This window comes from Soonwooa sp. T0.1_25 (assembly GCF_057652215.1).
Genome location: NZ_JBYFBZ010000004.1, coordinates 57,672 through 115,342 on the forward strand (window position 1 = coordinate 57,672; position 57,671 = coordinate 115,342).

Genomic DNA, 57,671 nt, shown 5'->3' on the forward strand with positions numbered 1-57,671 from the left:
TTAACTTCCGAGAAAAAATCATCTTCTTCTTTTTTCTGGTTTAAAATAAAAATTAAATAAACTCACCTTTGAGCTATAAGGCAGAATGTAATGCGGAAATCCCGCCGGAATCCACATAAAACAGCGCGCAGGCAAATACCAATGCTTCTCTTCCGTAAAAATGTGAATAATTCCGCCTTCGGCGTAAATCAACTGCGCAGAAAGATGAGAATGTTTTTTCGTTTCTACATTTCCCGTTAAAAGATGGTAAACATGAAAGTTTGCATCCACTTTTTCAAGCTCATCGTAATGACTTTTTCCAATTTTATAAATTTAGTAAAAGTATCAATTTGGCGTAAATGCGTAAATCATTATCATTTTTCACAAAGTCGGTCACATACTTTGCGTCGTAACTTTGTGGCATCAAAATAATAATCCCTAAAAATACATTTATAAAATTATGAAAATGATATTTCACATCAGAAAATATCAACTTTTAATTTTGGTCTTAATTCTTTTAAATTTAAACATAAAAGCTCAAAAATACAATCAAATTTCTTTGAAGGAAGCTTTAGAAATAGGACTTAATAACAATAAAACTGTACAAATTAGTCATTAAAAAAAATCGATTTCTGAAACTAAAGAAAAAGATTTAAAAAAGGAAAAATTGCCCAATATTGGGTTCCATACCAATTACACACAAGTGAGCAATTTGCACCAATATCAAAACGGAATCTTCGATAAATCCACAGAATATGATGCAATTAATGGCATGTATGATTTCACATTATCGTCTTCCATTCCGCTTTATCTTGGTGGGAAATTAAAAAATAACGAAAAAAAGGCAAAAATTAATACAGAAAATTCAAAGCTAAAAACACAAATCGATGAGCGAGTATTGAAAATGCAAATCATTACTGCGTTTCTACAAATTCATCATTTGAAAGAGCAACAGTCTTTAATTCAACAAAAAATGAAAGAAGACAGCGCCAATATTAAGGAAACAAAAATCCTAAAAAAAAAAAAACGGCGTGGTGACTTACAATGAAGTTCTGAGAACGTCTTTGCAACTTTCTAACCACAAAATGTCTTGGACAGAATTGGATAACGATATTCAGATTGCGGAACATCAACTCAAAACACTTTTATCCTTGCCCGACAATCAGGAATTGCATGTAGAAACCACGGAATTGGTTTCAGAACAAGTAAAAATACCGTATTTGGAAGATCTGAATTCCCAAGCCATCACGGAAAATGAAAGTATTGAGGTTTCTAAAAACAATATTCGTTTGGCAGAAATCGACAAAAAAATTGTGAAAGGCAATTATCTCCCGAACATCACAATGGGCGGCGAATATTGGTTAAAATATCCAAATATGATGTTTTTTCCGCCAGAACCTTATGCATACAGACTCGGCATGTTGGGCGTAACCCTCACCTATCCTATCGAAAATTTGTATAAAAATAAATACAAAATGCAGGAAGCCAAACAGCATATCGACTTGGCAAATCTGGAATTGGAGGAAAAAGAAGAGCAACTTAAACACGAGGTTTTTCAGGCATATAAAAAATATGAAGAAACCGAGCAAAAAGTAAATATCGTACAGGAAGCAATTGCCCAAGCTAAGGAAAATTACAGAATTGTGAAAACAAAATACGCTAACAAATTAAGTTTAATCACAGAACTTATCGATGCCGACAATGCTTATTTGGAAGCAGAATCTAATTTAATTTCGGTAAAAATCAACAGACTACTCAAATATTATCAACTACAATACATCATCGGAAAGCTTTAAAATATGGCAACAAAACAACTTACAAAAAGAGAAAAAAGAATCAACAAAAGCATCTCACTTCTGGCTTGGATTCTCATTATTGCAGGCGTTGCAGGTATGCTGAGCTTTTATCTTTTCAGTCGAAAAAATGTAACGACAAATGATGCACAAATCGAGCAATATATAACCCCAGTTTCCAGCAAAGTTTCTAGTTTTATCAAAGAAATTAATTTTAAAGAAAAGCAGTTTGTAAAAAAAGGCGACACTTTGTTGATTATTGATAATCGTGAATTTAAAAACCAAGTCAACATTGCGGAGGCCAATCTACAAGCGACAACCGAAACTGTAAAAACCGTGCAAAGTGGCGTGAATACTAAGGAAAGTAATTCAAAAATTATTGACGCAAAAATTGTTTCAGCAAAAATTGACATTTGGAAAACCGAGCAAGATTATAATCGTTACAAAAATCTTCTTGAGCAAAATGCCGCAACAGAACAACAATGCGAAAATATAAAAGCGTCTTACGAACAAGCGAAAGCCAATCTTCTTGCTTTGCAACAACAAAAAAATGCGATAAAAGCAAGTGCAAACGAACAACAAACTAGAGTTGCGCCATTGCAAAGTCAGATTCAGCAAAGTTCGGCAAGCCTTAATAATGCGAAACTTTTTCTTTCTTATACGGTTGTCACTGCGCCTTACGACGGTTGGGTTGGCAAAAAAACAATTCAGGAAGGGCAATTGATAAAAGAAGGTCAGGCTTTAGTGCAAATTGTTTCTAAAGAAAAATGGATTATCGCCAATTTTAAAGAAACGCAATTAGGAGAAATCGACCAAAATAAAGAGGTTACAATAACCGCCGACGCATTCCCGAACATTGAATTTAAAGGAAAAATAGAAAGCATTTCACCTGCTTCGGGTTCACAGTTTTCTTTGGTAAAACCTGACAATGCGACTGGAAATTTCGTAAAAATAGAACAGCGTTTTCCCGTAAAAATTATTCTTGAAAACAATCAAAACAACGACAAACTCCTTTCTGGAATGAATGTTTTGGTAAGCGCAAAGAAAAATGAATAATGATTGTTTGTTGGTTGATGGTTGATGGTTTTGGGTTTTTGGCTTTAAACCTTAAACTTTTAAACCTTTAACATTAAACCTCGAACCCGGAAACTCGAATCTCGTATCTCAAATCTCAAAACATAAATCCTTGTCACACAATACAATATATCAAAAATGGGTTCCGCAATGGTTGAAACTTCCGTTGCTAATTATGGCGATGTTTCCGCATTTGATGCTGATGTCCTTGTTTCATTCCAACAGCGCTTTTACATCATCATTTTTGGATGTAGATTCAGACGATTTGCAATATCTTTTGATGTTGATGTACGGTAAAATCGTGGTTACACTGTTGGTTTTACCAAGATATCTAGCCTATTTCAGTGTCAAATATTACATTTTGTTGATGTCATCGGTTTCTATCATTATATTATATGTCGTCTCGGTAACCAACAACTATCACGTGATTTTGGTAATGCGATTTTTGGAAGGAATTTTTGGAGTTTTGGAAGGCGCTATTTTTTTACCATTAATCACCGCCGAACTAAAAACCAAACATGCCAGAATCGTCGCTTATCTTTTTCTTTACGCCATAATGTTGACTGGTGGCACGATTACAACAAGTTTACTAAAAACCAGCATCGAAAATTACAATTTTCAACACATGGTTTTAATGATTGTTTACTTCCACATTTTTGTGCTGATTGTAGCGTTTTCAATATTTAATAGCAATAGATTTTTTGCGAGAATTCCGTTATATCAATTGGACCATGTGAGTTGTCTTTTACTTTGGTTGAGTTTACAATCTGGCGCTTACGCCATTATTTATGGAAAAAGATTGATGTTGTTAGAATCCAATCAAATTGTGTTTTGTCTCTTCCTATTTATGATTTGGTCGGTTTTTTTTATTTTAAAACCGAAATACAGCAAAAGACCGATTTTCCATTTAGAAGCCTTTTGTTACGTCCATATTTTAGTCGGAGTTTTGTTATTTTTCATATTTTATGTTATACGTGCAGGTCTTAACAATGTGTACAGCATTATGGCAAACGTTTGGAAATGGCCTTGGGAATACATCAATAATATTCAATATTTCAATGTTGGAGAAACAATTTTGGGTATTTTAATTTCTGGAATTTTGTTGATGCGCGCAGTTTCTTCAAAAACGATTTTCGCTTCTGGATTTGCAATTTTAGCCATCGATTGTGCTTGGTTTACTTACGAATTTTATCCTGACACAACTCTATGGACGATTGCGCCACCTTTGTTTTTACAAGGCATTGGACAAGGACTTTTGTTTACGCCGCTTGTTATGTACATCATCACGGGACTTCCTCCAAATTTAGTTTCCAATGGCGCTGTAATGGGTACAACAGTTAGGTTTTGGACGACTGCAATTGGATATTCAATTATGCCAAATGCTATTTTGTATTTAAGTTTAAAACACACCGATTCTTTGACTACGAATTTTTCGCCAACCAACCCAATTTTTAGCAGTTTATGGAATAATAATTTTAACGCGAATCTTAGCAAATTAACTTATAATGATGCGGTCAGTCTAACGATTGGTGGTTTTAAATCTAAGATTTCTGCGCAAGCACTTTTGCTTTCAAACATGGAAATCTTCACAATTTTATTCTGGATTGCTCTTGCAACTACAATTATCATTTTGCTTTATAAACCTGCAAAAATTGGTGTGAGAAATATTTTTTATTGAAATTAAAATTTCTTCGTTTTAAATGAAAAGGAGGTTATTCCACCTTTATAATCTTTCAATTTATCTCGGATATAAAACTCAAACCAAATCCAAAGCGAGAAATAAACCATCCAAAAATACATAACCGTTTGCGGTTTATCAACGAGCATTCCGCCAGTTTTGGCATTTTGCCATCTAAAACCTGATGTATTAAGGTAAGCTTCTGTCAATCCAAATTGCGGAATCCACTTTTCCAAAATTGCCATGCTGATTCCCGCAATCAAAAAGAAAATAGCACCTGCAATCGAATAAGCAATATTTCTAATGAAAAACAAAGGATTGCTTCCTGCAAAACCAGCACGCATTCGGTTCATGACAATCAGCAAATAAAAGTAAAAATAATAGTTGTTATGAAAAGATTTTGCTAAGCCATAAATCATAAATCCATACAATAAAGCAATAAGAATGAATTTTTTACTTCTTGCAAAAACTGACAGAAAAACGCCAGAATGAATCATTAGAAATTCAACAACAAAAAGCTGAATGCCGTTAGTAATAAAAGTTGCATCACTTTGACCAGGAACTAGCCACACTTTTATGTAAAAAATTACGGATAAAAAATAATTCAGAATTTGTAAATTCTCAAACCTTAGATCACATTTCTGTAAAAACTGACTTAGTTTCTCCTTTAGTTTCTTCCTTTAAAATCTTTCATCGTGTCATAAATCCCGAAAATATTGCGCATCGTCCAATCAAAAATGGATAAAGGCAAAATCCCTTGACCTAGTCGGATAAACCAATATGGCAGCGGCATTGCCAACATTTTGGTTTGCTTTTCGATGGCGCGAATAATTTTTTCTGAAGTTTTTTCTGGGTCAAGAATCGGCAATAGTTTAGATTTCACACCATCAAACATTCCTGTATTAATGTAGAAAGGCATAACGGTGGTCACAGAAATATTCTTTTTCAGTGCTTCCATTTCCAGTCGAAGACTGTCGCTCCAGCCAAGAGCCGCCCATTTGGAGGCCGCATAAACAGACATTTTCGGGTTCGAAATAAGACCAGCCGACGAGCAAATATTACAAATAGAGCCAGCATTGCGTAGCATCATTTCGGGAAGAAATTCTAAAGTAATATGCATAATCGCATCGGCATTTATCGCCATCGTTTTAGAAATATTCTCATGCGAATGTTCGTGAAAAAATTTTCCAACCACAATTCCCGCATTATTGATCAACACGTCGACTGCATCAACGTCTCGTTTGGTTTGGGAAGAAATATCAAGCAAGTTTTCGACATTAGAAACATCAACTTTATAAGCTATAATTTTTCCTTTTAAAGAAGAAAACTCTTGTTTCACAGCTTCAATTCCCGCGTCATTGATGTCCCAAATTATCAAGGTTTTAGCACCTCTTTCAAGGACTTTTCTACCCATAATTTTTCCGATACCCGAAGCGCCACCCGTTATTAAAACCGTTTTCCCAGTGAAGTTCATAAAGTGATTTCTATTTTCAATAAATATAATTAAAAGCTACAAAAAGCAAGACTTATTTCCTTATTTTTATATTCGTAAAATATCACTTAAAATGTCTATCCAAACGATTCTAGAAAATCAACGTGCGTTTTTTAATAGTCAAGCTACCAAAAGTTTAGACTTTAGAAAAACACAATTAAAAACACTGAAACAAGTTATTTCTGCTAACGAAAATCGTTTCTACGAAGCGATTGACAAGGATTTTGGGAAATCGCAATTTGATACTTACACAACTGAATTATCGATTATTTACGGTGAAATTAATTATTATTTGAAGAATCTAAAAAACTTGATGAAACCGAAATCAGTAAGAACAAACTTACCGAATCTACCTGGTTCCTCAAAAATTTATCAAGATCCTTTGGGTTGCAGCTTGGTGATTGGCGCTTGGAATTATCCTTATCAACTTTCCATTTGTCCGATGATTTCTGCCATTGCAGCAGGAAATACTTGTATTCTGAAACCGAGCGAAGTTGCAGAAAACACCATGAAATTAATGGCGAATTTATTCAATAAAAATTTTGATGAGCGAGTTTTACACGTAGAAATAGGCGGCGTTGCAGAAACAACAGAACTTTTAAAACTAAAATTTGACAAGATATTTTTCACGGGAAGTCCACAAGTTGGAAAAATCGTTTACGAAGCTGCAGCAAAGAATCTAACGCCGGTAACTTTAGAATTGGGTGGAAAAAGTCCAGCTTTGGTTACCGAAAATGCTAACTTAGAAGTTGCTGCAAAACGCATTATTTGGGGAAAATTTTTAAATGCAGGTCAAACCTGCGTGGCACCAGATTATATTTTAGTTGATAAAAAAGTAGCAGACAAGTTTATTGAAATATTAAAAAACCAAGTTCAAGAAAACGATTATCAACCGAACAGTTCTCATTTTACAAAAATCATCAACGAAAAACATTTTAATAGACTTCAAAATCTGATTGATGAAACAAAAATAATTTTCGGTGGAACAACAGATTTAGATAAACTCTACATCCCACCGACGCTTTTGTATCCGATAAATTGGGATGACAGAATTATGCAAGAAGAAATTTTTGGACCGATTCTTCCGATTTTGCTATACGATAATTTTGATAAAGCTTTGGATCAAATACGAAATCACGAAAAACCTTTATCAGCTTACCTTTTCAGCGATAATTCAAATGAAATCGAAAAATTTACGAGCGAGATCTCTTTCGGTGGTGGCTGCATCAACGATGTCGTCATGCATTTAACCAATGACAACCTAGCATTTGGTGGCGTTGGTAATTCTGGAATTGGGAATTACCACGGAAAATATGGTTTTGAAACTTTTACGCATCAAAAATCTGTTTTAAAAAAGGCAACTTGGGGAGAAACTAACCTTAAATATCCACCATATTCTGATAAAAAATTGAATTGGATCAAGAAATTGCTATAGCAATTTACTGATGAATATTTCCCGGAGCGGTTCTCAAATAATCCGCCAGGACTTTTTCTTGTGCGCTTGCGCCAACTTGTATTTGCTTTTCGCGACTTGCAAAACGGAAAAATAATCGATTTCTCAATTTTAAAAATTTTGCAAAAGCATAAGGAAACTTAACCTTTTCAATTCCGAGGCGCTTGTTAGTCTCATCATCCAACAAAAACCAATTGAGTCCGACGTGCAAATAACGAAGATTTCTTCTTTGGAACTGATATTTGAGTGTTGGCGTTTCTAGATTTTCGTCCAATAAAGATTTTGCTAAATGCTTAGAATCCTCATCCGAAGCTGGTTGTGTTGCCGTCCACATATACAAAAATTCTACCGCTTCTTTTTTATCATTAGGTAAAATATCATCCGGAATCCCGATGAGATAACCAATGTACTTCCAAAGATGAAATAAGCCAGCTTCATCTTCATCGGTAATTTGTACTTCCAATTTTTGTAATCCTTGCAAAAACATCAAGGAAAATCCAATATAGGTCGCCATCATATCCCAAGAATTAATCGGAAGTCCCCAGTTTTTTGTATCCCAATTTTTGGTTTTTTCTAAAATCATCAAACGAGAATACGAATGAATCAATCGCGTTGTAATACAAAATCCGTAACCTTTTTTATGAACTTGCAGAGCATCTTTTCGAGTCACATTCACCCAAAAATTAAGTGTGTCTGCCAATCTTTTGACTGCACCTTTCTTTAGTGCACCTGTCAAAATAAGAGGTTTGTTGAGATAGGCATAATCGTAGCCGCCCATTAACACATAATCGCGAAGAATTATTAAGGCATTTATCCCAGCAATTTGACACAATTCCGAGCCTTTTTCGACAAGATTCCAATCAAGCCAATCAGGGATATTTTGTGTTTGTTTAAATAAAACTTTTAGACTGTCTGCAATTTCGGGATCCTTAAAATCAACACCATTCTCAATGTAGTTTTTTATGGTCGATGTTGCTTCAGCAAAAGAAGATTTAAAATAAACATCTTTTACAACTTGATCGCCAACTTCGTCACATTGATAAAAATAAGGCGCAAATTTATCCCAATCTTTGAAAGACAATTCTGCTCCACTCCATTCTTGAAGTAACTTCCCATTGCCTTTACTCCAAAAGGTTTTGAAATGTTCTGAATCTTTATAATATGGTTTGGCTTGAAAATCTTGCATGACTTAAAAATACTAATTATCACGTTATCAAAATTTTAAATCGATATGATTTTAATCTTGATTTTATTTAATTAAACAAAAAGCCAAGAAAAATCTTGGCTTTGTATCTAACTTTTCGGTTTCCAACTATTGAAAAACTCTTTGACTTTCTCCAATCCATAACCTTTATCAGCTTCTAAAACTGAACTATCTTGTACATGAATCATTTTTCCGTTTTTATCTAAAACTATGAAAACCGGATAACCGTATTTGTCACCAGGATTTCCGTACGCTGCAAAGACCTTTTCATTTTTATTATCTGGCGAATAATTGAGGTGATAATACAAATAATTGTCATCAACAATTGACTTCAACTCAGGTGTTTTCTCAACAAAATCGTTGAACCTCAAACACCAAATACACCAGTTACCACCAGCTTGTAGAATAATATTTTTATTTTCTTTCTTTGCAATTGCCATCAAAGCTTTTATATCTTTTGCTGCATCCGCCTTTGGATCGTAAGGTTTTTTGAGACGTGCTTTTTCCTCGTCAGCTGCTTTCTTTTTTGCCGCTGCATCTTGAGATATCGCAGCTTTTGCTGTGTCAGTAGTTTGCGCTTTGAAAATTGTGCTTCCTAACAACAACACACCAACGCCAAGCACTAGCCTTTTTACTTTTCGCATAATTTCAGTATTTTAATCGCTTTACATTTACAAAACTAAAGAATAAATCGATAGCTTTTCCTTAACTTTGTCGTTATTCTTTTTTACAAATTTTGAACCAAATATTATTCAGCATATTATTATTGTTATCAAAACTGCCTTTACGGGTTTTGTATGCTTTCTCGGATGTGATGTCATTTCTCAATTATCACATCGTTGGCTACAGAAAACAAGTAGTTTATGACAATCTTAAACATTCTTTTCCAGACAAAACTCACGAAGAATTGGTGAGCATTCAAAAACAATTTTTCATCAATTTCTGCGATTATATTGTGGAAATGTTAAAAGCATTTACAATTTCTGAAACCGAGCTAAAAGTTCGCGTTCAGCATCTTAACCGCGATTTGTTTTCAGAAATACAAGCTGAAGGCAAAAATATTATTTTACTTTCGGGACACGTTTTCAACTGGGAATGGTTCAATGCTTTGGCGACAATGGTTCCGCAAGAAAATTGCCATCCCGTTTATCGAAAAATGAATAGTAAATTTTGGGAAGAGAAAATTAAATTCGTGAGAAATCGTTTTAACAACAAATCTCTCGAAGCCAATGAAGTGATTAAACAGATCTTGAAAAGTCCTAACGATGGTAATTCGATCTACATGTTTGTTGCAGATCAAACACCACATTTCTCGCATGTGACTTATGGTTTAAAATTTCTAAATCAGCCAACACCAGCTTTTATCGGTTATGACAGATTATCACAAAAATTAAATTTAGCCTTTATCTATTGCGATATGAAAAAGGTGAAACGCGGTTTTTATCAAGTTAATTATTACAGAATTGATCCTGATGGTGAAAAATTTGAGCAATATGAAGTGGTGAGAAAATTCCATAAATTGTTAGAAAACACCATCCAAAAACGTCCTGATAATTGGCTTTGGTCGCACAGACGTTGGAAATATCAAGATTCTATTAAACAATACGAAGCAAACCCATGAGATTAGCAATTGCAATCCTTAACTGGAACGGAAAATCATGGCTAGAAAAATTCTTACCAACTTTAATTAAATACAGTCAGCAAGCTGAAATCTACGTCATTGACAATGCGTCGACAGATGATTCTGTGGCTTGGATTGCTGAGAATTATCCTCAAGTAAAGCAAATCTTAAACAAAGAAAACTTTGGATTTGCTGGTGGATATAATGAAGGTCTAAAAGAGATTTGTGCCGACATCTACTGTCTTCTTAATTCTGATGTTGAAGTTACAGAAAACTGGACAGAACCGATTTTAGATTTATTTAAAAAAGATGAATCTATTGCGGCTATTCAGCCAAAGATTTTAGATTTTAATAATAGAAATAAATTTGAATTTGCTGGTGCTGGCGGTGGATTGATCGACAATCTTGGTTACCCGTATTGTCGTGGTCGCGAATTTGAAACTATTGAAGAAGACAAAGGCCAATACAATGATATTGCTGAAATATTTTGGGCTTCGGGTTGTGCTTTATTTATCCGAGCTAAAGATTTCTGGAATGAAAAAGGATTTGACGAACGATTTTTTGCACATCAAGAAGAAATCGATCTTTGTTGGCGTTTAAAAAATGATGGTCGCAAAATCTATTATTGTGGACAATCGACGGTTTACCATGTTGGCGGCGGAACTTTAAAAAAACAAAATCCGCAAAAGACTTACCTCAACTTCAGAAATAATCTAAGCATGATGTTGAAGAATCTTCCGTCTAACAAATTATATTTAATCTTTTTCCGTCTTTGTTTGGATGGCATTGCGGGGATTTACATGATGTTTAAAGATGGATTTTCGCATACTTGGGCAATTGTCAGATCACATTTTGGATTTTATGGACAATTTGGTGAAACATTAAAACGTCGTCAAAAACATCAAATTAAAGATTATTATCAAACTAAATGGCTTATTTTTAAACACTTTTTGAAGTAAAGCTAATGTGGTTGTTGGTTGATAGTTTTTGTCTTTCAGATTTTTTAAAAAATCAGACAAACCGACAGTGATTTGCTTCCCTCAGAATTTAGGTTAAATTGTATTAGGTTTTTTGTTTAAAAAAGATAAAAATGGATTTTGTTGCAATAGATTTTGAAACAGCTACACACGAACGGAATTCTGCTTGCGAAATGGGAATCTGTGTGGTAGAAAATGGTGAAATTGTCACAACGAAAACTTGGTTAATAAAACCGCCAAGTTTCCCTTACTTCCATCCAAAAAATATCGAAGTGCATGGCATATCGCCAGACGATGTTGCTGACGCGCCTGTTTTTGAAGATATCTGGCACGAGGCTGAAGAATTAATGTATGGCAATTTGATGATTGCTCATAATGCGTCTTTCGATGCTAGTGTACTGAGAAGTTGCCTTGATTATTATGGTTTTTTTAAACCGAAAATCAATTATTTGTGTAGTATTTCTTTAGCGAAAAAATCTTGGAAAAACTTAAAAACTTACGGTCTTCGAAGTCTAGCGGATCATCATCATATAAGCTTTAATCATCACAGAGCAGGCGATGATGCAGAAGTCTGCGCTAAAATTTCTTTGCTAGGCTTTGAACGTCTGATGCTGACAAGAAATGACGAAATCAACGGTTATTTCCTAAAAAACATTAAGCAACTTTAGTTACTCAAAACTTCTGAAACCAAACTAAACTTAGGGATTTCCACCTCAAATTTTTCATTGGTGTTGACATTTAGAAAAAGATACTGACCCTTCATATTACCCATCCCTGAGGACAAAACCACATTCGAAAAATACTTAAATGTTTGTCCTGCTTCAATGACTGGTTGCAAGCCAATAACGCCTTCTCCTTCGACTTTTGACTGACCATAACCTAAATCATAAATTTGCCACTTTCGGCTAAGAAGTTGCACGGTTTCTTGACCTATATTTTCGATAATAATGTAATAACGAAACGTGAAACGATTATCCAACGGAAAACTGTTCTTGAAATCATATTCTGTATGAACCGTAACTTGAATCTGAGAAGTCGTTTTTGAAACCATGGCTTAAGTATATAAATGCTATAATACAAAAATCCCGCCGAAATGGGCGGGATTCTGTATATCTAAAGTTTGATATTAAAGTTCTAGCGCTTTTCTCTCGTCGCCACCCATTAAGAATTCTACTGGATTGTCGATAGCTTCTTTAACAGCAACTAGGAATCCTACAGACTCTTTACCATCGATAATACGGTGATCGTAAGACATTGCAACATACATCATCGGACGAATCACTACCTGACCATCAATAGCAACTGGTCTTTGGATAATGTTGTGCATACCCAAAATTGCAGATTGAGGAGGGTTGATAATGGGTGTTGACATCATCGATCCAAAAGTACCTCCATTAGTTACCGTAAATGTACCACCTGTCATCTCGTCAACCGTGATTTTACCATCTCTAACTTTAGTTGCTAAATCTTTGATGTTAGCTTCAACACTTCTTAAAGTCATATCTTCTGCATTTCTCAACACTGGTACCATAAGACCTTTTGGTCCAGACACCGCGATAGAAATGTCGCAGAAATCGTAATTGATTTTATAATCGCCATCGATTGATGCGTTAACATCTGGATACAACTTAAGCGCTCTAGTTACAGCCTTTGTAAAGAAAGACATGAAACCAAGACCGATGCCATGTTTAGCAGCGAATTCTTCTTTGTATTGTTTTCTGATTCTGAATATTTCTGACATATCAACTTCGTTGAACGTTGTCAACATCGCCGTTTCATTTTTAACAGAAACTAATCTTGCAGCGATTTTTCTTCTTAATACAGATAATTTAGTTGTTGTTTGCGCTCTGCTTCCATTAGTTGAAGATGCAGAACCCATTGCTGGAACAGCTTTAACAGCATCATCCTTTGTGATTCTACCATCGCGACCAGTACCTTGTACTTGTGCAGGTTCCATTCCTTTTTCGTCAAGAATTTTCTTAGCAGCAGGAGAAGGTGTATTGCTAGCATAAGTTGCTGCAACTGGCGCTTCTTTCTTAGGTTCTTCTTTTTTCTCTTCTACTTTCGGTGCTTCAGCTTTCGGAGCCTCTGCAGCAGGAGTAGCGCTTCCCTCAGGTTTAGCAGCACTCATATCGATAAGACAAACCACTTGTCCTACTTGTACCACATCACCTTCTTCAGCTTTTAGAGTGATAATACCACTTTCTTCAGCAGGAAGTTCAAGCGTCGCTTTGTCCGAATCTACTTCTGCGATCGGTTGATCTTTCTCAACATAATCGCCATCTTTAACTAACCAAGTTGCAATTTCAACTTCTGTGATAGATTCTCCCGGTGAAGGGACTTTCATTTCTAATATTGACATAGGAGTAATTTTTTTGTTTTAAACAGAGTTAAACTCTGGGAATATCGTTAGTTTTTAATATTAAGCTGTTACTGGTCTATTGCTTGGTGCGTCATCACAGTTAAATACTTTGTTGATAATCGCAGTTTGATTTCTTTCAAACATCTTATGACTACCCGGTGCTGGTGTTCCTGAAGCAACTGGCGAAATAACTTGGATACCTGTATCTCTAAAGTTTCTCAAGATATAGCTCCAAGCTCCCATATTTTCAGGTTCTTCTTGTGCCCAGATAAGATCTTTTCTCTTATTATATTTAGCAAAAATAGCGTCAATCTTTTCTAAGTTAAGTGGATACAATTGCTCCAATCTTACCAAAGCAACAGACTCGTCGCCACTTTCTTCTTTCTTCGCTAATAAATCGAAATACAATTTACCAGTACAGAGAACAAGACGTTCTACTTTGTTAGGATCAGCCGTTGGATCATCCAAAATTGGTTGGAATTCTCCGTTTGCCATATCTTCTAGACTAGAAACCACTTTTGGATGTCTTAACAATGATTTTGGTGTAAATACAACCAATGGTTTTCTGAAATTAAATTTCATTTGTCTTCTCAACAAGTGGAAATAGTTGGCTGGCGATGTGATGTCAGCAACAATAATATTGTCGTTAGCACATAATGTCAAGAATCTTTCCATTCTTGCAGAAGAGTGCTCTGCACCTTGACCTTCTGATCCGTGAGGTAGTAACATTACTAGACCATCTTGGATTTTCCATTTTTCCTCCGCAGCAACTAGATATTGGTCGATGATGATCTGTGCACCATTCATGAAGTCACCGAACTGTGCTTCCCAAATCGTCAATGTATTAGGAGAAGCCATTGCATAACCATAGTCAAATCCTAAAACTGCGTACTCTGACAAGTGCGAATTGAAAATATCAAATTGTGCGTCAGAAACATGCTTAAGCGGCGTGTATTCTTCCTCGGTATCTTCAGTTTTAATAACAGCATGACGGTGAGAGAAAGTTCCTCTTTCTACATCTTCACCAGAAATTCTGATTCCGAATTGCTCTGTTAAAAGTGTTGCATAAGCCAACAACTCTCCCATTGCCCAATCCAAAGAATCGTTATCTACCATTTTGATACGGTTTTCAAACAATCTTGTGATTTTGTTCAAGAATTTTTTATCAGCCGGAAGTGTTGAAATTTTAATAGCTAATTCTTTAAGTTTCGCTAAATCATATTTAGTATCAAAATCTTTAAGAAGCGAACCTTTTGGCGCCATTGGAAAATCTACCCAATCTTCGGCCATAAAAGGTGTCATTGCATTACGCGTAATCTCTTTAGAAGCATCAAAATTTTCATCCAACAACTTTTTGAAATCTTGCTCCATTGTTTTAAGAACTTCGTCAGAAACAATGTTTTCCTGAATCAACTTTTGCTTGTAGATTTCTCTTGGATTAGGATGTTTAGAAATGCTCTTGTAAAGATTTGGTTGCGTAAATCTTGGTTCGTCACCTTCGTTGTGACCATATTTTCTATAACCTAAAAGATCGATATACACATCTTTTCCGAATCTTGCACGGAAGTCCGCAGCAAAACGAATTGCATGTACAACAGCCTCCACATCGTCAGCATTAACATGCATCACTGGAGATTGCGTTACTTTTGCAATATCTGTAGAATAGATCGATGATCTCGCATCTAAATAATTGGTCGTAAATGACACTTGGTTGTTAACAACAATATGTACTGTACCACCAGTTTTGTATCCGTCCAAAGTCATCATTTGTGCAACTTCGTACACGATACCTTGTCCAGCAATCGCACCATCACCATGGATGATGATTGGCAATACTTTGTTATAATCTTTGTATTTGTGATCAACTTTTGCACGGCAAATACCTTCTACCAAAGCTGCTACAGTCTCTAAATGCGAAGGGTTTGGTGTTAAATTAATAATCACTTCTTCGCCGCTTGCTGTTGTAATAGTTTTAGAAGAACCTAAATGGTATTTAACGTCTCCAGAAAACACGTCTTCTTCGAATTCTTTTCCTTCAAACTCAGAGAAGATTTCTTTGTATGATTTTTGGAAAATATTAGTCAAAACATTAAGACGACCTCTGTGCGCCATCCCTAATACAACCTCGTCAACACCAAGTTGAGACGATCTTGTAATTAATTGATCAAGTGCAGGAATCAAAGATTCTCCACCTTCTAACGAGAAACGCTTTTGACCAACAAATTTTGTATGTAAATAATTTTCAAAAGCAACCGCTTGGTTAAGTTTGAAAAGGATTTCAGTTTTTTCTTCCGCAGATAACTTCGGATGATTTTCGTTAACGCTAACCCACTCTCTGATAAATTGCTTTTCATCAACATCGTTAATGTGCATATATTCTACACCGATAGAGTCGCAATAGATCTCTTCAAGATGCTTGATAATGTCAGCCAAAGTCGCTGGACCAGACATCCCAGTTGTTGTTGCAGAATTGAATTTTTTAGAAAGGTCAGCTTGTGACAATTCAAAATTTTCAATATCCAAAGTTGGCACAAAGTGTCTTCTTTCTCTAACTGGATTGGTTTTAGTGAAAAGATGTCCACGTGTTCTGTAGGCTTCGATTAGGTTAAGAACTTTGAATTCTTTACTAATATCTTCCGAAGCTTGACCATTGCTAACACTTTGCTGTGCATATTGTACCACTGGAGACGCGTCAGCATAGCTATCATCATCACCATAATATTCTCTTGCAAAGTCAAAACCTTGAAAAAAAGCTTTCCAAGATGGTTCTAAAGAATCTGGGTATTTCAGGTACTGCTCGTACATGTCGTCAATCAACTGAGCATGTGCGGCATTTAGAAACGAAAATTTATCCATTATTACAGATTATCTGTTTATAAAAATTATCAAATATTGCCAACAAATTTACTAAATTTTTATCTATTAAGTGGCAATCGAACTTGCTTTTTAACAATATGTTAAATATCAGTTTTTCAAGGCTTCAATTATCGATAAACGGGAAGTTGCAATTTTAGTTTTACGTCAGATCCAGCATCGGGTTCTTCTAAAAATTGTTCTTGTAAATCGTTATATCGCATGGTATCTTTTTTGGCTTTTTGCATCAGTTGTTGGACGCTTTTTATCCTACCAGCATAACTTCCTTGATAATAAATAACATAAGTTTTCCCGCCATTAACTGTACGGAAGGTGTAATTATTATCCGAAACGCTTATTCTTTTTGGTAAAGCAACGCCATAATAATATGACACTTCTTTATCCTTAAAATTATTCGGATTGGTGATTAACATTGGACTTCCGAACTCATCATCTTTCTTACCCAAATCTTGTTTAACAAAATTCACGACTTTGTTATGGTTAATCACAATATTCTTAATAAGCGCATCTTTTTTGTTAGAAGTACTTACGTTAACGCCCAATAACAAAGCACTTTCCTGATTTTCGACCATAATGCTATCGTATTTAATAGACGCAATCATGTTTTCTTTATCAACTTTATTTCCTAAAATCATAGTCAAATGTTTAATGCTTTTATCGATTTTATCAACGAAAACACCTTCGGTCATTAGGTTAATCGAACGCTTCAACAAAGGTTGTTTTGGCGTTTGGATTTTCCAAATAATATCCGTCGATTCTCCTTTACCAACAAATTTAACGTCTATTAAATAAGGATAAGATTCATCCTCCAAAAACAGTTGATAACGCAAGGTTCGCATCGGGTTTTCGTACCGAATAAACATCTCGCCAAACTGATCTTGTTTCTTTTTATTAAAAAACTTCATCGATGATCCTTGCCCAGAATAAGGCGTAAAAAAATTGAATCCTATATTTTTATCACTCGTGAAGAAGTCATTCCAATGAGAAAAATTTTGTAAATTGTTAAACTGCGGAAAAACCTTATCAATCGGATAACCGACTTTAGATTGTACAATATACTCTTTTCGCTCTTCAACAAAAGTCATCGAAACGGCGTAAATCCCGAAAAGTATTATTAAAATTAAAACTCCAAATTTTATCCAGCGCATATCTACGAATGATTCAAATGCAAATATAGGAATTGTATGTGGTCTATATTTCTATGTTTGTAAGTTTCTTTAATCGAACAAATCTATTTTTTGGTTTAAACAAAAGCATTAAATATCGATATCGTTATCCTCCGCATATTGTCGCCATTTTTCATAAAGTCTGGGATTTGCAAGCTCCCCATCCTCCGAATAATAAGACAAAAGTCGCTCGGTCGCATAAGGATAAAAATCATAGTTGTTAGCCTTTTCGTAGTATTTAACGGCTTTTTTAGAATGTTGTTTTACACCGTAACCAAAATCATAAAGAATCCCATAATAAATATTGGAGTAAGAATCTTCGTAATCTTTTTTAAGATGTTTTAGCAGATTTTCAAAATCCTCCTTTTGATAGTAGATTTCGACAACTTTAGCATTATTGCTGTACAATTTTTTGCTGGCTTCCTTGTAATATTCCAAAGCTTTGTCGTAATCTTGATCGACATGTTCTGCGTAAAAATACAAATCACCGAGATTGCTCATCGCCATTCCTTCGCCTAATGCCGCAGCTTTTTCGTACATCTCGAACATTTTCGAAACGTTAAAATCATAACCAATTTCATTTTGATAAAAGTAACCAAGATTGTTAAACGCGACAGCATTATTGGTTTCAGCAGCTTTTTCCGTCCACATTACCGCCTCTTTTGGTCGGTAATAATCGGCGTCTTTATCACTTAACAATAAACCCAATTCTATCATCGAATCTATGTCACCCAATTTTGAAGTATGTGTGTACAGTCGTATAGCGTCGTCAAACTGACCATTCTTTGCATAATTAATAGCCAACTTGAAAATGGTATGTAAATCAAATTTTAGTTCATAATCTTCACCTGAATTTTTACTCCAAATTTCAAAAAACTGATTCCAAAAATTAAGATCTTCTCCACGCAAATTGTAACGCTGCTCGTTAATTTCGCCATACTTTTCTTCGGAAATCAACTGCATATCTTGATTTTCTAAAACACGAAAAACCTGATTATCATTAATTAAGACAAAATTTTCTCCCAAATCACTATCTCCATTTAAACTAAAAAATGGCGTACAAACGAAATCATATTTATCGCTCAAAAATCTTTTTTCAACATCAAAAAACTGATTGTAATTCTGTGATTTAATTCTTAAAAACTTAGCATTTAAAACTTCAAAAGCTTTGTAATCAGAATTTAATTCAATCCAAAATTGATGTTCCAAAGCATGATACAATCCTTTACCAGAACTGGTTTTTATTCCCCAAGTATTTTTAATAATATATTTAAAATCGTCTAGAAAAACATCTTCGATTTCTTCATTTTCTAAAACATAGACATGCTTAACACCATCAAAAAGTCGCCACTTTTTATCTTTTTTAAAAGCGAAAGATTGATAATCGTCTAATAAAATGACTTTATCGATTTCGGTTTCTAAAATTTCTCCTTTAAAATTAATGATAGAAAACTTAGTCTGGAATTTATTTGGTTTTATTTGATAATAATTTTCTCCGATTTTAGAAATTGATTCTTCAACATATTCACCAACAAAAAAGCCTTTTTTAGTGTAGAATTTTCTTTTCTGAGTGCCTTTTTCTTTTGTAAAAAACAAATCTGAACAATAATCAATATCAAAAATGTTAGAACCTGAAACATTCAAAAGTTGCTGATTTTCGATGCCAAAAACTTGCCATATTCCGTTTTTAGAAACATTAAAATAAGCATAATTCAGAATCTCCAATTCATCGTATTCGCAAGGCAAAATCTGTTGATTCGTGTTACAATTAATAACTCCGATTTTACCATTCATGTGGACTTCCGCCACCGACATTTTATCAAAAGAATTAACATCGTAAGCGTCTTCGTAAATCGTCGGAACCAAAACTTTTCCATCCATGGCGATATAACCAAAAAGTCCATCCTTTCTAACCAAAGCAATATTCGTATCGCTCCAATCGTAGATTTCATCATAGATTGGATCGATGATTTTAACTCCTTTACTTGTTTCTAAACCAAATTTTCCGTCAACTTCATAAACATTAACATTATTTTTTAAAAACAAATCGTACTCAAAATAACCCAATCCATAGTTAATCCAATCGGTTTCCATAATCTCCTGAAACGACTGGTAACCGGTCATAAAGAACTGCGGATTCAGAAAATTAAGATCTTGATGTTCAATAGCGGTTTCAAAATTTTTCCATTTGTTATCGATTTCCAAAACCCAATCTTTGGCTTGCTCTTTCGGAGATTCTTCATTCATCGTGAAGACGTCGCTGCCATCAATCTGAAATGTATCAAACGGCAAATCCTCCAAAAACTGGAACATTTGGTTGACAGGCTCATAATAAAACTTCTTGTAATGCCATTGGTAAGTGTCCGCGATTAGGTTAAAAAAACTTCGCAAACGACTGATACCTTCTTGTTTATCCGCAAACAATTGCTTGCCTTTTGCGCGCAAATTCCCCGAAACAAGCGGAACCAACAACAACGGAATTTCGTAATTCCACTCACCAAGATAATTGGGAAAAGTTTCTTTGCTTTTACTGTCGAGATTGTATAAATAAATGCGATGTGCCAATGTCTAAATTTTAAGTTCTAAAAATAAGAATTCCTTTTTCAAAAAGCTAAAAACTGTCTAACAATCGATGTTAAATAAATTTTAAAGTTGATAAAAAAACAAAAATCCGCCTTCGAAAAGACGGATTTTGATATCATTTATAAACTGATTTTATTTAAAATACTCCACTCCATTTTTGAAAATGTTGTGGTAATTTGCAGTTGGAATATTCTTCATTAAACCTTCAGCAAAACGTTCTGGATGTCCCATTCTTCCGAAAATCTTTCCGTCCAAACTCGTGATTCCTTCAATTCCGAATAAAGAATTATTTGGATTAAACGGCATTCCATGTGCAATATTTCCATCGAAATCTACGTATTGCGTTGCAATTTGTCCGTTTTTGTAAAGCTCTGTTAACACTTCTTCTGAAGCCATAAAACGACCTTCACCATGAGAAATTGGAATGGTATATTCCAAACCGTTCATGCCTTTTAACCAAGGAGAATCTTCGTTCACCACTTTTACATTCACCATTTGAGAAATATGTCTCCCAATTGCGTTGTGCGCTAAAGTTGGTGAATTGGCGTCTAAATCTCGGATTTCACCATAAGGAAGCAATCCTGATTTCACCAAAGCTTGGAAACCGTTGCAAATTCCTAAAATCATTCCGTCGCGCTGCACCAAATTGTGAACAGCCTCTTTCATCTTTTCGTTTTTCAAAACGTTGACTATGAATTTTGCCGAACCATCAGGCTCATCACCCGCCGAAAAACCACCTGAAAAAACCAAAATTTGAGATTGTTCAATTTCTTTTACCCAAGCGTCGATGCTTTCATTCAATTTATTAAAATCAAGATTGATTAATGGCAAACTGGAAACTTCGGCACCTTCTTTTCGAAACGCATTTTGAGTTTCATATTCGCAATTGGTTCCTGGGAAAACAGGTGCGAAAACTTTTGGTTTTGCAATGCCGTGTTTTTTGATGATGATATTTCTTGGATTCGTTGAATTCAAGCTTTCATCAAGATTAACAACGATTTTTTCTTTCTCCGAAGTTGGAAAAAGATTTTCGAAAGTACCACCGAAGTTGGATTTGAGATTCGAGATTTGAGATTCGAGATTGTTGATTGTTAATATTGAATTTTCAACAACATTTCCGATTTTTTGTAAAGCTAGATGAGATAACTCTTCAGCAGATTCAATGATTAATCCACCAATATTTTTCTCTAAAATTTGAGTTTCATCTAAAGAAACAGTCGCTCCAAGATTATTTCCAAATGCCATTTTCGCCAAAGCCACTGCTACTCCACCTTCTTTGATAGTTTTTGCTGAAACAATGGTTTTTTGTAAAATTCCATCATGAATAAACTCATAAACGTCTTTTAAAACCTCATAATTTGGAAGTCCATTTTCGTCCGTTTGATGATAAAAATGATATAAATGATTTCCCGCCAACTTGAATTCTGGAGAAATAATATGACGTTTCACGCCGTTTGCACACGCAAAAGAAATCAAAGTTGGTGGTACATTAATATTTTGGAACGTCCCACTCATCGAGTCTTTACCACCAATTGCAGCCAATCCAAGATTCATTTGAGCATTGTAAGCTCCCAACAACGACGCCATTGGTTTGCCCCATTTATCAGGTTGATTTCCTAATTTCTCAAAATATTCTTGGAAACTCAAACGAATTTTTTTGTAATCGCCACCCATTGCAACGATTTTAGAAACGCTCTCTAAAACAGCATTTGCAGCACCAACCATCGAGTTTTGACTCGAAATATCGGCATCAAATCCCCAGCTTGCCAAAGAAACGGTTTCAATATTTTCAGCATTCAAAATTGGAAGCGTCTGCACTGAGCCTTCCATTTCTGTCAGCTGATATTTTCCTCCCAAAGGCATCGCAACCGTCGTCGCTCCAACCGAAGCATCGAACATTTCCAATAAGCCTTTTTGGGAAGCGTTATTTTTATCTTTTAAAATATTTACAAAATTCTCTTCTGTAAATTCTATTTTTTCTGTTTTTACAGGCTCTAAGTGAGAAATCTCAACCGTTTGTGTTTTTGCACAACCGTTTGTATCCAAGAAATCACGGCTCAAATCCACAATTTTATTGCCTTTCCAGAACATTTTCATTCTTCCAGAATCGGTTACTTTTGCAACGACAACAGCTTTGATATTTTCTTTTTCGCAAAACTCAATGAATTTAGCTTTGTCCTTTGCTTCAATAACAACCGCCATCCTTTCTTGAGATTCAGAAATCGCCAATTCAGTTCCGTTCAAACCTTCATATTTTAAAGGCAAAACATCCAAATTAATTTCCAAAGAATCTGCAATTTCGCCAATCGCTACCGAAACGCCACCTGCACCAAAGTCGTTTGATTTTTTAATTAAAGTCGTTACTTCAGGATTTCTGAACAAACGTTGAATTTTACGTTCTTCAACGGCATTTCCTTTCTGAACTTCCGTAGAAAGCGCATGAATAGAGCTTTCGTCTTGTTCTTTTGAACTTCCTGTTGCACCACCAACTCCATCGCGACCTGTAGCACCGCCTAAAAGTACCACAATATCACCATTTTCAGGCTTTTCGCGACGAACCCACGTTTTTGGAACTGCGCCAACCACGAAACCAACTTCCATTCTTTTGGCTTTGTAGCCTTCATGATAAATTTCGTTGACTAATGTGGTCGCCAAACCAATTTGGTTACCATAAGACGAATAGCCATTTGCGGCTTGTTTCGTAATGGTTCTTTGCGGCAATTTCCCTGGCATGGTCGCCGAAATCGGTTCTAAAACATTTCCTGCACCTGTTAAACGCATTGCTTGATAAACAAATGCACGTCCAGACAAAGGGTCACGAATTGCACCACCAAGACACGTTGAAGCCCCACCAAAAGGCTCAATTTCCGTTGGGTGATTGTGAGTTTCGTTCTTGAATAACAAATACCAAGGTTCTTTTTTACCATCGTATTCAGCTTCAATTTCAATCGTACAAGCATTGATTTCGTCTGAAACCACAAGGTTTTCTAAGTTACCCGTTTTGCGGAAATATTTAGCAGCGATAGTTCCCAAATCCATCAAGGAAATTGGTTTTTCTTCGCGTCCTAAGAATTTTCTTTTTTCTAAATAATCGTTGAAAATAGTTTCTAAAGTCGATTTAAACTGACCTTTGAATTCAATTTCTGTTAATTCTGTTTCAAACGTTGTGTGACGGCAATGGTCGCTCCAATACGTATCCAAAACTTTAAGTTCGGTTTCAGTAGGATTTCGGTTTTCTGATTTAAAATGAGCTTGAATAAACTCTAAATCGTCCAAGCCAAACGCAAAACCTATCTTATCATAAAAGTTTTTCAATTCATCTGAACTCCAATCTTTAAAACCATCATAAACGATAACTGGTTGTGGCTCGTTTTCAGCTGGAATTTCTAATTTAGATAAATCTTTTTCCTTAGATTCTACTTTGTTAATCAACAAATCCTTGATTTTCACCAAATCTAAATCGCTGACTCCTGAAAGCTCAATTAATTTTCCACTTCTAACCGTTGCGTTGCCATTTTGCGTCAACAAAGCGATACATTGCTCCGCAGAATCAGCTCTTTGGTCGTATTGACCTGGAAGAAATTCGGTTGCGAAATAGGTATTCTTTGCAGGATTTTCTTCATGCAGAATATCAGTAACCGGATCCACAAAAGTAGAATTCACCACCTTTTGGAAATCGGCATCTTCAATTCCGAAAATATCGTAAACATTATAAACTTTCACGCTTTCGATGTTGGAAACTACGTTTAAGATTTCCGAAAAAATCTTTGGACTTTCCACATCAAACAAGCCTTTCTTTTCTACAAAAATTCTTTTATTCATTTTTTATTAGATTCAAGAGCCGAGAACCGAGATTCAAGACTTTACTTTTTACTTTATTTTTTCATAGGAGTTTATCCTATCCTATTTCGTCACTTCGAGTAGAATTTGAAAAATTCGTATCGAGAAGTTCTAATAAAAGTTCTCGTTACATTTTTCTTCACTTTGTTTCGAAAAACACTCGAACTGACGTTGTATTTCTACTTTTTTGCGGTATGTTTTTCGCAGCCCGACCTGAGTGGAGCTCTTTATTATTTTTCACAAAAAAATAATAAAAGCGGGAACGGAGGGCGGAAAAAGCTGCCATAACAAAATTTGAGATTCCAAATTCGAGATTTGATATTCCTCAAACAACGAAAATTAATTTCAATTATAAAATAAAAATGCAGCCGACAAGACTGCATCAAATTTATACTTTTAAATCTGCTTCAAGACCAATTAAATCCGAATATTTATCCGTGATTGGCTTCGCCTCGTTTTGGATAAATTCTTCCGTTTGTATTGGTGCAAATCCGATAAAGTTTTTCGGATCCATTACTTCAGCAATCTTCGATTTGTCCATTTTCAGGGAAGTATCGTTCATTAATCTTTCGATCAAATCGTTTTCCTTGCCTTCCATTTTCACTTTCTTAGATGCTTCCATCGAGTGAACACGGATAATTTCATGGATTTCTTGACGGTCGCCGCCAGCTTTCACTTCTTCCATAATCACATATTCGGTTGCCATGAACGGCAATTCTTCCATAATATGCTTGTGGATGCGGTTTTCGTACACAACTAATCCGTCCATAATGTTATTCCAAATCAACAAAATAGCGTCGATTGCTAAAAATGCTTGCGGAATTGTTAAACGCTTGTTTGCAGAATCATCCAAAGTACGCTCAAACCACTGTGTAGAAGCCACCATCGCCGAACTTGACGACAACGACATTACGTATTTCGCTAAAGCTCCGATTCTTTCAGAACGCATTGGATTACGCTTGTACGCCATTGCCGATGAACCGATTTGGTTTTTCTCGAATGGCTCTTCAATTTCTTTTAAATTTTGAAGTAAACGTAAATCGTTCGTGAATTTATGGGCAGATTGAGCAATGTTTGACAATAAAGCCACCACTTTTGCATCAATTTTTCTATCGTAAGTTTGTCCAGAAACACCAAAAACTTTTTCGAAACCGAATCTTCTTGACAATTCTTTATCTAAATGTTTTACTTTTGAATAATCGCCATTGAAAAGCTCCAAGAAACTTGCTGCTGTTCCCGTAGTTCCTTTCACACCACGGAATCTCAAAGTTTCTAAGAAAAATTCTAATTCTTCAAAATCCAAAATCAAAGACTGAAGCCACAAAGTTGCTCTTTTCCCAACCGTCGTTAACTGTGCAGGTTGGAAATGCGTGAAGCCCAAAGTGGGCATATCTTTATATTTAATCGAGAAATCCGATAATTTTTTGATAACGTTCACCAATTGTTTTCTCACAATTTTTAAACCGTCACGGATTTGAATTAAGTCTGTATTATCTCCCACAAACGCCGAAGTCGCCCCCAAATGGATGATTCCTTTCGCCAACGGTGCAACGTCGCCATACGTGTGAACGTGCGCCATCACATCATGACGGAATTTTTTCTCGTAAGCAGCAGCGGCATCAAAATCGATGTTTTCTGCTTGTTCTTTCAGTTGGTTGATTTGCTCGTCTGTGATGTCTAAGCCTAAATCTTTTTCGATTTCTGCCAATGCAATCCACAATTGTCTCCAAGTTCTGAATTTATTATTCGGGGAAAAATTGTAAAGCATTTCCTCACTTGAGTAACGTTCTTCAAGAGGATTTTTGTAGGAATTCATTCTTTCTTTTTACTTTTTTAGATGTACAAAAATAAACAAAAAAAACCTGAATTAAAAGAATTCAGGTTTTATATATTGCTATCAAACAGTCATTAATATCAATTATCTTTTTCTAACATTACCAAGAATGTCTGGAAAATAAGTATCTGCTAAATGCTCGAACTCGTCACCTCGCATAAACATTGACGCGTCAACTTGGTCATAAGATGTTCTACCAGCCGCAGCAATTAACTCATTGCAAGTATGTAACGTATTCTTATGGAAGTGATAAACACGTTCTGCTTTGTCCGTAACATCAAGACCTTTGATCAACATTTTATTTTGCGTTGCAACACCCGTTGGACATGTGTTAGAGTTACATTGTAAAGCTTGGATACAACCCAAAGCAAACATAAATCCACGTGCGTTGTTACAAGCATCAGCCCCCATCGCAACTGCTCTCAAAATATCTAAAGAGGTCAAAACCTTTCCAGAAGCGATAATTTTAACTTTATCTCTAACATTAAAGTTTTTCAGTGTAGAGTTTACAAAAATTAAAGCTGGTTCTAACGGCATACCAACACCATCCGAAAACTCTGGCGGCGCTGCACCTGTACCACCTTCAGCACCATCAACAGTAATAAAATCTGGGTAGATTTTAAGAACATTCATTTGTGCACAAATTTCTTCAAATTCTTTAGTATCACCAATACAAAGTTTGAAACCAACTGGTTTACCACCTGACAAATCTCTAAGTTGTTTTACGAATTGCAATAATCCCGCAGCCGTTGAGAATGCGCTATGCCCTGGAGGCGACAATACCGTGATACCTGGCTTTACGTGACGGATCGCTGCAATCTCTGGTGTATTTTTAACCCCTGGAAGCACCCCACCGTGACCTGGCTTAGCACCTTGAGAAAGTTTAATCTCAATCATTTTTACATTATCGATTGTCGCATACTTCGTAAACAATTCTGGGTTAAATTTCCCTTCATCATCACGACATCCAAAATATCCTGTACCAATTTGCCAACACAAATCCCCACCTTCCATGTGATATGGAGAAATTCCTCCTTCACCAGTGTTATGATAGAATTGTCCTTTTTTCGCACCTCTGTTAAGCGAGATATGCGCTCTGTCAGACAAAGCACCAAATGACATTGCAGAAATATTAAATAAAGACGCACTGTATGGTTGCAAACAATCTGGTCCACCAATTGTCGTTCTTGGCAATTCGTGCGACGGCGATTTAGCATAAATAGAATGCTTAATACCTTCGTATTTTCTATTGTTGATTTCTAGTTGAGTACCGAAAGCTACCGTGTCGCTAATATTTTTTGCACGACGATAAGCTGCCGATCTTTGATTTCTTGGGAAAGGTTTACCATCGGTTTCTCTCTCAATGAAATACTGTTGAATTTCGGGAGAAATCCCTTCCAGCATATAACGGAAAAGTCCTAATACAGGGAAGTTTCTCAAAATAGCATGTTTGGTCTGCGTGGCATTGAAAATACCTAAGATGTAAATAGCAGCCAACGTAATTGGAATCCAATAATGGGCTTTGATAAGAACAGCAATAACTGTCGTTGCAAGGACTAATACCAGTCCCCATGTAAGGAATTTATCTCTCATTTTTAAGGGAAATTAAATTCCAGCAAATATAATATTAATATTTAATAAATAGTAAATAATTACATCATCTTGGACAAAAAAATAGATTGTGAATTTCAAAAAAATTCATAAATAAAATTGAGAATATGTAAATAATTTAAATCTTTAAAATCTTTTTGAAGAAAGTTTAAAAAAACTTCGTTTTTAGTACAAAAAAAAGATTTAGAAAATTTCTAAATCTTTTAATTTTTTAAACTTTTAAGATCTCAGCTTCTTTAACTTTGAAAGCGTCATCTACTTTTTTAATATATTGATCTGTAAGATCTTGAATGTCTTTTTCAGCACCTTTTATCAAGTCTTCAGAAACGCCATCCAACTTTTTAAGATCCTTCATACCTTCTTGACGAGCGTTTCTAACAACAATTTTACTTTGCTCTGCTTCGCCTTTGGCTTGTTTTGCTAAATCTCTACGACGCTCTTCTGTTAAAGGTGGAACGTTAAGAATGATAACATCACCATTATTAGAAGGTGCAAATCCTAAGTTAGAGTTGATAATTGCTTTTTCGATAGCACTAACTGCTCCTCTATCCCAAGGTTGAATAGAAATAGTCATCGCATCTGGCACAGATACGTTAGCAACTTGGTTAATAGGTGTCATAGAACCATAATATTCTACCATAACATCTTGTACCATACTTGTTGACGCTCTACCCGCTCTGATTTTTTGAAAAGCATGATCCAAATGCTTAAGCGCAGCATCCATCTCTTCCTTTACTGATGCTGTGATGAGTTCTAATTCTTCCATTATTTATTTAAAGTTTAATAATTAACAATTCTGTTTTAAAATTTGAAATCCTGCAATAATAATTGTTTTAATACAAAAACTCCAAGTTTTTTGATTTATTATTAGTTAACCAATGTACCGATCATTTCGCCATCTACAAGACGTGCAAGATTACCTTGTTTGTTCATATCAAAAACGATAATTGGCAATTTGTTCTCATGACTCAAAGTAAAAGCTGTCATGTCCATTACTTTTAGATTTTTCTCGAAAACTTCCTCGAAAGAAAGACTATTAAATTTAACAGCATCAGCATTTTTTTCAGGATCGCTATCGTAGATACCATCAACTCTTGTCCCTTTCAAGATAACATCAGCATCGATTTCGATAGCACGAAGCGTCGCCGCTGTATCTGTCGTAAAATAAGGATTACCAGTACCTGCTCCAAAAATAACAACTCTACCTTTTTCAAGATGACGAACTGCTCTTCTTTTAATAAAAGGTTCTGCAACTTTATCCATTTCAATCGCTGACTGAAGTCTAGTTTTGATACCAGCATCTTCCAAAGCGCCTTGCAAAGCCATACCGTTGATAACCGTTGCCAACATCCCCATGTAATCGCCTTGTACGCGATCCATACCTTTTGCAGCACCAGCCAATCCTCTGAAAATATTTCCTCCTCCTATAACAATTGCAACTTCGCAACCTTTGTCTACAACTTTTTTAATTTCATCCGCATATTCCTTAAGACGATTGTTATCAATACCGTATTGACGTTCTCCCATCAAGGCTTCTCCACTTAGTTTTAAAAGGATTCTTTTATATTTCATCTTTTCTTTTTTATGAATTTTTAATTAAAAAATAATACGCTGATTACAAGCTTTCATTTTTTTTAAATTTTTACTGCTGCAAATATAAGGAATGCAACAGAATTACGTTATGAAGAAATAAGTTTAACGTCTAAATATTTTGTTAAATTTTAAAAAAATCTATTTTTGCAAATAAGAGAAGTGATTTTGAAGAAGATTTCTATTTTATCTTTAGCGATATGCAGTAGTTTGGTGTATGCACAGTTAGGTACCAATGTATATCCTTTTCTAAATATTCCTGTATCTGCCCGACAATCTGCTTTGGGTGGCGATGCTGTATCCATAAGAGATTACGATGTTAACATGACCGCGGCCAATCCGTCTTTAATGAATTTGGAAATGGATGATATGGTGTCTGTAAACTACGCTTCATATCTTGCAGATTCCAAAATAGGAACTATTAGCTATGTTAAAGATTTGGAACAAGGCCATCTTATTTCTATTAATGCGCGCTATATGGATTACGGAAAAATGCCTCGTACAGACGAAGCAGCCAACATTCTTGGAGATTTTTCTGCGATGGATGCCTCAGTTGGAGCTGGCTATGCTTATCAATTCGAAGACGAATGGACCATAGGTGCCAATGTTAATTTTGTAACTTCAAAAATTGACACCTACAGCTCGATGGCACTTTCTGCAAACGCAGGTGTTACCTATCACAATCCTCGCTCTAATGAGACTTTGACTTTAGTTGCTCGTAATTTTGGTTATCAATTCAAACCTTTTAATGGTGTTCGAGAAGATTTACCTTTTAGAATAGATTTGGGTTACACCAAAATTTTGGATCAATTTCCGGCTGCTATTACTGTGACATTGCACGATTTACAAAAGTTTAACATTTCGCAAGATTTCAATGTTAATGGACAACCTGTCAATTTTGGAAGAAAAGTATTAGATCATTTATCTCTTGGTGTCGAATTGTTTCCGCAACAAGCATTTAATATAAGATTTGGTTATAATGTTAAACGTGGTAACGAAATGGCCATTCTCGATCAAAGAAATTTTTCAGGACTTTCGGCAGGATTTGGAATTAAAATTTCATATTTCAATTTCGATTATTCGCATGCGAGATATCATAATTCATCCAATGTCAATATGTTTGGGCTAAGTGTTGATCTTATCGAAATAAGTGGAAATCGTCGTTAATTTTTTGAACAAATTCTCAAAACCAAATTTCTTTAATCCGCAATAGTTTTTTTCCTTTTTAAAATTTCTAAATTTGTATCAGAAATTCAGAAATGAAAAAAAATTGGGTAATCGCCATCGATGGCTATTCTTCGACTGGAAAAAGTTCTATCTCCAAAGTTATTGCAAAACGCCTTGGTCTTATCCACATGGATACTGGCGCGCTTTATCGTGGTATTACTTATTATGGACTTAGCCATTGTCAAAATGCAGATGACAGTATCAATCTTCAACAATTAATAGATGATCTTCCGAACATCAATTTAGTTTTTGAAAAAAAGAATGAAGAATTACAATTATTCTTAAACGGCACCAATATCGATAAAGAAATACGTCAACCACAAGTATCTGCCAACGTTAGTCAAGTTGCAAAACTTCCTGAGGTGAGAGCTTTCTTACTTAATACTCAAAGAAATATTGCTAAAACTGGAGGTGTTATTATGGATGGTCGCGACATTGGTACGGTGGTTTTACCAAATGCGGATTTCAAGTTTTTCTTAACCGCAAGCACTGATGAACGTGCAAAAAGAAGACATCTAGAACTTCTTAGTTTTGGAGAAAACATCAACATCGAAGATGTGAAACAAAATCTTATCGAACGTGACAAAATAGATTCTGAAAGAGAAATCGCGCCACTTCGTCAGGCAGACGATGCCATATTGATAGATAATTCTGATTTGACGAAAGAACAAACCATCGAATTAATGCTTTCACATATAAAGTAATAATAATTTAACAAAGTTTATACAATGTTAAATTTCTTTGGTACATTTGTTGCAACTCATAAAAACATAATTAATCAAGTTAAACATTAATCAAAAAATCACACATTATGTCTAGAAAAAATAATTCAGCAGGAATTTTAGCAGGTCTATTAGCAGGTGCAGCAGTTGGTGTAGTAATGGGACTTCTTTACGCTCCTGAAGAAGGTAAAGAAACAAGAAAGAAAATTAAAAAGAAAGCTGAGGAAATCAAAGACCAAGCTAACGAACAATATCACAAAACCTCAGAAAAAGTTAAAGAGCAATACGGAAACGTTTCTGACCAAGTGAAAGACAAATACAACACAATCTCTTCTCAAGTTAAAGATACTGCTAACAACATTGCATCTTCGGTTAAAGAAGGTTATGATAAGTATAAGGATCAAATGGTATCTAAAGCAACTGACGTTGTTAAAGATGTAGAGACAGAACTAGACGGAATGAAATAATCCTAAATCTAGAGTGAATTATAAAGGAACTTAGTCCACTAAGTTCTTTTTTTTTGTAAATTTTTGTAACTTTACTAAAACATCTATTATGATAGATCTACTTAAGGAATATATTAATAAAAGAATCGACCTTGCAAGGCTTGAGTTGGTAGAAAAATCGTCCTTGTCAACAGGTATTATCACCTTTATTATGACGATGGTTATTGTATTTGCGTTCTTTATTATTTTATTTAATTTTGGAATTGCATTCCTTATTGGGCAAGCATTAGATAATTTTTCGTACGGATTTTTAATCGTTGCAGGATTCTATCTTTTTATTATGATTATCGTGCTTATTATGAGAAAAAAAATCATAAAAAGCGTTGCTAATAATGTACTTAACTTTTTAAACCGTTAATTATGTCACACCAATACAATAATCTAGATGAGTTGAGAAGAAAAAAGGCACTTCTAAGAGATGATATCAAAAACATGGAAGAGCTTTTAACTTTTAAAAACAAAAAAGAAAGTTTGAGCGTGCTGACTAACGGCATTACAGATAAATATCTGAAGGAGTCCGAAGATGATGAAGGCAACCAAACGCTTAGCCTCAATACCAAAAACATTATGCGCGAAGTATCGGAAGGTATTCGAGAAACAACTTCCCCAAAAAGTTTAGTAGGATTAGCCAACAATACCGTAGATTCTGGACTTTTGGAAACTGCAGTTCGTCTAGGAGCTGTAACTCTAGTTGGTAATTATGCCCGCAAAAATCTTAATAACTCTAACTGGAACAAAAAAATAATTGGTCTAGCTTTAGTCTACGTTGCGCCTTTCGCTCTTAAATTTATTAGAGAGAAACTAGAAGATTATCAACGTCACAAAACCACTTCTAGCCTTGAAAAATTGATTTAGTTTTAAATTAAATTTAAACTTGCTGCGAAAATATTTGACCGAGAATAATTCCTGTCGCCATCGATACATTAAGACTTTCGGTAGATTGTTGCTTGCCGAATCTTGGGATGGTGACAACATCAGTCAGTAATTGTTCAACATTAGGACGCATACCATTCCCTTCATTACCTAGTACCAAACTAAATTTTGATGGGAATTTTTTTTTATAGATACTTTCACCCTGCATATCGGTCCCGATAATTGAATGTTGATAGGTTTTAAGATAATCTTCCAACTCCACATAACACACATTAACTCTAGTGAAAGAACCCATGGTTGACATTAAAACTTTCGGGTTATGAAGATCCACAGTATCTTGACTACAAACGATTTGTTCGATACCAAACCAATCCGCCAATCGGATAATTGTGCCCAAATTTCCAGGATCTTGGACACCATCTAATATTATTTGTCGGTCTTTAGAATCGTCGATTTTTGCAGTTTCTAGTAAGCAGACCGCTATGGAGTCTTTAGGGTTTTGTAAAAAACTTATCCTCCTAAGTTCTCTTTCATTAATTTCAAAAATATCGACATTTTTGAATAAACTTTTCAATTCTTCAGGCTTTGTAGAATAAATTTCTAAAATTTTAACACGAGAATTCGCAAGTTCTTTAATAATCTTGTTACTCTCAACCAAAAACAAATTGTATTTTTGTCTAAATTTCTTTTTGTCGAGAGATTGTATTATTTTTATTTTATGAGAAGTAAGCATTTTCGAAAATATTCCCAAAAGTATTATATATTTTGTTTATCAGCAAGTCTGATGTTGTTATTGCTGTATGCATGTAGCACAACAAAGAAGGTCCCAGACGGCGAATACTTGTTGACCAAAAATGAATTCAAATACCAAGATGGGAAAATCCTAAGTGATAAAATTCCAAGTTTTGCAGCACAAAAACCTAATAAGAAAACTTTTTTCTTGTTTCCTTTAGGTCTTCTTGCCTACAATGCGGCCAATTTTAAATACGACAGTATTCTTAACGAGTATATGACTTATCCTAATGAAATGAGAAATCAAAAACTTCGTGATTCTCTTTTCATAAAATATAATCATCCAGAGTATGTTGGCAGAAATCTATTTTGGAACAGATTTTGGCACACAGTTGGCGAAAAACCAGTTATCTATAGCGATGGTAAAACTAAAGCTAGTGTTGAGAATATCCAAAACTTCTTAGTCTACAAAGGTTATTGGGATTCTGAAGTTACACACTCTGTAAAAAGAGATTCGGCTGCTAAAAAAGCGGAGGTTAAATATAACATCATCCACAGAGATCCGACTTTTATTAAAGATTATTATTACAATATCACCGATTCGGGCGTTAGAAACATTTACGAAAGAGACATTAAAAAAAGTCTTATTAAAAAAGGAAATATTCTCGATCAAACCGTTCTTGAAGATGAAGTAAAACGCATCACGCAATTGATGAAGGACGAAGGTTATTATAAATTCAATGCGTCTGGAGAACAAATTTATTTTACAGCTGATACACTTTCTAGTCGCAAAGATGTGCCTGTGACAATGGATATCCACAAAGACACGTTGGATGGTGGATTTATTAAACCTAAAATTGGCAACATAGACATTGCTGTTGTCGACAACATTAAAGAATACGAAGAAAAAAGTATTCATAAAGACAGCTTGCGTGGCATCAATATTTATAGAGCTGACACGACATCTTACAAACTCCAATCGCTTTGGCTTCCAATCATATACAAACCTGGCGATAATTATCAGCAACGTGATTTTGATGTAACCAAACGTAACCTAATGGCTATGAATAACTTTACGATTCTACAAGCCATTGATGGTCTACGTAATGAAGGCACAAATAAGCAAAACGATAGCTTAATTGATGTTCGATATATTCTAAAGCCGATGCCAAAATATGATTTTAAAGTCGGAATGGATTTACACTATTCTGAAATTTTAAACTTTGGTTTTTCTCCATCTTTAGAATTAACCTCTCGTAATGTTTTTAAAGGTGCAGAAAACTTAAACATTAGTTTTTCCGGTATTATTGGTACAACAAAAGATCCGAAAAAAGATAAGGCATTATTTAATGCTTACGAATTGTCAACACAAGCGTCGTTGCAAATTCCTCGATTGTGGGTGCCTTTCAAACGTTATTGGAAAGTAATCCCAAAAAGATACTCACCAACATCGAGTATATTTTTAGGCGCGGCGATCCAAAATAATATTGGACTTGGACGTATCAATTTTAATACTGGTCTTAGCTATTATGCCAATGTTAATGATATTGTTTCGCATAAATTGACTTTGTTTAATACCCAATTTAGTTTTACACAAAATAAAGAAAACTATTATCAACTTTTCTTAGCGGACAACGATATTAGACAACAAGTTTTCGATTGGTATTTTGTACAACATCCAAATATTGCAGCCCAATATAACAATGGTCAAATTGGTATTGATGACGTTTCCAGAATTATTATTCGTGATAATAATTTCCAAAGCGGATTAGACCAAACACAGACAGACACATTTAACTCTTATCGACAATCTCTTGCCAACAAAGACAGACAGACTCAAGACGTTGTAATTTCTTCGATTATTTACAACTTCTTGTATAATGAAATTGGTCAAAAAGCTTACAAAAATCCATTTTATTTTAATGGAAAATTTGAGGTAGCGGGTAATGTTTTGGGCTTATTTGCAAAAAACTTTACGCAAGATGGCGTTATTGGAGATGATACCAAAACTATTTTTAAAATCCCTTATTCTCAATTTGTAAAATTTGATTTTGATTTTAGAAAATACTTCACATTCTTCCAAGACAAGGCGCAGCCACATACTTTGGCGATTCGACAATTTATTGGGATTGGTATTCCGTATGGCAACTCTAACAATATGCCATTCATCCGTTCTTATTTCAATGGTGGATCCAACGACATTAGAGCATGGGTAGCTTTTGGAGGTCTTGGTCCAGCAGATTCGCAACTTGACGAACGTGTAAGATCTTATGCAATGGACAATGTAAAATTAACGACAAGTGTCGAATATCGATTACCGATAAACAATATGTTAGAAGCCGCACTTTTTACAGATGCTGGTAACATTTGGGGACTAAAAGATAACGGATTTGGCGATCAGTTTAAATTTAATAAATTTATAAGCCAAATGGGTGTTGGTAGTGGATTTGGTCTTAGATTAAACGTTGCTTACATCAAGTTCCGATTAGATTTAGCTTACAAAATGTACGATCCTAACCAACCAATTGGCGAGCGTTGGGTGATGATGAAAAATAAGCTTCTTCGACCAACTCTTAATTTTGCATTTGGATATCCATTTTAACAACATAAAACTTTCATCAATTGGTGAAAGTTTTTTATTTTAAATAAAATCATATCATTAAATAATTAATTAACAAGCAATTAAAAGCTCTTATTTGAAACATTAAATAAAAGCTAAAAATCTTTCTTTTTGTTAAGTTTTTTTATATTTTTGTAATAGTTAGAATTTATCAAACTCGATGCTATCAGAATTAGAAAATAATTTCGTGCAATTAGAAAAGAAAATCCTTAAGTTGCACAAGAAACATATCAGTCTATTAGACAAATATGCAGAGCTTTCTAAGGACTATAAGCAATTGCAGGAGGAATTTGATGAAGAGAAAAAAAGAAATCGAGTTTTAGCAGAAGAGCAAAAAGATTTAAAACTTTATTCAGCTATAAGCGGAAATGCAGATCATAATAAATTGATGAAAAATCACCTAAATAAATTGATAAAAGAGGTAGATTTTTGTATTGCAGAGTTACGAAACAGTGGATTATAAGATATGGATATTAGAAGAATTACCATCAACATAGCTGGAAGAGTCTATCCTCTTAACGTCCCCGCTGCCGAAGAAGAAACCCTACGTAAAGTCGGGAAACAAATTGAAACGATGATTAAGGAATTTGAGGCGAATTTTGATGTGCGCGACAAGCAAGATGCTTTAGCCATGTGCGCATTAAAATTAGGAACCAACGCCGAAGTGCACTTAAACAATAATGAAAAGAATTTAACAAATACCAATGACCGTTTGACAAAAATCAACCAGTTATTGGAAGAATTGGAGGACTAAAATCTTCCAAATATACAAGCTGCCTACAATAATTCTAACACAGCAGGTAAACTCAACGCTAAACAATTGCCGAACGAATGTTCATTAGATGGCGCGCTGCCTTGTCGCAGATTACAGATAATGAAAAACAGTTCAAATCGTGTTGATTAGGAGTTTACTCTTAATAATGGATTGTTGTAGGTTTTTTTATGTTTAAAAATTTAAAAATAAATTAAATAACTCACTATAAATTATGATTGCAACCTACATTACTATCGGTATAGTTGCTTTGGTCATAGGTGCGGTTTTAGGAATTATGTATTCTAAAAGCTCACTAAATTCTAAAGGAAAATTCATCCTAGAAGATGCCAAAAAAAGTGCCGAAACTATCATAGAAAAAGCTAACACACAGGCTGAAACTATTAAAAAAGAAAAACACCTACAAGCCAAAGAAAAATTCTTGGAACTAAAATCGGAGCACGACTCTAACATCCAATCTCGCGAAAAGAAAATGCAAGAGATTGAGAAAAGAATCAAGGATAAAGAACACAAACTAAACGAAGAACTTAGCAAAGTTGGTCGTCAAGAAAAAGACCTTGAAAAACAACTTGCTGACTACTCGAAAAAGCAAGAAATCGTAGAACGTAAACAACAAGAGCTAGACGCTGCAACAGCTCAAAAGGTTGAAATGTTAGAAAAAATATCTAACTATACAGCAGAAGAAGCTAAAGAAGAATTGGTAGAAGCCATGCGTGCTGAGGCTAAAACAAGAGCACAAGCTTACGTCCAAAACATTATGGAAGAAGCCCAGCTTAACGCCAAAACCGAAGCTAAAAAAATCGTCATTCAAACCATCCAAAGAATCGGAACCGAGCAAGCTATCGAAAATTCAGTTTCTGTATTCAACATCGAATCGGACGAAATTAAAGGTAGAATCATCGGACGCGAAGGTCGTAACATCCGTGCGCTAGAAGCTGCGACAGGTGTTGAGATTATCGTTGATGACACGCCAGAAGCGATTCTATTATCATGTTTCGATCCTGTAAGAAGAGAAGTTGCAAGACTTTCACTTCACAGATTGGTAACTGACGGCAGAATCCACCCTGCTCGTATCGAAGAAGTGGTACAAAAAACGCAAAAACAAATCGAAGAAGAGATCATCGAAGTTGGTAAAAGAACCATCATCGATCTTGGTATCCACGGGCTTCACCCAGAGTTGGTAAAAATCGTTGGACGTATGAAGTTCCGTTCTTCTTACGGACAGAACTTGCTTCAACACTCTCGTGAGGTTGCAAACATTGCAGCAACAATGGCTGCCGAACTTGGTCTTAATGTCAAACTAGCCAAAAGAGCTGGTCTATTACACGATATCGGAAAAGTTCCTGAGCAAGAATCAGAACTTCCTCACGCATTATTGGGTATGCAATGGGCAGAAAAATATGGTGAAAACGCAGAGGTTATCAACGCCATCGGAGCGCACCACGACGAGATCGAAATGACATCTCTTCTATCGCCGATTATCCAAGTTGCGGATGCTATTTCTGGAGCAAGACCTGGTGCAAGACGCCAAGTTTTAGAATCTTATATCCAAAGACTGAAAGATCTAGAAGCTGCAGCACTTAGCTTTGACGGTGTGTCTAGCGCTTATGCGATCCAAGCTGGTAGAGAGCTTCGTGTGATGGTGGAAAGTGCAAAAGTCAATGACGAAGTGGCGCATCAATTATCTTACGATATCTCGGAGAAAATCCAAAACGAATTGACTTATCCAGGTCAAGTGAGAGTTACGGTGATTCGAGAAACGAGAGCGGTTAACATCGCAAGATAGTTTTATCAAAATATACATTAAAAGCTAGGTCGTAAGACTTAGCTTTTTTATTTGGGCGGCATCTCGGGCTATTCAGGGGTTTCGTCTTCAGAAGCCAAAGCTTTTGCCATGCTTTTCTTCAGACCACTCCCTGCGGTCGCGCCCTTACTATCCCGGCCGCGACTACTAACCCCCAAAAATAATTACAAAACAAAAAATCCTATCGATCGAAAGGATTTTTTCTATGATTAAATTACATAAGACCTTAGTTTTCCAGTAATAATTCAAAAAACATAATACTAAACAAATATTGCTTTTAAAAGATATTTTTTGTATTTCAGAAATAACAATCATATTTTATGATAACGATAGAGTTTTTAGAATTACTAAAATTTGCTGAGGAAAAAAGAACAATTGAAGTTTATTCAGAGTTTTTAGAACTTGTTGATAAAATAAAAGATAATCCAAATTTGGAAATAAAAATTACTATCCCAAAAGATATAGTCAAAGATTAAATAACATTTAAAAATACAAAATAATGGTCACAAATCGCGCCCCGGATGGAACGGCATGTTGGAGCTCGCGCCGCAGGCGCGGGCAAATGTGGTGGCGCGGCGCAGCGACTAGTGACAGCCGGAAATGGTGCCCAAATAAAAAAGCTGCTTCCGAAGAAACAGCTCCTTATTTTATGTTTTTATAGTTGATTACTCAACTACATTTTGAGATTTTTTGTTCTTATAAAACCATCCAATACCTAACAAACTCAGAATCGCAAAAATGCCAACACTCGCATACGAGAACATTTTGCCTTTTTCGATGACTTCTGGCTCGAATTTCATGCTGATTTGGTGCTTGCCCGCGGGAACATAAACCGCTCTCAGAAGGTAATTAGCTTTGATGTATGGGACCTCGGTCCCGTCGATCATCACCTTCCAACCATGCGGATAATAGACTTCTGAGAAAACCGCCAACTGAGGTGTTTTGGTCTGAGCTTCAAACTCTAAAGCGTTGGCTTCATAAGTTTTTAACTGGATAAAAGCCGTAGAATCTGCTTGTAAATTTTTCCCGCTAAGATAAGACTGATCTTCTTTTCCGATGATTGCAATCTTTTTGGTATCGATATCGCCAATCGATTTTAATTCTTCGTTTGGAGAATTCGCAACTTTGATGTCCGACACAAACCAAGCGTTACCATTCGCATCTGGATTTGGATAACTGATTGGTTGATTTTGGTCACCACCAACAAAGTATTTTGCATTCAGCATATTAAGAACGCGCGGCATTCTGATGCTATCTGTTTGATAAAAATAAGCATTGATCAAATCATCGTAGCGTCTTAATTTAACCGCGTGATAACCGCCAACAGAAGATTTGAAATACGATGTATTGGTTTCGCTAAACGTCCCTAAAGTTGTATTAAAAATTCTGAAATGTGATTGATCTTTTGCTGCAATTGTTTCTAAAACTTTATTGACTTTATCTTGTTGAAGAAGTCCTTGGATGTAAGGATTATCCCCAGCTTTATCCATTAGATATTCCGAATTTTCGGTTTGGAAAGGATTTTGAGCAAATGTCTTATCAGCGAAGTTTCCGTCATTCAGATAACGTTTGTTAACCGTCCACAAGTCGAAGAAACTTACTAAACCAATAATAATTAAAGTGACATTAACCGCCAATTTCTTTTTGAAACTTAAATACATTGCTCCAGCTGTTATAGCAACATAAAGCATGGCTTTAAGCGCATCCGTTTGGAACATTTTGAAACGTTCGTCAACCAAATAACTTAATAAATCTGGTTGTAAATATACTTTTTCATTATCGGTATGAAATCCTAAAATTGCCTTACCTGCAAATAACAAAATTAAAGTTACGCCCAAAACGCCTCCAGTCGTATACATTAAGACTTTTTGTTTGTATTCGTCGGTGAGTTTTTCATCGGTGAAGAATCGATACAAACCAACAATTGCAATTAACGGAAACAATAATTCGACAACGACTAATATCGAAGACGGTGCACGGAATTTATTATACATCGGAACATAATCGATAAATAAATCTGTCAAGAATCCAAAATTACTTCCCCAAGCTAATAGAATTGTTAAAACGGAAGCGCCAAAAATCCAATATCTATACTTTTTCCAAGCGAAGAAAAAACCTAGTAATGCTAAGAAACAGACAACTGCCCCTTGATATGCGGGACCAGAAGTTCCTGGTTGGTCGCCCCAATAAGTTGGACTTACAAAACCTTTCATAAATTGATTATGTTGTGCTTCGCTTGTCACGTTAGATTGATACCATTCTTGGATGTAAGCCATCACCTTGTCAGAGCCTTCTTCTTGACTTGCACCTCCCATTAGTCTTGGGATAAATAAGTTCAAGGTTTCTAGTTTACCATAACTCCAAGCTGTGATGCTTTCGCGATCCATTCCAGATTTTCCAGAAGTATGTCTGTCAGAATCTAAGATTTGTTTTCCTCTAACAGTTTCTTTTACGTATTCAGCATTCGCCATGATACGTTGAGAATTCATCCCAACACCTAACACAAACGCCAAAGCTAAAACTCCGGAAGAAATCCCAAAATGCTTCCACGTAATTTTATGTTGGTACGCTCTCACCAATTCCGAAAGGAACAAAAATCCTAAAGCCAAGAATAAATAATAGGTCATTTGTGGGTGATTCGCACTGACTTGTAAGCCCATAAAAATGGACGTCACAATAAAGCCTAGCAAATATTTTTTGCGAACATAGACTAATAATATTCCTGCCAAAAGAGGTGCGAAATAAGCGATGGTGTGGACTTTACCGTTATGCCCAGCCGCAATAATAATATAAAAATAGGTTGACAATCCGAAGAACGTTGCTCCCAAAAGTGCATACTTCCAGTTGCGTGTTGCCACAATTCCTAGAAAGAAAAAGCCTGCAAACAGCAAAAATATATAGTTGGCTGGCTTTGGCAAAAACATAAAAACATCGTCTAACTTTTTGATGACGTCTCCACGGAACTGCGCTCCGGTTTGATAAGTTGGCATCCCCCCAAACATCGCATCACTCCAATAGGTTTCTTGTCCATGCTCAGCGCGATAGTCCAATAATTCTTTAGCACCTCCTTTATAATGCACAATATCAGGCTGAATCATCTCCTTGCCTGACATTATTGGGTTGGCGTACAATACAGCAATTAGCACAAAAATGACGAGACTAACCGCCGCAAAAATCAAATTCTTATTTTTCATATATAATTTGAAATTGGTCGTTGTTTTTATTTCTTTTCTTCTTTTACTTCTTCAAAATCTACGGTTTCGGCGTCCCAGTTTACTTTTTCTTTTAGCTTTTTCTCTTCGCGATTCGACTGCTGACTTTGCTGTTGATTACGAGGATTGAGCGTTGGAAAATTTTTGTAAAAGGAATTAAAAAAAATTCTTTTTAAAATATTCCATACAAAGAAAAATATAATGGTTCCTAAAACCAATTCTATTACAAACTTCATAATATTAAAAAATACACATTTAACTTTACTAAAAAAGACCAAGCCTAAGCCTGGTCAAACTTACTTATATGAAGGATTAATGATAATTGATGATATAGAAGTCTGCGACATGCTTTGACTTTTCTTACCATCAGAAATCGATTCCTTTTGATTGGTTTTAATGCTGATATTCTCATGCAAAATCCAACCAGTATTACTATCAAAAATAATTTTCCCTGTTTGCGAACCGCCCAAAGTCATCATATGCGTGATGCCATCTTTAGATTGCTTGTCTGATTTAGTCGGAATATTTCCGTTAACAGAAATCTCCGCCTTTCCGCCTTCAACTTTAATTAAAGCGTAAGTTGATGTTAGTTTCAAATCACCACCTGGGATAATATCTTCCGAAGCCGTCCACTTCTCTCCTATTTTGACACCTTTTGATGGGATTATTTTAAGATTCTTCTCAAATTGTTCTTTAATAGTTGCTTCGTTAAATCCTTTTTTGAAATTGCCAACAATCTCAGTACGTTGTTTTGCATCTTTAACGAGACCAGACAAAGCTGTCGAAATTTTAGTATAAATTGGATCAAAACCTGTCACCGAAATTATTTTTCCGTTAACATCCATTTTCATTGCCAGTTTATTCCCTGTAATCGCTTTGTTAATCGTGTACATCCCTTTTAGTTGCTCCTCTTTTGGGGCAGCAGCTTTAGTATCCGACACAACCGTTTTTCCGTTAGCACTTGTACTATTTCTTTTAGCAACAAGATTAACCGAAAGATCATAAACATTATCTTTAAAATCGTTAACCGTAATTGTCATCTCGTCTGTAGATTCTGATGTACCAGAAACTGCTTTACCATCTGGTGTTGACACATTTTGGATGTCTCTTTGGTATGCTATTAACGGATAAGTTTTTCCTGTTTCTAAATAGAATTTTTGTTTAAAAATCCCAGCACTATCGACAATTGCTGCTTTGATTTCCTCCTCTGCGGGCACTTCCACCGTTACAGTTTCAGTTTTTCCTGTTTCTGGATTAACTTTAGTAATTGTTTTAGTATTTTCTTTTTTACAAGCTACTAGTGCAACTGTAAACAAAGCTATTCCTAATATCTTTTTCATCAATTTATTTTTTGAACTAAATAAAGTTCGTGTTTATAATGTTTTTGTTAATTTTTGTCTCATCGCTTCGTACAACATCGCACCACAAGCCACTGAAACATTAAGCGACTGTGTTTTACCTTCGATAGGAAGTTTTATTTTTTCATCGCTATGATGCAGAACTTCTTTCGAAATTCCTGTTTCTTCGTTACCCATTACAATTGCGCAAGGTTCTGTAAAGTCCACATCATAGAGCAATTTCTGAGCCTTTTCTGTTGCTGCAAATACTGCTACACCGCTTTGTTGCAGATAATCAACGGTATGCGCCAGATTTTTTTCTTTACAAATTTTAATATTATAGATCGCACCAGCCGAAGTTTTGATAGCATCAGAGTTAATTGGAGCCGCACCTTTCTCTGGGATTACAACCGCATCAACACCTACACATTCTGCAGTTCTACAGATGGCGCCAAAATTTCTGACATCAGTTAATCTGTCCAAAATCAAAATAAATGGCACTCTTCCCTCTTCAAAAATTTGAGGTAAAACATCTTCGATACTATGGAAAGGAACATCCGAAATAAAAGCCACAACACCTTGGTGGTTTTTTCTCGTAAAACGGTTTAGCTTTTCGATTGGGACATAATTAGGACGAATCTTATGCTTCGCTAACAATGTTTTTAGTTCTGCATAAATTGGACCTTGCAAAGCATTCTGTACAAAAACTTTATCAATCGTTTTGCCCGCTTCGATGGCTTCTATCACTGGCCTTAGCCCAAATATAAAATCGTCTTTCATTTAATAAAAAAATAGTTTTTAATCAATAACAAATACTTTGTATTCGTCATTTTCTGTATTGAATCCGAGTTCTTTCACTCGGCGTAATTCTTCAAAATCTCTAGTTGGAAAATTATCGTCAAATTGTTTTGTAACAAAGAATTTCCCTTTAAGTTTAACAGGAATTTTCTTCACAAATTTGTCTCGAACATCTTCCGAAAAATCTGGTCCTAACTTTTTCTTGGAGTCTACATAGAAGCAATATCCTATCAACTCATCGGAATTTCCATATTTTTTAAAATCCTCCACTCGCACAAAATTCGGAAGCTTTTTATCCGGCCAAGTCAAACAGATGACTTCTAGCGTTTCGCTCTTTTTACCAAATGCTTGATAATATTTGAAACGTTCTGGCGTCTTCTCTTTTTCTCTCACAATCGTCCATGACTGACTACTCAATATCAACAAAACCATTGTGAAAATGTAAAGAATCGCCCTCATGGTTTTAGCTCAATCTTTCACCAAGCACCGCACGTTTTTGCGCCAAAATATAGCCGTAATGCAAACTTTCGTGCATGTTGTTAAATATGATCGCATCTTGAATTGTTTTTATATCAATGCCAAAACTTGTTGAGTATGGCGTGTAATCTGTAAAAAATTCAGCGTCATAATCTTTCACCAAAACCTTTGAAGTTTCAATTAAAAGAAATGATAAATCTTCCATTTCTGTATTTTCCACATCCATCTTTGCAAAAGTCCCCTTTTTATATTGTTCAACCCAATATTTATCGATACGGAAAGCATTACCACTCAAATAATAATGAAGTAGTTGCTGTGTTGCCACGCAATGCGCAATATTCCAATAGATATTATTGTTAAAACCATCCGGAATCAATAATAAATCTTCCTTTGGCGTGTCTTGTAATATTTCTAAAAGGTTTTTTCTAACCTGACGATGCGCCGAAAAATGATAATTCATTTTAAGTCAATTTTTTAAATTTCAAAATTACTTCAATTATACGAATGTGACAAATGAGAAGCATCTAAAAATAAAGGATTTAGACCTGTATTTTAAGATTTAAAACACTTTTTTTTTAATATTCTTTTATAACATAAATCTTTACAAGAATCTCGAAGATTTTTGCAATAAATATTTTTAACAAATATTTAACTCATAATTGGCATTTCTTATGTTGACTAATGCTCGGATTTATGAGACCTTTACCGAATAATTTAAACGAATTATGTCAGAACTGAACCAATCAGAAGATATTAAAAATTTAATGGAAAAAGTAAAAGAACAAAATTACTTTTTCAACCTACTAAAACAAGAAATCAATCGCGCTATTATCGGGCAAGAATATATGGTAGACCGTCTATTAATCGGATTACTTGGCAATGGCCATGTCCTTCTAGAAGGTGTGCCAGGACTTGCAAAAACTTTAGCGATAAAAACCCTTGCCGAAGCGGTGCACGGACAATTCTCGAGAATACAATTCACGCCAGATTTGTTACCCGCAGATGTTGTTGGGACGATGATTTATAATGTTAAAGAAAATGATTTTTCGATAAAAAAAGGACCTGTTTTTGCGAATTTCGTTTTGGCGGATGAGATTAACCGTGCGCCAGCAAAAGTACAATCAGCACTTTTGGAAGTGATGCAAGAAAAGCAAGTAACCATCGGCGATGAGACGATGCAATTACCAAAACCTTTTTTAGTTTTAGCAACACAAAACCCAATCGATCAAGAAGGAACTTATCTTTTACCAGAAGCGCAAACCGACCGTTTTATGCTAAAGTGTAAAGTCGATTATCCCGAATTAGAAGACGAGCGAAAAATCATGCGTATGATTTCCACTCAAGATATTCCGACAATTCGTCCAGTTGTTTCTTTAGACCAAATTGTGGAAGCTAAAAAATTAATCAACCAAATCTACCTTGACGAGAAAATCGAAAAGTATATTTTGGACATGGTTTTTGCAACGCGTTATCCAGAAAAATATGGTTTAGCAGATCTTAAAAATCTTATCAATTTCGGTGCTTCGCCAAGAGCAAGTATCAACCTTGCTATCGCTTCGCGCGCTAATGCTTTCATTAAAGGAAGAGCTTTTGTAATTCCTGAAGATGTTAAATCTATTGCGAAAGATGTGTTAAGACATCGTATTGGTTTGAGTTTCGAAGCGGAAGCTGAGGAAGTGTCGCAAGACGAGATTGTTGACAGAATTTTAGCTAAAATACAAGCGCCCTAACTCGATTTTAGATTTTAGATTTTAGATTTTAGATTTAGGATTTACGAATCACTGCTACATTAACAAAAAAATGGAAATAAAAGATATTGTCAAAAAGGTAAAACAAATCGAAATCCGTACTCGCAAGAAGACGGAAGCGAGTCTTATGGGGCAATATCACAGCAATTTCAAAGGTCAAGGGATGACATTTTCGGAGGTTAGACCTTACCAATTTGGTGATGATATCCGCCGAATCGACTGGAATAAAACGGCACGTTTCCGCGAGCCTTTTATCAAGGTTATGGAAGAAGAACGGGAGTTGACAATGATAATCATGGTTGACATTTCGGCTTCCATGGATTACGGAACGCAACATGGACTAAAGCGTGACTTTGTTGCTGAAGTTGCGGCTTCACTTGCTTTTTCCGCAGTTGGTAATAATGATAAAGTTGGATTAATCCTTTTCGCAGATAAAGTTTACAAAGTGGTCCCTCCAAAGAAAGGTCGCAAACATGTTCTTTCAATTATAAGTCATATTTTGACCGCCGATTATGTACCCTCAAAATCCGATTTGGATGGTGCGCTCAATTATATGATGGGCGTTTTTAAAAGGAAATCTTTTTTGTTTTTGTTTTCCGATTTTCAAGATGAATTCGATCAACGTGTTTTGTCAGTTGCTTCGAAAAAACATCAGCTTTTAGGATTAAGAATTTATGACCAGAAAGATCAAGAAATACCAAATGTCGGTTATGCGTTATTGCAGGATTCGGAAACGGGACAAGACGTTTGGGTCAACACTTCCAATTCTCGCTGGCGGTATGAGTTTGCAGAACATCAAAAACAAAAATTCAGACATTTGCAGGAATCATTTGAGAACAGCGCTGCTAGCTTGATCAACATGACAACCAACGAAGATTATAGCAAATTTTTGTATCAATATTTTCAGAAAAAATAGTTTAACCTCAAAACAGAATTTTAGGCCTTGAAATATTTCAAGTTTTCATATATCACGATTTTAGCTTTTTTAAGTCAAATTTTATTTGGACAAACGCTTTCCTCTAATCTTAGCAACACGACTTTAGCTTTGGGAGAAGTTGGCGAATACAAATTAAAAATCGATAATCTACAAGGTAAAGAAGTCGTCGTAGCACCTAAAAACGAATTGCTTCCTTTTCATTTTGAAGTGGTTAGCGACAGTATTTCGAAACAGCAAAACGAGTATTTTCGAGTTGTAAAATTTCAAATTTTTGATGAAGGAACTTTCAAAATTCCTGCTTTAGACATTAAAATCGGTGATCAAATTCAGAAGACGATTCCTTACGAAATCGAAGTCATCAACACCGCAAAAAAAGACGATGTCATCAACGACATTATGAAAAACAAACAAGTTGATCTTGGCATTAAAGATTATTGGGAGCTATACAAATTCTATATTCTTGCGGCTTTGGTCGTTATTGGGATTATTTTCTTGATTGTTTATTATATTAAATATGGACGAAAAGTAAAAGGCAGTCCGAAAGTGTTGACCAACCAAACGCTTAAAGATCTTGACCGTCTCAAAAAGAAAAACTACATCCAAAATGGCAATTACAGAATGTATTATGTAGAGTTAATCGACATTACACGAGAGTTTTTGACCAAACAATATAAAATCCCAGCCAATGTTTTGCTAACCGATGATCTTATCGATTATATGAAAACTAGCAATATTATTTCGGAACAAAACGAAAAAATTATTGAAGATATTTTCCAACGTGGCGACTTGGTAAAATTCGCTAAAACAATCCCAAATAGCGACATGATGGAGAAAGATTTTAATGATATTAAAACAATGGTGCAACGCTCTACCAAAGATGTGGAAGCCGAACAACTAAGAACTATGAACTAACTGCGCAAGCGACTTTAGAATAATGAATTTCAATTTTGAATTTTATAGCCCTTGGCTGTTGTTACTTTTTTTGGTTTTTGTACCCTTAATCATTCTAGATTTTGGACGAAAAAAACCGAAAGGCATCAAAGTTCCAACAACGCAAGCGATGCGTCCGGCAGGTGGTTTAGGATTGATTATGGCATTTTTAAGATTTTCAAAATATTTGATTTTGTCAGCCTTGATTATTGCAATGGCACGTCCACGGACTTTCACCATAACCGACGACCGCGACGAGACCAAAGGCTTAGATATTATGCTAACAGTAGATGTTTCGTTAAGTATGTTAGCAAAAGACTTAGATCCTGACCGACTTGAAGCTTTAAAAAAGATAGCTAAAAACTTTGTTAATCAACGTCCGAATGACCGTATTGGTTTGGTTGCTTATTCTGGCGAAGCTTATACAAAAGTCCCGATGACGACCGATCATCAAGTTGTTAATGACGAAATATCCGAACTTAGTCCCACCGAATTACAGCCCGGAACGGCGATTGGCGAAGGATTGGTTGTAGCTGTTAACCATTTAAAAGAGTCGAAAGCGAAAAGCAAGATCATTATTTTGATGACCGATGGCGAGAATAATGTCACGAATGCGACACCGCCAGAAATCGCGGCAGAACTTGCTATAAACAATGGTATTAAAGTCTACACCATTGGTATCGGAAGTCGTGGTTATGCGCTTTTCCCAACAGCTACAGATATTTTCGGCGATATTGTTTTCACTGAAAAAGAAACTGATTTGGATGAAAATCTCCTAAAAGAAATTGCAAATCGAACTGGCGGAAAATATTTCCGAGCAACCTCGAATGACAGTCTACAAGAGATTTATAACGACATTAATGGTTTAGAAAAATCAGATATTAAAACTTCAAAACTTTATCAATATCAAGAATATTTCCGAATTTTCCTTTGGATTGCTTTAGGGATTTTATTGTTCGATATTATTTTGAGATGGTTTTTGTACAAAATATTGAGCTAGACAGATGGATTTTTATTTAGATAATTATTGGTACGTTCTACTTTTCCTTTTACTTCCAGTGATTGGATTATTGCTGTTTAGCTTTATTAAATGGAAAAAAAAGAAACGCGAACTTTTTGCAGAAGCTCAATTCAGAGATCAATTATTTGCTAAAACAAGTAGATTTTCGAAGCTATTTCCAGGTTTATTTTTCTTGGCGATTTTATTTTTAATTTTTGCAATGATTGATCTTCTAGGAGGTAAACAAGAAATAAAAACGCAGCAAAAAATGAACAATGTTATATTTTTGCTCGACGTTTCCAACTCGATGAATGCGCAAGACATCCAACCGAGCCGTCTACAACAAGGCAAAGATATTATCATTAATAGTTTTCCGAAAATGAATAATGATCGTGTTGGGATTATTGTTTTTGCGGGTGAAGCTAACTCGATTATGCCTTTAACAACCGATTATAACGCTGCTGAATCTTACATCACGGGCATCGAAACCAGCGTTGTACAAACACAAGGCACCGACTTTTTGAAGGCGATGCAAATGGCGGTTAAAAAATTCAAATCCATACCAAAAGGTGCGAGAAAAGTTGTAATGATCAGCGATGGCGAAAACAATGAAGAAAATGAATCTGCAGCTATAAAACTGGCTAACCAAGAAGGCATTATCGTTTCGACAATTGGTATTGGCGGCGAACAAGGTGCGCCAATTCCGGAATATTACTACGGACAATTGATGGGTTACAAAACCAATATGTCGGGTGAAACCGTCATGACCAAATTGGAAACAAAAGCTTTAAAAAATCTTGCATCCAGCACAGACGGAAGTTATATCGATGGCAACGACTTAGAGTCTGCGGTTGCCAAACTTTCTGATGTTTTGAAAAAGTCAACAAATTCTAACACTTCATATATAAGTTCTCAATCTGCAGAACATTATTATCAATACTTTTTAGGCGTTTCGATTGCGCTGTTTTTACTCATTTATTTATTTAATCCAAAGCGAGATTTAAATATTTAAAAACGGTATTTCGCCTCTTAGCTAGAACAAGTCTAAATAGCAAACTAACAATTCTCCCAAAATATACTATTTATCGGCATATTTAACCCATTTTAACGTTTTAAGAATGGGTTTTTAACAATTAAAGAAATAATTTTGCAGTTATGAATATGAAGTTGATTCTCAGTCTTTTGTTTTTTATAATTCTTGGCCAATTTGGTATGGCTCAGGAAGGTTACAAAACACTTGTATATGAAGGCAATAGACAATTCGACAAAAAAAACTATGATGCTTCTTCTTCCAAATTCCTGGAGGCCGCTAAACTAGACGACAAAAACTTCGACGCACATTACAACCTTGGTAATGCTTTGTACAAAAAGAAAATGTATGAAGAAGCTAAAGCTGAGTTTCAAAAAGCGGAACAGAATGCAAAGAATAAAAATGATAAAGCTGCAGCACAATATAATCTTGGTAATGCAATGATGCAAACCGAGAAAATGGATCAAGCTGCTGAAATGTATAAAAAAGCTTTAAAAAATGATCCTTACAACGAAAGCATTCGTAAAAATTATGAGATTGCAAAGCTGAAAGAAAAAGAAAAAGACAAGAAAAAAGATCAAAACCAAGATAATAAAGGCGGCGATCAGCAAGATCAAAAACAACAAGGCGGACAAAATAACAAAGGTGACCAAAAAGGCAATCAGCCAAATGGATCATCTAAAGATCAACAAGAAAAAGGTGAAGGTGCAGGCGACAAACAATCTACGCAAGAACCAAAAGAAAACGGAAACAAAATTCCGAAAGATATAGAAAACGCTATTTTAAATAAAGTACAGGACAGAGAGAAAGAAACTGCACGACGAATCCTTAACAAGGATGCAAACTCTATCCCACAGTCCAACGAGAAAGATTGGTAATGAAGCACATTTGGTTTTCGTTTGTTTTAAGTATTTTCTCGACCATAACTTGTTATGGTCAAGTCTATATTTCGTCCGAAACCAATGTTAAAGAAACCACTACCAATGATGTTATCAGCCTCACGATTGCGGTAGAAATAAGTGGTGAAGACCAAGTACAAGAATCGCCAATCAAACTTCCGGACTTCCAAAGATTCGATGTTTTAGATTACAATTCTGAACAAAATACAATTATTGATCCTGTTAGAAAAGTTAGGGTTAACCAAATGGTTTATCAATTTTTACTACAACCAAAACAATCTGGTTCTATCAAAATTGGTTCAGCTCTGGTTAAGGTCAATGGCAAAATGTACAAATCTGAGCCATTTGACATTTTGGTAAGAGACGTTTCTAAACGTATACCAGACAACACTCGTAATCTTGCTAGCCAAAATAATCAAACTTACCTTAATGTAAAACTTGACGATCACGAAGTCTATAAAAATCAACCTGTTGTTGCAACTTTGTCAGTAATTACTCGTGACGTCGATAATTTTAGAAAAGTTAAAAATATACAAACGCCGAAGAGCGGTAATATCCTAGTGCAACCAATCAGCTTAACACGTTCTGATATTGAACAAGATTCAAAATCTGGTCTGTTATCGCAAATTGTTGGTATTTATATTATTTTCCCAAAAGAAGCTGGGTCTGTAGAAGTGCCTGCTTTTACGGCAGAGATTGTGGATCAGGGTGCTACAAGACTTACATCCAACAGAACCAATATCTCTGTTAAACATTTACCAGCCGGCGCTCCAGAAGATTTCAACAATTTTGTTGGTAACTTCAGCATCGATATGACAAATGTCGAAAGTCTACCTCAACCAATAGAAATTAACAAACCTCTTGATATTGTTGTAAAACTTATCGGTCGCGGAAATCTATCGGCGCATAATATGCCGAAAATTATTCCGACGGAAGACTATGATGTTTTCCCTCCAAAGTTGGTGAAAAATCTAAAAGTTGAGAAAGAAGGCATCGTTGGTGACATCGAAGCGCATTATGTTATTGTCCCTAAAAAAGCAGGAAATATTGCCATTAAAACCGAAAAAATGGCTTTCTTTAATCCTGAGAAAAAGCTTTATAAAGACCTTGGCGAAAAGTCAATTGTAATACGTGCAATGACATCTTTAGAAATAGAAAATGCTAAATCTACAATGCAAAAAGTTAACGAATATACCAACACTGTTTTGGATAAAGTTAACACGCCAGTTTTGCAAACAGAAACATTAAAACTATCCGAAAATAAAGGCATGAACTGGCAAGTTATTTTCGGAAATTTAGCTTTAATAGGCGCGATGGGAATGGTAATCTATTTGGTTAGAAATCGTTATCAAAAGAAAAAATTAGCAAGTATTATTAAAGAAGAGCAACTGAAATCGAGACCAAAGATTACAACAATCGAAGAGACTGAAGCTTTATTAAGAAGTAAATCTTCTCTTAACTTGACAAGTCACTTTAATTATCTTGAAAATCTATTAATTCAAAAAAAATATTCGGAATTTTTTACTGAGTTTGCAAATCTAGAAGCAGAAGTTGATGTTAAATCAAATCATAAATTTGGGCATCCATACGCTCATCATTTAAAACAGACAAATGAAAATTTATACCAAAAATATACTTTACTAAAAGACTCTCTTAACACTGAGAAGTATTCGCCAATCATTAACGGAGAAAAATTAGATTATATTTTGGTACAAAGTAAAGAGGTTTTTTCAGCAATTGAAAATTAAACAAAAATATTTCATAATTTTGCGAAAAATTAAATTTATACACCTGTGAATTTTTTTGAACATATCTCTTGGAAAGAAACCTTTACGTGTTTCATGGTTTTGTTTGCGGTTATCGACATCATCGGATCGGTACCAATTATCGTTTCGTTACGTCAAAAGTTTGGTAAGATAGAAGCCGAAAAAGCTTCTATTGTTGCGGGACTTATCATGATTGCGTTTTTGTTTATCGGAAAAGAGATTCTAAGATTTATTGGCGTTGACCTCAACTCGTTCGCGATTGCTGGTGCTTTTGTCATCTTTATTATCGCTCTTGAAATGATCTTGGGCATCGAAATCCAAAAATCGTCACAAGCTAATGCCGCATCGATTGTACCAATTGCTTTCCCGTTGGTTGCAGGCGCAGGAACATTGACGACAACACTTTCTCTAAAAGCAGAGTTCCACGAGATTAATATCATTTTAGGAATTATCCTTAACACGATTTTGGTATACATCGTTTTGAGAATTGCACCTTGGATCGAAAAGAAAATGGGTGAAGGATCACTACAAATTTTACAAAAAGTTTTCGGAATTATCCTTTTAGCAATCTCTATTAAATTATTTACTGCTAACTTTGCACAGCTTATTCAGAATTACGTACATTTTTAAAAAATAATATTATGCAGCTGTTTTATAAAATATTCTTAGCCTTATTTGTGATATTTATCGGTATTAACATCTACGGAATTAATTGGAGCGTTGGCGTTTTGGATGAAGAAAATTCTAAGTTTATTTTCTCCATTGCAGCTTCACTTATTGGTATTATCGTGATCTACATTATGAGCACTTGGCAAAAAGTCGGTGTTAAAAAATAGTTTTTAAAATTAAACTTAAAATAAAAAAGCTTCTCAATTGAGAAGCTTTTCTTGTATCTAATCCACAAATTATTGCGGTTTGTAACTGTCTTTAAGTGTCACCGTTCTGTTAAACACCAATTGCCCATCGGTAGATGTTTTATCTTTAATAAAGTAACCAATTCTTTGGAACTGGAAATGATCTTCAGTTGTTGCATCTTTCAGACTTGGCTCTCCAAAACCATTTTGAACCTTCAAAGATTCTGGATTGATAAAGTTAAGGAAATCAACATCTTTCTCCGCATCAGGTTGCTCAACCGTAAACAATCTATCGTAGATATTCACTTTAATTGGTAACGCATGTTTTCCAGAAACCCAATGTAAAGTACCTTTTACTTTTCTTTGACTAGCTTCGGTTCCGCTTCCAGAACGGCTATCTTCGTCGTAAGTTGCAAAGATTGTTGTGATGTTACCATCAGCATCTTTCTCCACGCGATTCGCTTTGATGATGTAAGCTGCTTTCAGACGAACTTCGTTACCTAGGCTTAATCTAAAGAATTTCTTTGGTGCTTCTTCCATAAAATCTTCACGCTCGATGTAGATTTCTCTTGAGAAAGGCACTTGACGTGTTCCAGCGTTTTCGTCTTCAGGATTATTTTCAGTTTCTAAAAACTCTTCTTTATCTTCAGGATAGTTTTCTATCACCAATTTCACAGGATCAACAACCGCCATAACACGGGTTGCTACTTTGTTAAGATCTTCTCTAACGAAGAATTCTAACAACTGAATTTCGATAAGGTTTTCACGTTTTGCAACACCTACTCTATCAATAAAGTTACGAATCGCATTTGCTGTATAACCTTTTCTACGAAGTCCAGAAATAGTTGGCATTCTTGGATCATCCCAACCAGTGGTAACGCCTTCTGCTACTAATCTTTGTAATTTACGTTTTGATGTAATCATGTATGACACATTCATACGTGCAAACTCACGTTGTTTTGGTGCAACTTTAGAAGCATCATATACTTGATCCAAATACCATTCGTAAAGTGGACGGTGATTTTCGAATTCTAAAGAACATAACGAATGCGAAACTTGCTCTAGATAATCACTTTCACCATGTGCCCAATCGTACATTGGATAGATCTTCCAAGTATCTCTAGTACGGTGATGCGCACGTTTTAGGATACGATACATAACAGGATCGCGCATGTTCATGTTAGGAGAATTCATATCGATTTTTGCACGAAGACTCATCGCGCCTTCCTCGAATTCGCCATTCTTCATACGCTCGAAAAGATCAAGACTTTCTTCAACTGGACGATTACGATAAGGTGATTCTACACCGTCTTCGAAAGGTGTCTTTCTTTGCGCCGTAATATCTTCTGATGATTGCTCATCAACATAAGCTTTCCCTTCTTTGATCAAAGTTACAGCCCAATCATACAATTGCTGGAAGTAGTCAGAGGCATAGCGCTCTTCTGCCCAATTGAAGCCAAGCCACTTCACATCTTCTCTGATAGAATCTACGAATTCTTGTTCTTCTTTCTCTGGGTTAGTGTCATCAAATCTTAAATTAACTGGTGCGCCATAACGCAATCCAAGACCAAAATTGATACAAATCGCTTTTGTATGGCCAATATGAAGATAACCGTTAGGCTCTGGCGGAAAACGGAATCTCAACTTGTCCTTTCCTAAACCATTAGCCAAATCATCTTCAATAATTTGCTCTAAAAAGTTAAGTGATTTTTTTTCTTCTTCCATAAAGTTGTATAATGAGAAAGCAAATTTAAGACTTTTAGTGATAAAACTTGCTATATCGATACTTCGATTGTATTTAGAATCGCTTAAAGTCCAATTCCTGATTTAATTTTAAATTAACATCTATTTAATAATAAGCATAATAAATTAGGATAGATATTAATTTTATGTAAACTACTTAAAATTCAATTCAATTTTTATTAATTTTGAGAAACATAAAATCTAAAAATGAATCGTAAAAAAATCCTTTTGGTTGATGATGAACAGGACATTCTTGAAATGTTATCATACAACTTAGAAAAAGAAGGTTACCAAGTCCACACCGCGTCCAATGGGCAGGAAGGCATCTCCAAAGCAAAAGAAATCATCCCAGATCTTATACTTCTAGACGTAATGATGCCAGAAAAAGACGGCATCGAAACTTGTCAAGAAATGCGTCAAATAAAAGAATTACAAAAAACTTTAATCGTTTTCTTATCAGCAAGAAGTGAAGAATTTTCTCAACTTGCAGGTTACCAAGCTGGTGCCAACGATTATATTATTAAAGTTATTAAACCAAAAGTTTTGGTATCAAAAGTGGCTGCGCTTCTTCAACTAGGTGCAAAAGCTAACGAAAATACCAATTATATCGAGCTTGGCGATTTAATCATCGATAAAGATAACTTCAAAGTAACGAAGGCTAACGAAGAGTTTTTACTTCCTAAAAAAGAGTTTGACCTTTTATTTTTATTAGCTTCTAATACGGACAAAGTTTTTAAAAGAGAAGAAATTCTTGAGAAAGTTTGGGGTAACGACGTTATCGTGGGCGAACGTACAATTGATGTACACATCCGAAGACTTCGCGAAAAGTTAGGTATCAACAGCATACAAACTCTAAAAGGAATTGGATATAAATTGGTTGTGTAGACAATTATTTTTATTAAAATGTAAATAAGCTATAAGATTTTCTAACGAAAATCTTTTTTTATAAATTTATCTCATGTATTCTACTCCAAAAAGGAACTTCAAACTGAACTGGGTTTCGGCTTTAGCCTCATTTGTGTTGGTTGCCATAATCGGCACAGTTATTTCGATTTTTCAAGCTAAAACCCACGACCAATATTTCAAAACTAGAGATTTTAATATCTTCATTGTTTTCACCTTGACTTTGGTGATGATTCTTAATTATTACATCCTCGAGTTTTTATTTAATTATAATAGTAAAAAACAAATTCGACGTATCAAAAAGATACTTCCAGACAACTTTATCCTCGATCATGAACCCGATCTTAGTTTGAAAGAATTCGGAGAACGTGTAACCTTGATGAGCACGCAAAACGACTTCGAAATGGATATGATGAAGGAAATGGAAAACTTCCGAAAAGAATATGTCGGGAACGTTTCTCATGAGTTAAAAACGCCTTTATTCTCCATCCAAGGTTATGTGTCGACTTTGCTAGACGGCGGTGTAGAAGATCTTAATATCCGAGACAAATATCTGCAACGCATCGACAGTTCTGTAGAGCGGCTTCTTAACATTGTTAAAGATTTGGATATGATTAACCGCTTCGAAGCTGGCCAAATTGAATTAAATCTTATCAGTTTTGACATCAACGAATTGGTGGAAGAAGTGTTCGATCTCCTTGATCTAGAAGCCAATAGACATCTTATGAAGCTTGAATTACAAAGCACTCAGAAAAAGCTATTGGTACACGCGGACAAAAATAAAATATCGCAAGTCTTTACCAACCTTGTCTCTAACGCTATAAAATATGCAAACCGCGAAGGCGCAAGAATTATTGTAACGACCAAAGAGGAAGCCAAATTTATCTCTATCACCGTGGAAGACAATGGGATGGGAATAAAACCAGAAAATCTTACAAGGATTTTTGAACGTTTCTATCGTGTCGAAGCCAGCCGTAATCGTAAAGATGGCGGATCTGGACTTGGACTAGCAATTGTGAAACACATCTTGGAAGCACATCACCAGAACATTACTGTAGAAAGCGCTTATCTTAGTGGAACAAAATTTAAATTTAGATTAGAAAAATCTTCTTTGTAATATCAAAAAAAATATTAGTTTTAGAGCAGAAATACTTGCAAAAATTTGAAGGTTGAGAAGGGCTAAAATTTAATAAAATATTTTATTAAAAAAAGTATTTTTTTTGGCTTTTATCCTTTCTCAATTGTCATATATTTGCAGCAAAATAATTGTAAAAGTAGATTTTAGAAGAGAAAAAAATGGTTTACAAGATAAGAGTTATTTTAGATGCAAAAGAGAGCATCTTTAGAGACATCGAGATCAAGGACAAACAAACTTTATGGAATTTGCACTTAGGAATCAAAAGTGCTTTCAGTCTTTCGGGGGAAGAACTTTCTAGCTTTTATTTTTCTGATGAAGAGTGGTCCGAAGGTAGAGCCGTACCATTGGAAGATATGAGCGAAGAAGGCGATGGCGAGATTATGTCTGACGTGTATGTCAACGAAGGATTCACACAAAAAGGTGACAAGATGAGATTCCAATACGGATTCTTAGATCTTTGGGAATTTTTCTGTGAATTGATTGACGTTACCGAAGAAAAACCTGCTGTTAAT

Annotated in this window: 53 protein-coding genes (1 of these 53 only partly in view); 30 read left to right on the plus strand and 23 right to left on the minus strand. The window is 35.2% G+C overall.

The features are described 5' to 3' along the window. Positions 1–18 precede the first annotated feature (18 nt). Entirely contained in the window at positions 19–270 is a 252-nt protein-coding gene (locus AC23MB_RS07080) for an AraC family ligand binding domain-containing protein (RefSeq protein ID WP_487786860.1), read from the minus strand. Between the two features lie 481 nt (positions 271–751). On the opposite strand from AC23MB_RS07080, the gene AC23MB_RS07085 reads away from it, so the two are divergent. The 4 genes from AC23MB_RS07085 to AC23MB_RS07100 all read left to right on the plus strand — a co-directional run bounded on the left by AC23MB_RS07085 (position 752) and on the right by AC23MB_RS07100 (position 4,524). Further along, the gene (locus AC23MB_RS07085; protein ID WP_487786861.1) at positions 752–1,027 is read left to right on the plus strand and encodes a hypothetical protein; all 276 of its coding nucleotides are present in this window, start codon (positions 752–754) and stop codon (positions 1,025–1,027) included. Further along, entirely contained in the window at positions 1,014–1,775 is a 762-nt protein-coding gene (locus AC23MB_RS07090; protein ID WP_487786862.1) for a TolC family protein, read from the plus strand. Before AC23MB_RS07085 ends, AC23MB_RS07090 begins: the two co-directional genes overlap by 14 nt. Before the next feature lie 3 nt (positions 1,776–1,778). Then, positions 1,779–2,828 (plus strand): HlyD family secretion protein, encoded by a 1,050-nt coding sequence (locus tag AC23MB_RS07095; protein WP_487786863.1) that lies wholly within the window; start codon positions 1,779–1,781, stop codon positions 2,826–2,828. Between the two features lie 130 nt (positions 2,829–2,958). Further along, a complete protein-coding gene (locus tag AC23MB_RS07100) occupies positions 2,959–4,524 on the plus strand; it encodes a hypothetical protein (protein WP_487786864.1) in 1,566 nt (521 codons plus the stop codon). 2 nt (positions 4,525–4,526) lie between these two features. Here AC23MB_RS07100 and AC23MB_RS07105 read toward each other — a convergent pair whose 3' ends face one another. Further along, positions 4,527–5,096, minus strand: coding sequence for a hypothetical protein (locus AC23MB_RS07105; protein WP_487786865.1), 570 nt, complete (start codon positions 5,094–5,096; stop codon positions 4,527–4,529). A gap of 95 nt (positions 5,097–5,191) precedes the next feature. Further along, positions 5,192–5,998: an SDR family NAD(P)-dependent oxidoreductase gene (locus AC23MB_RS07110; RefSeq protein WP_409506830.1), complete on the minus strand. Its 807-nt coding sequence runs from the start codon at positions 5,996–5,998 to the stop codon at positions 5,192–5,194. A 91-nt stretch (positions 5,999–6,089) separates the two neighbouring features. Here AC23MB_RS07110 and AC23MB_RS07115 point away from each other — a divergent pair, with 91 nt between their 5' ends. Further along, complete coding sequence (locus AC23MB_RS07115; protein ID WP_487786866.1) at positions 6,090–7,451, plus strand: aldehyde dehydrogenase; 1,362 nt, start codon at positions 6,090–6,092, stop codon at positions 7,449–7,451. Between the two features lie 4 nt (positions 7,452–7,455). Here AC23MB_RS07115 and AC23MB_RS07120 read toward each other — a convergent pair whose 3' ends face one another. Then, positions 7,456–8,655, minus strand: a complete 1,200-nt coding sequence (locus tag AC23MB_RS07120; protein ID WP_487786867.1) for an oxygenase MpaB family protein — start codon at positions 8,653–8,655, stop codon at positions 7,456–7,458. Positions 8,656–8,762: 107 nt separating this feature from the next. Continuing rightward, on the minus strand, positions 8,763–9,317 hold the full coding sequence (locus AC23MB_RS07125) for a thioredoxin family protein (protein ID WP_487786868.1): 555 nt from the start codon (positions 9,315–9,317) through the stop codon (positions 8,763–8,765). 89 nt (positions 9,318–9,406) lie between these two features. Between AC23MB_RS07125 and AC23MB_RS07130 the strand changes: the two genes are divergently transcribed. The 3 genes from AC23MB_RS07130 (at position 9,407) to AC23MB_RS07140 (ending at position 11,939) form a co-directional block, all read left to right on the plus strand. Beyond that, entirely contained in the window at positions 9,407–10,294 is an 888-nt protein-coding gene (locus AC23MB_RS07130) for a lysophospholipid acyltransferase family protein (RefSeq protein ID WP_313030797.1), read from the plus strand. Beyond that, the gene (locus AC23MB_RS07135; protein ID WP_487786869.1) at positions 10,291–11,253 is read left to right on the plus strand and encodes a glycosyltransferase family 2 protein; all 963 of its coding nucleotides are present in this window, start codon (positions 10,291–10,293) and stop codon (positions 11,251–11,253) included. The genes AC23MB_RS07130 and AC23MB_RS07135 overlap by 4 nt, the downstream gene beginning before the upstream one ends. A 131-nt stretch (positions 11,254–11,384) precedes the next feature. Next, positions 11,385–11,939, plus strand: coding sequence for an exonuclease domain-containing protein (locus tag AC23MB_RS07140; protein WP_419309164.1), 555 nt, complete (start codon positions 11,385–11,387; stop codon positions 11,937–11,939). Here AC23MB_RS07140 and apaG read toward each other — a convergent pair. The 10 genes from apaG to pyrH all read right to left on the minus strand — a co-directional run bounded on the left by apaG (position 11,936) and on the right by pyrH (position 29,113). Further along, complete coding sequence (apaG, locus tag AC23MB_RS07145; protein ID WP_487786870.1) at positions 11,936–12,322, minus strand: Co2+/Mg2+ efflux protein ApaG; 387 nt, start codon at positions 12,320–12,322, stop codon at positions 11,936–11,938. The genes AC23MB_RS07140 and apaG overlap by 4 nt on opposite strands. 75 nt (positions 12,323–12,397) lie before the next feature. After that, complete coding sequence (gene odhB, locus AC23MB_RS07150; protein ID WP_487786871.1) at positions 12,398–13,633, minus strand: 2-oxoglutarate dehydrogenase complex dihydrolipoyllysine-residue succinyltransferase; 1,236 nt, start codon at positions 13,631–13,633, stop codon at positions 12,398–12,400. Positions 13,634–13,693: 60 nt separating this feature from the next. Beyond that, complete coding sequence (locus tag AC23MB_RS07155; protein WP_487786872.1) at positions 13,694–16,489, minus strand: 2-oxoglutarate dehydrogenase E1 component; 2,796 nt, start codon at positions 16,487–16,489, stop codon at positions 13,694–13,696. A 128-nt stretch (positions 16,490–16,617) separates the two neighbouring features. After that, positions 16,618–17,655 carry an SRPBCC family protein gene (locus tag AC23MB_RS07160; RefSeq protein WP_312323599.1) on the minus strand — a complete coding sequence of 346 codons (1,038 nt, stop codon included), beginning with the start codon at positions 17,653–17,655 and terminating at the stop codon, positions 16,618–16,620. A gap of 108 nt (positions 17,656–17,763) precedes the next feature. After that, on the minus strand, positions 17,764–20,238 hold the full coding sequence (locus AC23MB_RS07165; RefSeq protein WP_374329018.1) for a tetratricopeptide repeat protein: 2,475 nt from the start codon (positions 20,236–20,238) through the stop codon (positions 17,764–17,766). Positions 20,239–20,388: 150 nt separating this feature from the next. Beyond that, entirely contained in the window at positions 20,389–24,078 is a 3,690-nt protein-coding gene (locus AC23MB_RS07170; protein ID WP_487786873.1) for a phosphoribosylformylglycinamidine synthase, read from the minus strand. Between the two features lie 406 nt (positions 24,079–24,484). Next, complete coding sequence (purB, locus tag AC23MB_RS07175; RefSeq protein ID WP_487786874.1) at positions 24,485–25,912, minus strand: adenylosuccinate lyase; 1,428 nt, start codon at positions 25,910–25,912, stop codon at positions 24,485–24,487. A gap of 102 nt (positions 25,913–26,014) precedes the next feature. Beyond that, positions 26,015–27,523, minus strand: a complete 1,509-nt coding sequence (locus AC23MB_RS07180; protein WP_487786875.1) for an FMN-binding glutamate synthase family protein — start codon at positions 27,521–27,523, stop codon at positions 26,015–26,017. Positions 27,524–27,752: 229 nt separating this feature from the next. Next, positions 27,753–28,307, minus strand: a complete 555-nt coding sequence (frr, locus tag AC23MB_RS07185) for a ribosome recycling factor (protein ID WP_079665876.1) — start codon at positions 28,305–28,307, stop codon at positions 27,753–27,755. 101 nt (positions 28,308–28,408) lie between these two features. After that, the gene (gene pyrH / locus AC23MB_RS07190; RefSeq protein ID WP_313029548.1) at positions 28,409–29,113 is read right to left on the minus strand and encodes a UMP kinase; all 705 of its coding nucleotides are present in this window, start codon (positions 29,111–29,113) and stop codon (positions 28,409–28,411) included. A 165-nt stretch (positions 29,114–29,278) separates the two neighbouring features. On the opposite strand from pyrH, the gene porQ reads away from it, so the two are divergent. The 5 genes from porQ (at position 29,279) to AC23MB_RS07215 (ending at position 32,441) form a co-directional block, all read left to right on the plus strand. After that, entirely contained in the window at positions 29,279–30,298 is a 1,020-nt protein-coding gene (gene porQ, locus AC23MB_RS07195) for a type IX secretion system protein PorQ (protein ID WP_313029550.1), read from the plus strand. A 92-nt stretch (positions 30,299–30,390) separates the two neighbouring features. After that, positions 30,391–31,062 (plus strand): (d)CMP kinase, encoded by a 672-nt coding sequence (cmk, locus tag AC23MB_RS07200; protein ID WP_312324150.1) that lies wholly within the window; start codon positions 30,391–30,393, stop codon positions 31,060–31,062. A gap of 107 nt (positions 31,063–31,169) precedes the next feature. Beyond that, positions 31,170–31,547 (plus strand): YtxH domain-containing protein, encoded by a 378-nt coding sequence (locus AC23MB_RS07205; protein ID WP_312324152.1) that lies wholly within the window; start codon positions 31,170–31,172, stop codon positions 31,545–31,547. An 88-nt stretch (positions 31,548–31,635) separates the two neighbouring features. After that, positions 31,636–31,944 carry a phage holin family protein gene (locus AC23MB_RS07210; RefSeq protein WP_313029557.1) on the plus strand — a complete coding sequence of 103 codons (309 nt, stop codon included), beginning with the start codon at positions 31,636–31,638 and terminating at the stop codon, positions 31,942–31,944. 2 nt (positions 31,945–31,946) lie between these two features. Continuing rightward, a complete protein-coding gene (locus AC23MB_RS07215) occupies positions 31,947–32,441 on the plus strand; it encodes a phosphoribosyl-ATP pyrophosphatase (protein ID WP_312324154.1) in 495 nt (164 codons plus the stop codon). 13 nt (positions 32,442–32,454) lie between these two features. Here AC23MB_RS07215 and AC23MB_RS07220 read toward each other — a convergent pair whose 3' ends face one another. Next, on the minus strand, positions 32,455–33,192 hold the full coding sequence (locus tag AC23MB_RS07220; RefSeq protein WP_312324155.1) for a TrmH family RNA methyltransferase: 738 nt from the start codon (positions 33,190–33,192) through the stop codon (positions 32,455–32,457). Here AC23MB_RS07220 and tamL point away from each other — a divergent pair. From tamL to AC23MB_RS07245, 5 genes are all read left to right on the plus strand, one after another. Further along, positions 33,178–35,793 carry a translocation and assembly module lipoprotein TamL gene (tamL, locus tag AC23MB_RS07225; protein WP_487786876.1) on the plus strand — a complete coding sequence of 872 codons (2,616 nt, stop codon included), beginning with the start codon at positions 33,178–33,180 and terminating at the stop codon, positions 35,791–35,793. The genes AC23MB_RS07220 and tamL overlap by 15 nt on opposite strands. A gap of 178 nt (positions 35,794–35,971) precedes the next feature. Then, positions 35,972–36,274 (plus strand): hypothetical protein, encoded by a 303-nt coding sequence (locus AC23MB_RS07230; RefSeq protein WP_374330071.1) that lies wholly within the window; start codon positions 35,972–35,974, stop codon positions 36,272–36,274. Positions 36,275–36,277: 3 nt separating this feature from the next. Next, a complete protein-coding gene (locus AC23MB_RS07235) occupies positions 36,278–36,565 on the plus strand; it encodes a cell division protein ZapA (RefSeq protein ID WP_079665886.1) in 288 nt (95 codons plus the stop codon). A gap of 232 nt (positions 36,566–36,797) precedes the next feature. Next, entirely contained in the window at positions 36,798–38,369 is a 1,572-nt protein-coding gene (rny, locus tag AC23MB_RS07240) for a ribonuclease Y (RefSeq protein WP_312323055.1), read from the plus strand. 338 nt (positions 38,370–38,707) lie between these two features. Further along, on the plus strand, positions 38,708–38,863 hold the full coding sequence (locus AC23MB_RS07245) for a hypothetical protein (RefSeq protein WP_313029570.1): 156 nt from the start codon (positions 38,708–38,710) through the stop codon (positions 38,861–38,863). Positions 38,864–39,052: 189 nt separating this feature from the next. Here the strand turns inward: AC23MB_RS07245 and AC23MB_RS07250 are convergent, their stop codons facing one another. From AC23MB_RS07250 to AC23MB_RS07275, 6 genes are read right to left on the minus strand one after another with little or no spacing between them, the layout of a single operon-like run. Next, positions 39,053–41,581 carry a YfhO family protein gene (locus tag AC23MB_RS07250; protein WP_313029573.1) on the minus strand — a complete coding sequence of 843 codons (2,529 nt, stop codon included), beginning with the start codon at positions 41,579–41,581 and terminating at the stop codon, positions 39,053–39,055. Positions 41,582–41,607: 26 nt separating this feature from the next. Beyond that, entirely contained in the window at positions 41,608–41,835 is a 228-nt protein-coding gene (locus tag AC23MB_RS07255; RefSeq protein WP_313029576.1) for a hypothetical protein, read from the minus strand. A 60-nt stretch (positions 41,836–41,895) separates the two neighbouring features. Then, positions 41,896–42,939 carry a DUF6263 family protein gene (locus tag AC23MB_RS07260; protein WP_374330064.1) on the minus strand — a complete coding sequence of 348 codons (1,044 nt, stop codon included), beginning with the start codon at positions 42,937–42,939 and terminating at the stop codon, positions 41,896–41,898. A 33-nt stretch (positions 42,940–42,972) separates the two neighbouring features. After that, the gene (gene rlmB / locus AC23MB_RS07265) at positions 42,973–43,716 is read right to left on the minus strand and encodes a 23S rRNA (guanosine(2251)-2'-O)-methyltransferase RlmB (protein WP_312323179.1); all 744 of its coding nucleotides are present in this window, start codon (positions 43,714–43,716) and stop codon (positions 42,973–42,975) included. Positions 43,717–43,734: 18 nt separating this feature from the next. Continuing rightward, positions 43,735–44,193, minus strand: a complete 459-nt coding sequence (locus tag AC23MB_RS07270; protein WP_487786877.1) for a hypothetical protein — start codon at positions 44,191–44,193, stop codon at positions 43,735–43,737. A 4-nt stretch (positions 44,194–44,197) separates the two neighbouring features. After that, complete coding sequence (locus AC23MB_RS07275) at positions 44,198–44,671, minus strand: DinB family protein (protein ID WP_374330059.1); 474 nt, start codon at positions 44,669–44,671, stop codon at positions 44,198–44,200. 265 nt (positions 44,672–44,936) lie between these two features. Here AC23MB_RS07275 and AC23MB_RS07280 point away from each other — a divergent pair, with 265 nt between their 5' ends. The 9 genes from AC23MB_RS07280 (at position 44,937) to AC23MB_RS07320 (ending at position 53,357) form a co-directional block, all read left to right on the plus strand. After that, positions 44,937–45,941 carry an AAA family ATPase gene (locus AC23MB_RS07280; protein ID WP_312323185.1) on the plus strand — a complete coding sequence of 335 codons (1,005 nt, stop codon included), beginning with the start codon at positions 44,937–44,939 and terminating at the stop codon, positions 45,939–45,941. 70 nt (positions 45,942–46,011) lie between these two features. Then, positions 46,012–46,875, plus strand: a complete 864-nt coding sequence (locus tag AC23MB_RS07285) for a DUF58 domain-containing protein (protein WP_487786878.1) — start codon at positions 46,012–46,014, stop codon at positions 46,873–46,875. A 27-nt stretch (positions 46,876–46,902) separates the two neighbouring features. Continuing rightward, a complete protein-coding gene (locus AC23MB_RS07290) occupies positions 46,903–47,808 on the plus strand; it encodes a BatD family protein (protein WP_409529548.1) in 906 nt (301 codons plus the stop codon). A 22-nt stretch (positions 47,809–47,830) separates the two neighbouring features. Next, the gene (locus tag AC23MB_RS07295) at positions 47,831–48,826 is read left to right on the plus strand and encodes a VWA domain-containing protein (protein WP_312323187.1); all 996 of its coding nucleotides are present in this window, start codon (positions 47,831–47,833) and stop codon (positions 48,824–48,826) included. A gap of 4 nt (positions 48,827–48,830) precedes the next feature. Further along, on the plus strand, positions 48,831–49,838 hold the full coding sequence (locus AC23MB_RS07300) for a vWA domain-containing protein (protein WP_313029592.1): 1,008 nt from the start codon (positions 48,831–48,833) through the stop codon (positions 49,836–49,838). Between the two features lie 149 nt (positions 49,839–49,987). Next, positions 49,988–50,734: a tetratricopeptide repeat protein gene (locus AC23MB_RS07305; protein WP_313029595.1), complete on the plus strand. Its 747-nt coding sequence runs from the start codon at positions 49,988–49,990 to the stop codon at positions 50,732–50,734. Then, a complete protein-coding gene (locus AC23MB_RS07310; RefSeq protein WP_487786879.1) occupies positions 50,734–52,503 on the plus strand; it encodes a BatD family protein in 1,770 nt (589 codons plus the stop codon). Before AC23MB_RS07305 ends, AC23MB_RS07310 begins: the two co-directional genes overlap by 1 nt. A 45-nt stretch (positions 52,504–52,548) precedes the next feature. Then, positions 52,549–53,151 (plus strand): MarC family protein, encoded by a 603-nt coding sequence (locus AC23MB_RS07315; RefSeq protein ID WP_079665913.1) that lies wholly within the window; start codon positions 52,549–52,551, stop codon positions 53,149–53,151. An 11-nt stretch (positions 53,152–53,162) separates the two neighbouring features. Further along, entirely contained in the window at positions 53,163–53,357 is a 195-nt protein-coding gene (locus AC23MB_RS07320) for a hypothetical protein (protein WP_079665914.1), read from the plus strand. 69 nt (positions 53,358–53,426) lie between these two features. Here AC23MB_RS07320 and AC23MB_RS07325 read toward each other — a convergent pair whose 3' ends face one another. Further along, the gene (locus AC23MB_RS07325; protein ID WP_487786880.1) at positions 53,427–55,100 is read right to left on the minus strand and encodes a glutamine--tRNA ligase/YqeY domain fusion protein; all 1,674 of its coding nucleotides are present in this window, start codon (positions 55,098–55,100) and stop codon (positions 53,427–53,429) included. A gap of 225 nt (positions 55,101–55,325) precedes the next feature. Here AC23MB_RS07325 and AC23MB_RS07330 point away from each other — a divergent pair, with 225 nt between their 5' ends. From AC23MB_RS07330 to AC23MB_RS07340, 3 genes are all read left to right on the plus strand, one after another. Next, a complete protein-coding gene (locus AC23MB_RS07330; protein ID WP_300674115.1) occupies positions 55,326–56,003 on the plus strand; it encodes a response regulator transcription factor in 678 nt (225 codons plus the stop codon). Between the two features lie 73 nt (positions 56,004–56,076). After that, positions 56,077–57,138, plus strand: coding sequence for a sensor histidine kinase (locus AC23MB_RS07335; RefSeq protein ID WP_312323256.1), 1,062 nt, complete (start codon positions 56,077–56,079; stop codon positions 57,136–57,138). 179 nt (positions 57,139–57,317) lie between these two features. Continuing rightward, positions 57,318–57,671: the 5' portion of an IS1096 element passenger TnpR family protein gene (locus AC23MB_RS07340; protein WP_312323254.1), read on the plus strand. 228 nt of this gene lie beyond the right edge of the window; 354 of the gene's 582 nt are visible here — the first part of the coding sequence; the start codon lies at positions 57,318–57,320; its stop codon lies off the right edge, out of view.

Coding starts and splice junctions, on each gene's coding strand:
- AC23MB_RS07085 (WP_487786861.1), top strand. CDS start 752: ATGTATGATTTCACATTATCGTCTTCCATTCCGCTTTATCTTGGTGGG.
- AC23MB_RS07095 (WP_487786863.1), top strand. CDS start 1,779: ATGGCAACAAAACAACTTACAAAAAGAGAAAAAAGAATCAACAAAAGC.
- AC23MB_RS07110 (WP_409506830.1), bottom strand. CDS start 5,998: ATGAACTTCACTGGGAAAACGGTTTTAATAACGGGTGGCGCTTCGGGT.
- AC23MB_RS07115 (WP_487786866.1), top strand. CDS start 6,090: ATGTCTATCCAAACGATTCTAGAAAATCAACGTGCGTTTTTTAATAGT.
- AC23MB_RS07120 (WP_487786867.1), bottom strand. CDS start 8,655: ATGCAAGATTTTCAAGCCAAACCATATTATAAAGATTCAGAACATTTC.
- AC23MB_RS07125 (WP_487786868.1), bottom strand. CDS start 9,317: ATGCGAAAAGTAAAAAGGCTAGTGCTTGGCGTTGGTGTGTTGTTGTTA.
- AC23MB_RS07135 (WP_487786869.1), top strand. CDS start 10,291: ATGAGATTAGCAATTGCAATCCTTAACTGGAACGGAAAATCATGGCTA.
- AC23MB_RS07140 (WP_419309164.1), top strand. CDS start 11,385: ATGGATTTTGTTGCAATAGATTTTGAAACAGCTACACACGAACGGAAT.
- apaG (WP_487786870.1), bottom strand. CDS start 12,322: ATGGTTTCAAAAACGACTTCTCAGATTCAAGTTACGGTTCATACAGAA.
- odhB (WP_487786871.1), bottom strand. CDS start 13,633: ATGTCAATATTAGAAATGAAAGTCCCTTCACCGGGAGAATCTATCACA.
- AC23MB_RS07155 (WP_487786872.1), bottom strand. CDS start 16,489: ATGGATAAATTTTCGTTTCTAAATGCCGCACATGCTCAGTTGATTGAC.
- AC23MB_RS07160 (WP_312323599.1), bottom strand. CDS start 17,655: ATGCGCTGGATAAAATTTGGAGTTTTAATTTTAATAATACTTTTCGGG.
- AC23MB_RS07170 (WP_487786873.1), bottom strand. CDS start 24,078: ATGAATAAAAGAATTTTTGTAGAAAAGAAAGGCTTGTTTGATGTGGAA.
- purB (WP_487786874.1), bottom strand. CDS start 25,912: ATGAATTCCTACAAAAATCCTCTTGAAGAACGTTACTCAAGTGAGGAA.
- AC23MB_RS07180 (WP_487786875.1), bottom strand. CDS start 27,523: ATGAGAGATAAATTCCTTACATGGGGACTGGTATTAGTCCTTGCAACG.
- frr (WP_079665876.1), bottom strand. CDS start 28,307: ATGGAAGAATTAGAACTCATCACAGCATCAGTAAAGGAAGAGATGGAT.
- pyrH (WP_313029548.1), bottom strand. CDS start 29,113: ATGAAATATAAAAGAATCCTTTTAAAACTAAGTGGAGAAGCCTTGATG.
- cmk (WP_312324150.1), top strand. CDS start 30,391: ATGAAAAAAAATTGGGTAATCGCCATCGATGGCTATTCTTCGACTGGA.
- AC23MB_RS07205 (WP_312324152.1), top strand. CDS start 31,170: ATGTCTAGAAAAAATAATTCAGCAGGAATTTTAGCAGGTCTATTAGCA.
- AC23MB_RS07210 (WP_313029557.1), top strand. CDS start 31,636: ATGATAGATCTACTTAAGGAATATATTAATAAAAGAATCGACCTTGCA.
- AC23MB_RS07215 (WP_312324154.1), top strand. CDS start 31,947: ATGTCACACCAATACAATAATCTAGATGAGTTGAGAAGAAAAAAGGCA.
- tamL (WP_487786876.1), top strand. CDS start 33,178: ATGAGAAGTAAGCATTTTCGAAAATATTCCCAAAAGTATTATATATTT.
- AC23MB_RS07220 (WP_312324155.1), bottom strand. CDS start 33,192: ATGCTTACTTCTCATAAAATAAAAATAATACAATCTCTCGACAAAAAG.
- AC23MB_RS07230 (WP_374330071.1), top strand. CDS start 35,972: ATGCTATCAGAATTAGAAAATAATTTCGTGCAATTAGAAAAGAAAATC.
- AC23MB_RS07235 (WP_079665886.1), top strand. CDS start 36,278: ATGGATATTAGAAGAATTACCATCAACATAGCTGGAAGAGTCTATCCT.
- rny (WP_312323055.1), top strand. CDS start 36,798: ATGATTGCAACCTACATTACTATCGGTATAGTTGCTTTGGTCATAGGT.
- AC23MB_RS07245 (WP_313029570.1), top strand. CDS start 38,708: ATGATAACGATAGAGTTTTTAGAATTACTAAAATTTGCTGAGGAAAAA.
- AC23MB_RS07250 (WP_313029573.1), bottom strand. CDS start 41,581: ATGAAAAATAAGAATTTGATTTTTGCGGCGGTTAGTCTCGTCATTTTT.
- AC23MB_RS07255 (WP_313029576.1), bottom strand. CDS start 41,835: ATGAAGTTTGTAATAGAATTGGTTTTAGGAACCATTATATTTTTCTTT.
- AC23MB_RS07260 (WP_374330064.1), bottom strand. CDS start 42,939: ATGAAAAAGATATTAGGAATAGCTTTGTTTACAGTTGCACTAGTAGCT.
- rlmB (WP_312323179.1), bottom strand. CDS start 43,716: ATGAAAGACGATTTTATATTTGGGCTAAGGCCAGTGATAGAAGCCATC.
- AC23MB_RS07270 (WP_487786877.1), bottom strand. CDS start 44,193: ATGAGGGCGATTCTTTACATTTTCACAATGGTTTTGTTGATATTGAGT.
- AC23MB_RS07275 (WP_374330059.1), bottom strand. CDS start 44,671: ATGAATTATCATTTTTCGGCGCATCGTCAGGTTAGAAAAAACCTTTTA.
- AC23MB_RS07280 (WP_312323185.1), top strand. CDS start 44,937: ATGTCAGAACTGAACCAATCAGAAGATATTAAAAATTTAATGGAAAAA.
- AC23MB_RS07285 (WP_487786878.1), top strand. CDS start 46,012: ATGGAAATAAAAGATATTGTCAAAAAGGTAAAACAAATCGAAATCCGT.
- AC23MB_RS07295 (WP_312323187.1), top strand. CDS start 47,831: ATGAATTTCAATTTTGAATTTTATAGCCCTTGGCTGTTGTTACTTTTT.
- AC23MB_RS07300 (WP_313029592.1), top strand. CDS start 48,831: ATGGATTTTTATTTAGATAATTATTGGTACGTTCTACTTTTCCTTTTA.
- AC23MB_RS07305 (WP_313029595.1), top strand. CDS start 49,988: ATGAAGTTGATTCTCAGTCTTTTGTTTTTTATAATTCTTGGCCAATTT.
- AC23MB_RS07310 (WP_487786879.1), top strand. CDS start 50,734: ATGAAGCACATTTGGTTTTCGTTTGTTTTAAGTATTTTCTCGACCATA.
- AC23MB_RS07320 (WP_079665914.1), top strand. CDS start 53,163: ATGCAGCTGTTTTATAAAATATTCTTAGCCTTATTTGTGATATTTATC.
- AC23MB_RS07325 (WP_487786880.1), bottom strand. CDS start 55,100: ATGGAAGAAGAAAAAAAATCACTTAACTTTTTAGAGCAAATTATTGAA.
- AC23MB_RS07330 (WP_300674115.1), top strand. CDS start 55,326: ATGAATCGTAAAAAAATCCTTTTGGTTGATGATGAACAGGACATTCTT.
- AC23MB_RS07335 (WP_312323256.1), top strand. CDS start 56,077: ATGTATTCTACTCCAAAAAGGAACTTCAAACTGAACTGGGTTTCGGCT.